The 57,671-nt window shown below is 70.4% G+C and carries 46 protein-coding genes and 1 pseudogene (2 of these 47 cut by a window edge); 23 read left to right on the top strand and 24 right to left on the bottom strand.

Annotated elements, in window-relative coordinates; genetic code table 11:
• From ACIRQ7_RS03230 to ACIRQ7_RS03215, 4 genes are all read right to left on the bottom strand, one after another.
• A protein-coding gene (locus tag ACIRQ7_RS03230; protein ID WP_404259418.1) for an ABC transporter permease crosses the window boundary here: on the bottom strand, positions 1 to 857 show its 5' end (the start). It extends 1,594 nt beyond the left edge of the window; only the first 857 of its 2,451 coding nucleotides appear in the window; it begins with the start codon at positions 855 to 857; its stop codon lies beyond the left edge, outside the window.
• Positions 854 to 1,540, bottom strand: a complete 687-nt coding sequence (locus tag ACIRQ7_RS03225) for an ABC transporter ATP-binding protein (protein WP_404259417.1) — start codon at positions 1,538 to 1,540, stop codon at positions 854 to 856. Before ACIRQ7_RS03225 ends, ACIRQ7_RS03230 begins: the two co-directional genes overlap by 4 nt.
• Positions 1,541 to 1,656: 116 nt before the next feature.
• Positions 1,657 to 1,941 carry a hypothetical protein gene (locus ACIRQ7_RS03220; RefSeq protein ID WP_404259415.1) on the bottom strand — a complete coding sequence of 95 codons (285 nt, stop codon included), beginning with the start codon at positions 1,939 to 1,941 and terminating at the stop codon, positions 1,657 to 1,659.
• Complete coding sequence (locus tag ACIRQ7_RS03215; RefSeq protein ID WP_404259413.1) at positions 1,938 to 2,909, bottom strand: SPFH domain-containing protein; 972 nt, start codon at positions 2,907 to 2,909, stop codon at positions 1,938 to 1,940. Before ACIRQ7_RS03215 ends, ACIRQ7_RS03220 begins: the two co-directional genes overlap by 4 nt.
• 254 nt (positions 2,910 to 3,163) lie before the next feature.
• Between ACIRQ7_RS03215 and ACIRQ7_RS03210 the strand changes: the two genes are divergently transcribed.
• Positions 3,164 to 5,434, top strand: coding sequence for a transglycosylase domain-containing protein (locus ACIRQ7_RS03210; RefSeq protein WP_404259411.1), 2,271 nt, complete (start codon positions 3,164 to 3,166; stop codon positions 5,432 to 5,434).
• Between the two features lie 90 nt (positions 5,435 to 5,524).
• On the opposite strand, the gene ACIRQ7_RS03205 is transcribed toward ACIRQ7_RS03210, so the two are convergent.
• The 7 genes from ACIRQ7_RS03205 to ACIRQ7_RS03175 all read right to left on the bottom strand — a co-directional run bounded on the left by ACIRQ7_RS03205 (position 5,525) and on the right by ACIRQ7_RS03175 (position 16,106).
• Positions 5,525 to 6,988 (bottom strand): catalase, encoded by a 1,464-nt coding sequence (locus ACIRQ7_RS03205; protein ID WP_404259409.1) that lies wholly within the window; start codon positions 6,986 to 6,988, stop codon positions 5,525 to 5,527.
• Positions 6,989 to 7,157: 169 nt separating this feature from the next.
• Positions 7,158 to 9,620, bottom strand: coding sequence for a SpoIIE family protein phosphatase (locus ACIRQ7_RS03200; RefSeq protein ID WP_404259408.1), 2,463 nt, complete (start codon positions 9,618 to 9,620; stop codon positions 7,158 to 7,160).
• An 89-nt stretch (positions 9,621 to 9,709) separates the two neighbouring features.
• Complete coding sequence (locus ACIRQ7_RS03195; protein WP_401462543.1) at positions 9,710 to 10,393, bottom strand: class I SAM-dependent DNA methyltransferase; 684 nt, start codon at positions 10,391 to 10,393, stop codon at positions 9,710 to 9,712.
• A gap of 298 nt (positions 10,394 to 10,691) precedes the next feature.
• Entirely contained in the window at positions 10,692 to 11,438 is a 747-nt protein-coding gene (locus ACIRQ7_RS03190; protein WP_404259407.1) for a DUF402 domain-containing protein, read from the bottom strand.
• A gap of 91 nt (positions 11,439 to 11,529) precedes the next feature.
• Positions 11,530 to 12,987: a class II fumarate hydratase gene (locus ACIRQ7_RS03185; protein ID WP_403667110.1), complete on the bottom strand. Its 1,458-nt coding sequence runs from the start codon at positions 12,985 to 12,987 to the stop codon at positions 11,530 to 11,532.
• A 178-nt stretch (positions 12,988 to 13,165) separates the two neighbouring features.
• Positions 13,166 to 14,059: a D-alanyl-D-alanine carboxypeptidase family protein gene (locus ACIRQ7_RS03180; protein WP_404259405.1), complete on the bottom strand. Its 894-nt coding sequence runs from the start codon at positions 14,057 to 14,059 to the stop codon at positions 13,166 to 13,168.
• Between the two features lie 349 nt (positions 14,060 to 14,408).
• Complete coding sequence (locus tag ACIRQ7_RS03175; RefSeq protein WP_401462551.1) at positions 14,409 to 16,106, bottom strand: fumarate hydratase; 1,698 nt, start codon at positions 16,104 to 16,106, stop codon at positions 14,409 to 14,411.
• Between the two features lie 257 nt (positions 16,107 to 16,363).
• On the opposite strand from ACIRQ7_RS03175, the gene ACIRQ7_RS03170 reads away from it, so the two are divergent.
• Positions 16,364 to 17,116, top strand: coding sequence for a DUF1707 domain-containing protein (locus tag ACIRQ7_RS03170; RefSeq protein WP_404260089.1), 753 nt, complete (start codon positions 16,364 to 16,366; stop codon positions 17,114 to 17,116).
• 240 nt (positions 17,117 to 17,356) lie between these two features.
• Positions 17,357 to 17,716 carry a WhiB family transcriptional regulator gene (locus tag ACIRQ7_RS03165; protein WP_403667102.1) on the top strand — a complete coding sequence of 120 codons (360 nt, stop codon included), beginning with the start codon at positions 17,357 to 17,359 and terminating at the stop codon, positions 17,714 to 17,716.
• A gap of 124 nt (positions 17,717 to 17,840) precedes the next feature.
• Here ACIRQ7_RS03165 and glpX read toward each other — a convergent pair whose 3' ends face one another.
• A complete protein-coding gene (glpX, locus tag ACIRQ7_RS03160; RefSeq protein ID WP_401462555.1) occupies positions 17,841 to 18,872 on the bottom strand; it encodes a class II fructose-bisphosphatase in 1,032 nt (343 codons plus the stop codon).
• Positions 18,873 to 19,038: 166 nt separating this feature from the next.
• On the opposite strand from glpX, the gene ACIRQ7_RS03155 reads away from it, so the two are divergent.
• Entirely contained in the window at positions 19,039 to 19,602 is a 564-nt protein-coding gene (locus ACIRQ7_RS03155) for a DUF4245 domain-containing protein (RefSeq protein ID WP_404259403.1), read from the top strand.
• Positions 19,603 to 19,700: 98 nt separating this feature from the next.
• Here the strand turns inward: ACIRQ7_RS03155 and ACIRQ7_RS03150 are convergent, their stop codons facing one another.
• The 4 genes from ACIRQ7_RS03150 to ACIRQ7_RS03135 form a co-directional block, all read right to left on the bottom strand.
• Positions 19,701 to 20,294 carry a malonic semialdehyde reductase gene (locus tag ACIRQ7_RS03150; RefSeq protein ID WP_401462559.1) on the bottom strand — a complete coding sequence of 198 codons (594 nt, stop codon included), beginning with the start codon at positions 20,292 to 20,294 and terminating at the stop codon, positions 19,701 to 19,703.
• Between the two features lie 222 nt (positions 20,295 to 20,516).
• Positions 20,517 to 20,819: an exodeoxyribonuclease VII small subunit gene (locus tag ACIRQ7_RS03145; protein ID WP_401462561.1), complete on the bottom strand. Its 303-nt coding sequence runs from the start codon at positions 20,817 to 20,819 to the stop codon at positions 20,517 to 20,519.
• 10 nt (positions 20,820 to 20,829) lie between these two features.
• On the bottom strand, positions 20,830 to 22,077 hold the full coding sequence (gene xseA / locus ACIRQ7_RS03140) for an exodeoxyribonuclease VII large subunit (RefSeq protein WP_401462563.1): 1,248 nt from the start codon (positions 22,075 to 22,077) through the stop codon (positions 20,830 to 20,832).
• A 164-nt stretch (positions 22,078 to 22,241) separates the two neighbouring features.
• Positions 22,242 to 23,708: an APC family permease gene (locus ACIRQ7_RS03135; protein ID WP_404259401.1), complete on the bottom strand. Its 1,467-nt coding sequence runs from the start codon at positions 23,706 to 23,708 to the stop codon at positions 22,242 to 22,244.
• A 141-nt stretch (positions 23,709 to 23,849) separates the two neighbouring features.
• On the opposite strand from ACIRQ7_RS03135, the gene ACIRQ7_RS03130 reads away from it, so the two are divergent.
• Both ACIRQ7_RS03130 and ppgK read left to right on the top strand, forming a co-directional pair.
• A complete protein-coding gene (locus tag ACIRQ7_RS03130) occupies positions 23,850 to 24,881 on the top strand; it encodes a 4-hydroxy-3-methylbut-2-enyl diphosphate reductase (protein WP_401462567.1) in 1,032 nt (343 codons plus the stop codon).
• Positions 24,882 to 25,005: 124 nt separating this feature from the next.
• Positions 25,006 to 25,746 (top strand): annotated as a pseudogene (gene ppgK, locus ACIRQ7_RS03125) (polyphosphate--glucose phosphotransferase); the annotation flags it as partial.
• On the opposite strand, the gene ACIRQ7_RS03120 reads toward ppgK, so the two are convergent.
• The gene (locus tag ACIRQ7_RS03120) at positions 25,679 to 26,245 is read right to left on the bottom strand and encodes a DUF6542 domain-containing protein (RefSeq protein WP_404259399.1); all 567 of its coding nucleotides are present in this window, start codon (positions 26,243 to 26,245) and stop codon (positions 25,679 to 25,681) included. The pseudogene ppgK and the gene ACIRQ7_RS03120 overlap by 68 nt on opposite strands.
• Before the next feature lie 538 nt (positions 26,246 to 26,783).
• Between ACIRQ7_RS03120 and ychF the strand changes: the two genes are divergently transcribed.
• A complete protein-coding gene (gene ychF, locus ACIRQ7_RS03115; RefSeq protein ID WP_401462571.1) occupies positions 26,784 to 27,872 on the top strand; it encodes a redox-regulated ATPase YchF in 1,089 nt (362 codons plus the stop codon).
• A gap of 166 nt (positions 27,873 to 28,038) precedes the next feature.
• On the opposite strand, the gene ACIRQ7_RS03110 is transcribed toward ychF, so the two are convergent.
• Both ACIRQ7_RS03110 and ACIRQ7_RS03105 read right to left on the bottom strand, forming a co-directional pair.
• Positions 28,039 to 30,069, bottom strand: coding sequence for an APC family permease (locus ACIRQ7_RS03110; RefSeq protein ID WP_404260087.1), 2,031 nt, complete (start codon positions 30,067 to 30,069; stop codon positions 28,039 to 28,041).
• 244 nt (positions 30,070 to 30,313) lie between these two features.
• On the bottom strand, positions 30,314 to 31,087 hold the full coding sequence (locus ACIRQ7_RS03105; protein ID WP_404259397.1) for a PIG-L deacetylase family protein: 774 nt from the start codon (positions 31,085 to 31,087) through the stop codon (positions 30,314 to 30,316).
• 313 nt (positions 31,088 to 31,400) lie between these two features.
• On the opposite strand from ACIRQ7_RS03105, the gene ACIRQ7_RS03100 reads away from it, so the two are divergent.
• The 6 genes from ACIRQ7_RS03100 to ACIRQ7_RS03075 all read left to right on the top strand — a co-directional run bounded on the left by ACIRQ7_RS03100 (position 31,401) and on the right by ACIRQ7_RS03075 (position 38,550).
• Positions 31,401 to 32,153, top strand: a complete 753-nt coding sequence (locus ACIRQ7_RS03100) for a GntR family transcriptional regulator (RefSeq protein WP_404259395.1) — start codon at positions 31,401 to 31,403, stop codon at positions 32,151 to 32,153.
• Positions 32,154 to 32,416: 263 nt separating this feature from the next.
• Positions 32,417 to 34,111 (top strand): APC family permease, encoded by a 1,695-nt coding sequence (locus ACIRQ7_RS03095; protein ID WP_401462577.1) that lies wholly within the window; start codon positions 32,417 to 32,419, stop codon positions 34,109 to 34,111.
• A gap of 232 nt (positions 34,112 to 34,343) precedes the next feature.
• Positions 34,344 to 34,523 (top strand): SPOR domain-containing protein, encoded by a 180-nt coding sequence (locus ACIRQ7_RS03090; protein ID WP_401462578.1) that lies wholly within the window; start codon positions 34,344 to 34,346, stop codon positions 34,521 to 34,523.
• 86 nt (positions 34,524 to 34,609) lie between these two features.
• The gene (locus ACIRQ7_RS03085; RefSeq protein WP_404259393.1) at positions 34,610 to 35,038 is read left to right on the top strand and encodes a (deoxy)nucleoside triphosphate pyrophosphohydrolase; all 429 of its coding nucleotides are present in this window, start codon (positions 34,610 to 34,612) and stop codon (positions 35,036 to 35,038) included.
• A gap of 210 nt (positions 35,039 to 35,248) precedes the next feature.
• The gene (locus ACIRQ7_RS03080; RefSeq protein ID WP_404259391.1) at positions 35,249 to 35,707 is read left to right on the top strand and encodes an ATP-binding protein; all 459 of its coding nucleotides are present in this window, start codon (positions 35,249 to 35,251) and stop codon (positions 35,705 to 35,707) included.
• Positions 35,708 to 35,877: 170 nt separating this feature from the next.
• Entirely contained in the window at positions 35,878 to 38,550 is a 2,673-nt protein-coding gene (locus ACIRQ7_RS03075; protein WP_404260085.1) for a SpoIIE family protein phosphatase, read from the top strand.
• A gap of 79 nt (positions 38,551 to 38,629) precedes the next feature.
• Here the strand turns inward: ACIRQ7_RS03075 and ACIRQ7_RS03070 are convergent, their stop codons facing one another.
• The 5 genes from ACIRQ7_RS03070 to ACIRQ7_RS03050 all read right to left on the bottom strand — a co-directional run bounded on the left by ACIRQ7_RS03070 (position 38,630) and on the right by ACIRQ7_RS03050 (position 44,232).
• A complete protein-coding gene (locus tag ACIRQ7_RS03070; RefSeq protein WP_404259390.1) occupies positions 38,630 to 40,066 on the bottom strand; it encodes an amidohydrolase family protein in 1,437 nt (478 codons plus the stop codon).
• 115 nt (positions 40,067 to 40,181) lie between these two features.
• Complete coding sequence (locus ACIRQ7_RS03065) at positions 40,182 to 41,021, bottom strand: succinate dehydrogenase/fumarate reductase iron-sulfur subunit (protein ID WP_404259388.1); 840 nt, start codon at positions 41,019 to 41,021, stop codon at positions 40,182 to 40,184.
• Positions 41,018 to 42,958 (bottom strand): fumarate reductase/succinate dehydrogenase flavoprotein subunit, encoded by a 1,941-nt coding sequence (locus ACIRQ7_RS03060; protein WP_404259386.1) that lies wholly within the window; start codon positions 42,956 to 42,958, stop codon positions 41,018 to 41,020. Before ACIRQ7_RS03060 ends, ACIRQ7_RS03065 begins: the two co-directional genes overlap by 4 nt.
• A gap of 77 nt (positions 42,959 to 43,035) precedes the next feature.
• A complete protein-coding gene (locus tag ACIRQ7_RS03055) occupies positions 43,036 to 43,863 on the bottom strand; it encodes a hypothetical protein (protein ID WP_401462590.1) in 828 nt (275 codons plus the stop codon).
• Between the two features lie 75 nt (positions 43,864 to 43,938).
• Positions 43,939 to 44,232: a hypothetical protein gene (locus ACIRQ7_RS03050; protein ID WP_401462592.1), complete on the bottom strand. Its 294-nt coding sequence runs from the start codon at positions 44,230 to 44,232 to the stop codon at positions 43,939 to 43,941.
• Positions 44,233 to 44,613: 381 nt separating this feature from the next.
• Between ACIRQ7_RS03050 and ACIRQ7_RS03045 the strand changes: the two genes are divergently transcribed.
• The 10 genes from ACIRQ7_RS03045 to ACIRQ7_RS03000 all read left to right on the top strand — a co-directional run.
• Positions 44,614 to 47,088, top strand: coding sequence for an ABC transporter family substrate-binding protein (locus ACIRQ7_RS03045; RefSeq protein ID WP_404259384.1), 2,475 nt, complete (start codon positions 44,614 to 44,616; stop codon positions 47,086 to 47,088).
• A 267-nt stretch (positions 47,089 to 47,355) separates the two neighbouring features.
• Complete coding sequence (typA, locus tag ACIRQ7_RS03040; protein WP_404259383.1) at positions 47,356 to 49,227, top strand: translational GTPase TypA; 1,872 nt, start codon at positions 47,356 to 47,358, stop codon at positions 49,225 to 49,227.
• 529 nt (positions 49,228 to 49,756) lie between these two features.
• Entirely contained in the window at positions 49,757 to 51,382 is a 1,626-nt protein-coding gene (locus ACIRQ7_RS03035) for an ABC transporter substrate-binding protein (protein ID WP_404259381.1), read from the top strand.
• 90 nt (positions 51,383 to 51,472) lie between these two features.
• Positions 51,473 to 52,399, top strand: a complete 927-nt coding sequence (locus ACIRQ7_RS03030; RefSeq protein ID WP_404259379.1) for an ABC transporter permease — start codon at positions 51,473 to 51,475, stop codon at positions 52,397 to 52,399.
• Positions 52,392 to 53,393, top strand: a complete 1,002-nt coding sequence (locus ACIRQ7_RS03025) for an ABC transporter permease (protein ID WP_404259377.1) — start codon at positions 52,392 to 52,394, stop codon at positions 53,391 to 53,393. Before ACIRQ7_RS03030 ends, ACIRQ7_RS03025 begins: the two co-directional genes overlap by 8 nt.
• Positions 53,394 to 53,404: 11 nt before the next feature.
• On the top strand, positions 53,405 to 54,442 hold the full coding sequence (locus ACIRQ7_RS03020; RefSeq protein ID WP_404259375.1) for an ABC transporter ATP-binding protein: 1,038 nt from the start codon (positions 53,405 to 53,407) through the stop codon (positions 54,440 to 54,442).
• A gap of 1 nt (position 54,443) precedes the next feature.
• On the top strand, positions 54,444 to 55,520 hold the full coding sequence (locus ACIRQ7_RS03015) for an ABC transporter ATP-binding protein (RefSeq protein WP_401463741.1): 1,077 nt from the start codon (positions 54,444 to 54,446) through the stop codon (positions 55,518 to 55,520).
• Between the two features lie 342 nt (positions 55,521 to 55,862).
• A complete protein-coding gene (locus ACIRQ7_RS03010) occupies positions 55,863 to 56,936 on the top strand; it encodes a hypothetical protein (RefSeq protein ID WP_404259374.1) in 1,074 nt (357 codons plus the stop codon).
• Positions 56,937 to 57,146: 210 nt separating this feature from the next.
• Positions 57,147 to 57,479: a putative quinol monooxygenase gene (locus ACIRQ7_RS03005; RefSeq protein WP_404259373.1), complete on the top strand. Its 333-nt coding sequence runs from the start codon at positions 57,147 to 57,149 to the stop codon at positions 57,477 to 57,479.
• Between the two features lie 149 nt (positions 57,480 to 57,628).
• Positions 57,629 to 57,671: the 5' end (the start) of an ABC transporter substrate-binding protein gene (locus ACIRQ7_RS03000; RefSeq protein WP_404259371.1), read on the top strand. Its footprint extends 1,580 nt past the window's final position; the window shows 43 of its 1,623 coding nt (coding positions 1–43); the start codon lies at positions 57,629 to 57,631; the stop codon falls past the right edge of the window.

The following is a 57,671-nucleotide window of genomic DNA, read 5'->3' as shown; positions in this document are numbered from 1 at the left end:
CCGAACAGCGCCTCGCCCGCCGCCATCCGACGGGTCATCCGGACATCGGCGCCCACCAGGCGCAGTGCCGCCAGCCGCCGGTCGCGGCGCTCCCCGCCGAACCGGACGGCGGTGGCGATGAAGAGGGCCACCGGCATCAGCAGCACCACACAGGCCACGATGATCAGCACCACCAGCAGCGGACTCATCGGTTCGGGCTCGCTCGTGGCGCCGAATCCGGCGATGTGGTGCGCGCCGTCGGCGCCGGGCAGGGTGGCGCTGTTCGCGTAATAGCTCAGCTCGCCGGGACCGATCAGGCCGGGCTGCCCGATGGTGCCGACGGCCTTGTACGGCAGCCGCTCGCGCAGCAGCTCGCCCTCCGGGGACGCCAGCAGCTCCTTGAGGGCGGGGGAGACCACCATCTCGCCCGGGTGCGGGAGGGCTGCGACACCGGGCGGGGCGGGTGCCTTCGGGCCGTCGGGGCGCAACAGGTTGCCGTCGACGGTGTCCCCGCGAAAGGACGTCTCGACGTGCGCGTGCAGCAGGGTCCGGTCCGAGGGCGTGACCGGCCGCTCGCCGGCGACGACGGCGCGGGCCTCGCCGCGCTGGGCGCGGCCTTCCATGATGTGCGGGACGGACGCGGCGCCGAACAGCAGCACCACGCCCAGACCCACGCCGAGCGCGGTCAGCAGCGTACGGGTCCAGCCTTCGCGCCCGCCGCCGGCCGCGAAGCGGAGCCCCATGGCGAGATCGCGGAACCAGGAGGACCAGGAGGACCAGGCGGACCAGGAGGACCAGGAGGAGGGGCCGCCGGCGGGGCGCGCCGGGCCGGTCGCGGTGCTGCCGCCCCGCTGTCCGGTCGTGTCCAGGCGGCTCATGCCGAGGCCGCCATTTCCCGGGCCACGCCGTCGCGGACGACGATCTCGCGGTCGGAGTAGGCGGCGACGCGGGCCTCGTGGGTGACCAGGACGACGGCCGCGCTGCTGCCGCGGGCCGCCTCCGTGAGCAGCGTCATCACCCGCTCGCCGTTGAGGGAGTCCAGGGCGCCGGTCGGCTCGTCGGCGAAGATGACGCGCGGCCGGGAGGCCAGCGCGCGGGCCACCGCGACGCGCTGTCCCTGGCCGCCGGAGACCTCCCCGGGCCGCTTGGCCGCGACGCCGTCCACCTCCAGGCGCTCCAGCCACTCCCGGGAACGCGCCTCGGCCTCCTTGCGCCGGACGCCGTTCAGCCGCAGCGGCAGCGCGACGTTCTCCACACAGGTCAGCTCCGGTACCAGCTGGCCGAACTGGAAGACGAAGCCGAAGTCCGCGCGGCGCAGCGCACTGCGACCGGTGTCGCTCAGGGCGGTCAGGTCGTGCGCGCCGTAGCGGACGGTGCCGGTGTCCGGCCGGATGATGCCGGCGAGGCAGTGCAGCAGGGTCGACTTGCCGGAGCCGGAGGGTCCCATGACGGCGACGACCTCGCCGGCGTGGAGGGAGAAGTCCGCACCGTCCAGCGCGGGCGTGGAGCCGTAGGTCTTGTGCAGCGCGGTGGCTTCGAGCAGGGATCCGGCCGGGGTCATGCGCGGGCCTCCGGGAGTGCGGGCAGGGTGCGTCCGATGGGCATGCCGCTCACTCTACACGAGGTGTATACGCGCAATGTATAGCCGTTTCCCGCCCCTCGGATCCGCGGTGCCCGTCAGCCGCTGCCCGGCGGCCCGCCCGGGGGCTGGTCCTTCGGAGGCCGGCCCCGGCGCGGCAGCGCCCCCGCGTCCCGGGGCAGCCGCCCCGCGTCCTTGAGCGCCTTGCGGAGCAGGAACTCGATCTGCGCGTTGGTGCTGCGCAGCTCGTCGTTGGCCCACCGCGCGAGCGCGTCATGGATCAGCGGGTCGAGCCGCAGCAGCACCTGCTTGCGCTGCTGCGGCCGCCCGCGTGGCTTCCGGTCGCCGTCGGCTCCGGGCCCCTCGGGGGTGTCGGCACTCACTGGTAGAGGGAGCCCGTGTTCAGTACGGGCTGGGCGGCCCGGTCGCCGCACAGCACCACCATCAGATTGCCGACCATGGACGCCTTGCGCTCCTCGTCCAGCTCCACGATCCCCTGCTCACTGATCCGGATCAGCGCCTGCTCGACCATGCCGACCGCGCCCTCGACGATCTGCTGGCGGGCCGCCACGACCGCACCGGCCTGCTGTCGCTGGAGCATCGCGGAGGCGATCTCGGGTGCGTAGGCGAGGTGGCTGAAGCGGGACTCGATGATCCGTACGCCGGCCGCCTGGACCCGGGCGGTCAGCTCGATCGCGAGCTTCTCGGTGATCTCCTCGGCGTTGCCGCGCAGCGACAGGCCGTCCTCGTCGTGCGCGTCATAGGGGTACTCGATCGCGATGTGCCGGACGGCCGCCTCGGTCTGGGTGGCGACGAACTCCAGGAAGTCGTCGACCTCGAAGAGCGCCTGGGCGGTGTCCTCGACCTTCCAGACGACGATCGAGGCGAGCTCGATGGGGTTGCCGTAGGCGTCGTTGACCTTGAGGACGGCGGTCTCGTGGTTGCGCACCCGGGTGGAGATCTTCTGGGCGCTGGTGAGCGGGTTGACCCAGCGCAGGCCGTCGGTGCGGATCGTGCCGACGTACCGCCCGAAGAGCTGGATGACCCGCGCCTCGCCCGGCGCGACCATCTTCACGCCGGTCATGCAGAAGAAGGAGCCGATCACCGCCAGGATCCCGACGATGACCAGGGGAACGCCGGCGCCGTTGTTGCCGCCGGAGCCCAGCACCCCGCCGACGATGATCAGCGCGATGCCGACGAAGACGCCCAGCACCGTCAGGAGCAGCGCGAGGCCGCCCGCGATGCTGTGCGCCGCCTTCTCGCGGACCTGCGGCTCCGGCATCTCGGGGGCGTCGACGGTGAGATCGCCGTCGGGTCCGGTGGGACGGTCGGCCGGTGTGTGGTCGGACATGGGGATCCCCGTTTCTCCGTCATGTTTGTGATGCTGCGTACCTAGCAAACTGATATCACTTTAACGGGGGTGCGGGACGGCTGTCCAGGGCGGGGTGGAGGCCGATACCCGGCGCCCCTGGCCGGTTCCCTCCCGCCGGGTGCTGTTTGTCACGCCAGGAAAAGCCTTGATCGATGAGCATTTGTTGACAGATGCGGTGTTAGCTTCGACCGCTGAGTTTTCTGGGGGCGGAACCGACTGGAGTGGCTGGAGCGATGGGCCGAGCGGACGCGAGACGGGCGCGGCAGGGGAGCGCCCGCCGGGCCAAGAAACAGAAGAAGGGCGGCATACGCCGCTTCTTCACCTGGAAGAAGATCCTCGGAACCTTCCTCGGCGCGTGCCTGCTGGGCATCTGCGCCTTCATCGGCCTGTACCTGTACGTCGACGTCCCCACCGAGGGCAACGACCAGGCCAAGCTGCAGAGCAACGTCTTCAAGTACGCCAACGGCAAGACCCTCGCCCGCTCGGGCTCGGTCAACCGCGAGACCGTCAAGATCGAGCAGGTCCCCAAGGAAGTCCAGCACGCCTTCGTCGCCGCCGAGAACAAGACCTTCTACCAGGACTCCGGCGTCGACCTGAAGGGCACCACCCGCGGCATCCTGAACACCCTCATGGGTCACGGGAAGCAGGGCGGCTCGACGATCACCCAGCAGTACGTCAAGAACTACTACCTGAGCCAGGAGCAGACGGTCTCCCGCAAGCTCCAGGAGATCGTCATCTCGCTCAAGGTGGACCAGAAGCTGAGCAAGAACGACATCCTCCTCGGCTACATGAACACCAGCTACTACGGCCGCGGCGCGTACGGCATCCAGGCCGCGGCGCAGGCCTACTACGGCGTCGACGTCGACAAGCTCTCCGTCTCGCAGGGCGCCTACCTCGCCTCGCTGCTCCAGGCCCCCAGTCAGTACGACTGGTCGGCCGCGACCCCCGACGGCCGGACGCGGGTCAAGGCGCGCTGGGCCTACACCCTCGACAACATGGTCGAGATGAAGTGGCTGTCCCCGGCGGACCGCAAGAAGCAGGCCTTCAAGAAGCCGCACGACCCCAAGCCGCTGCCCGGTCTGAGCGGTCAGGCCAGCTACATCATCGACGAGGCCAAGAGGGAACTCTTCGCCCACGGCGTCGACGAGAAGCAGTTCGAGCGCGGCGGCTGGACGATCACCCTCGGCATCGACAAGAAGAAGCAGCAGGCGCTGGAGAAGTCGGTCAAGCGCAAGCTCTCCGACGACCTCGACCCCAAGAAGCGCAAGGTCGACGCGGACGCCCAGCTCGGCGCCACCTCCGTCGACCCGTCGTCCGGCCGTGTCGTCGCGATGTACGGCGGCGAGGGCTACCCCAAGCACTACCGGAACAACGCCACCCGCGCCGACTACCAGCCGGCGTCCACCTTCAAGCCGCTGATCCTCGCGTCGGCCATGGAGAACAACGCCCTCACCCAGAGCGGCCTCCCGATCACGCCGAACACCATCTACGACGGCAGCAACCGCCGCCCGGTCGTCGGCGGGGACCGGCCCTTCGCGCCGCCCAACGAGGACCAGCGCGACTACGGCAAGATCAGCACCCAGCAGGCGATGAACAACTCGGTCAACTCGGTCTTCGCGCAGATGGGCGCCGATGTCGGCCTCGACAAGGTCAAGAAGACCGCGGTCAGTCTGGGCATGGGCACGAACATGGACGTCACGCCCGCGATGACCCTGGGCAGCATGGGCGCCAGCCCGCTCCAGATGGCCGGCGCCTACGCCACGCTCGACAACCACGGCAAGAAGGTCACCCCGGCGGTGGTCGTCAAGGCCGAGCACAACGACGTCGAGCAGCCGCTGCCCGACCCGATCGGTGAGCAGGTCCTGAGCCGGCACACCGCGGACACCCTCACCTCCGTCCTGACGGGCGTGGTCAACGACGGCACCGCCTCGGAGGCCGTGAAGAACACCGCGTACGAAGCGGCGGGCAAGACCGGCACCTCCGACGACAACAAGTCGGCCTGGTTCGTGGGCTACACGCCGAAGCTGGTCACCGCGGTCGGCATGTTCGGTGAGTCCGCCAAGGCCGGCAGCGCCCAGGTCACCCTCAAGGGCACCGGGGGCGGCGGCCGGGTCAACGGCGGCGGCTACCCGGCCAGGGTGTGGGCCGACTACACCGAGGCCGCGCTCGGCGGCAGCACCGGCGCCGAATTCGACCTCGAAACCGACCTCGGGGCCGGGGTGCCCCCGACCTCCACCCCCACGCCGAGCGACACCCCCTCGACGACCCCGTCGCCGTCGCAGACCCCCAGCGGTACGCCGTCGGGGAGCCCCTCGCCGAGCCAGACGCCGTCCGGGTCCGCCAGCGGCGGGCCGCCGACCCCGCCCACCACGTCGCCCAGCGGGCCGGGCCTGCCGAACGGCGGCACGACCGGCGGCGACAACGGCACCGGCGGGAACGGCAATGGCGGCAACGGAAACGCCACCGGCGGCACCGAGGACAACGCCTTCCCCAATCTGAACTGACGCCGCACCGCCCGAACGCACGCAGCTCGGCCCCCGCCTCGCGAGGCGGGGGCCGAGCTGCGTGACGGGATGGCGGCCGTGTGCGGCCGCTCAGCCGCCGTTGACCTTCTTCGCGATCCGGTCGCCGATGCCCTTGTCGATGTTGCGCCAGTACTGGAACGCCCGCTCCAGCACCGCAGGGGTCACATCGTCCAGGAGATGCCCGGCGACATTGCTGACCAGCCGCTCGCGGGCCGCGTCGTCGAGGACCTCGCGAACCATCGTGCCCGGCTGCCCGAAGTCGTCGTCCTCCCGGCGCAGGGTGTACGCCTCGCGCACCATCTCGCCGCTGGTCGCCCAGCCGGCCGGCTCACCGAAGTTCGCGGTGTCCGCCGCCGGGCCGCCGTACGAGTTGGGCGCGTAGGGCCGGGCCGTGCGGGCCGGGTCGAAGCGCATCGGGCCGTCCTTCGCGTACGAGTGGACGGGGACGTGCGGCCGGTTGGGCGGCAGCTGGAGGTAGTTCGGGCCGATGCGGTACCGGTGGGTGTCCGGGTAGGAGAACAGCCGGCCCAGCAGCATCTTGTCCGGTGACGGGCCGATGCCCGGCACCATGTTGGACGGCTCGAACGCCGCCTGCTCGATGTGGATGAAGTGGTCTTCCGGGTTCTTGTTGAGCGTCATCCGCCCGACCTCGATCAGCGGGTAGTCGCCGTGCGGCCACACCTTGGTCAGATCGAACGGGTTGAAGCGGTAGTCCGGGGCGTCCGCGAACGGCATGACCTGCACATACAGCGTCCAGGACGGGGCATTGCCGCTCTCGATGGACTCGTACAGATCGCGGCGGTGGTAGTCCGCGTCCTCGCCGGCCAGCCGGTCGGCGTCCTCCTGGGGCAGGAAGTCGATGCCCTGGTCGGTCTTGAAGTGGTACTTGATCCAGAACTTCTCACCGCCGGCGTTGACCCACATGTAGGTGTGCGAGCCGTAGCCGTTCATGTGGCGGTAGGTCTTGGGGATGCCGCGGTCACCCATCAGCCAGGTCACCTGGTGGGCCGACTCCGGCGACAGCGTCCAGAAGTCCCACTGCATGTCGTGGCTGCGCAGCCCGCTGCCCGGATGCCGCTTCTGCGAACGGATGAAGTCCTGGAACTTGATCGTGTCACGGACGAAGAAGACCGGGGTGTTGTTGCCCACCAGGTCGTAATTGCCGTGCTCCGTATAGAACTTGAGGGCGAAGCCCCGCGGGTCGCGCCAGGTGTCCGGGGACCCCATCTCGCCCGCGACCGTCGAGAAGCGGGCCAGCATGTCGGTGCTCTTGCCCGGCTGGAAGAGGTCCGCCTTGGTGAACTGGCTGACGTCGTTGGTGACGTCGAAGGTGCCGTAGGCGCCACTGCCCTTGGCGTGCACCACCCGCTCGGGGACCCGTTCGCGGTTGAACTGGGCCATCTTCTCGATGGCGTAGTGGTCCTGGAGCAGGATCGGGCCGTCCGGACCCACTGTCAGTGAGTGCTCGTCGCTCTCCACCGGAATGCCGGCGTTGTTCGTCGTGCGCGGGACGTGCTGCGCGGAGCTTGTCATTGGAGGAATGCCTCCCGTTCGGCGACCGGAGTGGGGTGGGGTCAGTAATTCCCCATTTGTCCACCCAATCAGTCAACGCCGCCGACGGCATGTCGGCAAGAGTGGGACCCCGTCCGGTCTCAGACGGGGTCCCATGACGGGGAATGCGGTGGCCGTGCCGCGGCCGGAGTCAGGGGCGCCCGGCCCCCGGCGGCATCGACAGCTCGAACCAGACGACCTTTCCCATGCTCAAACGGGTCGCCCCCCACCGCCGCGCCATCCGGTTGACGAGGTAGAGACCCCGCCCGCCCTCGTCCGACGGCCGGGCCTGACGCAGCCTCGGCAGCTGCGGAACGTCATCACCCACCTCGCAGCGCAGTACGTCCGTTCGCAGCAACCGCAGCGTCACCGGCCGCTCCGCATACCGCACCGCGTTCGTCACCACCTCGCTGACCAGCAGCTCCAGCTGATCGGTCAGCTCCTCCAGGCCCCAGCGCGCCAGCGCCCGGCGGGCCAGCCGGCGCGCCTGCCCGGCCGTCTGCGCCTTCGGGTCCAGATACCAGTACGCGACATCGCTCGGCGCTATCCCGTCGAACCGGGCGGCCAGCAGCGCGATGTCGTCATCGCGGTCACCGGGCCCCAGCATGTCCAGCACCTCGTCGCACAACGGCTCCAGCGGCGGCGGATTGGGGCCCGTCAGCCGGGCCGTCTCCGTCAGCCGCTCCCGCAGCTGCTCGATACCGGTCCACACATCGCGGATCCGCGACTCGACCAGCCCGTCCGTGTAGAGGACGAGGGTGGCGCCCGCCGGGGCGTCCAGCTCCACCGCCTCGAAGTCCACCCCGCCCACGCCGATCGGCGCGCCCGGCGGCACCCGCAGCACCTCCGCACGGCCACCGCGGTGCAGCATCACGGGCGGCGGATGACCGGCGTTGGCGATGATGATCCGGTGCGCGACCGGGTCGTAGACCGCGTACAGGCACGTCGCCATCCGGTCCGAGCCCAGCCGCTGCGCCTGCTCGTCGAGATGGTGCAGCACCTCCTGCGGCGGCAGATCCAGACCCGCCAGGGTCTGCGCCGTCGTCCGCAGCTGGCCCATGATCGCCGCCGAGGTCATGGAATGCCCCATGACATCGCCCACGACCAGCGCCACCCGGCTGCCGGGCAGCGGAATCGCGTCGTACCAGTCACCGCCCACCCGCGCCGTCTCGGCGGCCGGCAGATAGCGGCTGGCGAGCCGCACGCCGGTCGGCTGCGGCAGCGAGTCCGGCAGCATGGTGCGCTGCAGTGCGTCGGCGATGTACGCCTCGCGGCCGTAGAGCACCGCCTTGTCCACGCCCAGCGCGGTGTGCGTCGCCAACTGCGCCGCCACCAGCAGATCGTCCGGCTCGAACGCCGGACGGTCCGGCCGCCGCAGGAACACCGCCGCACCGATCACCCGCCGCCGCCCGCGCAACGGCGCCAGGATCACCCGGTGGCCGCTCGGCAGCCGGGTGTCCGGGCCCAGCAGCTCGGGCAGCGCCGTCCGCGCCGCCTGCGCCTCCCCGAACAGCGGGCGCACGCCCCGCAGCACCTCCGCCAGCGGACCGCCCGGCCGCACCTCGGCCAGTTCGGCCGCGCTGCCGCCCATCGCCGGACCCAGGTCCGGCTGCGCGGGCAGCACCGGCAGCCGGGTGCCATTGGTGTCCGGCTCCTCCGGGATCCGGTCCGTACGGCGCAGCCGCAGCACCACCGGGCCGGTCGGGCGCTCGTCGCCCACCGGCAGCGGGTCCCGCAGATACACCAGGATCGCGTCGGCGAACGTGGGGACCGTCGCCCGGCACAGGCCGAGCACGATCTCGTCGAGGTCTATGCCGCGCGCGATCCGTCGCGTCGCCGCCCCGATGAACCGCAGCCGGTCGCCGCCCGCCTGCCGGGCCGCCGCCACCTCGCCGGTCTCACCGGGGTGCGCCGAACGGGCCGGCGGAGAGCCCTGCGGCGGGCCGGCCGGCGGCGGTACGGAGGGAGCGCTCACCGTCTCCTCGCCCGGCGGCCGCGACCGGCCGCCACCACTCGTCCTGCCGCCCTCGCGCGGTCGCCCGATGCCCTCGCCCGTACGCGGGCCCTGCCCGGGGCGCGGCTCCTCGTCCGGTCCTGGCGTCTCGGGGCTGCCGACCGCGGCACGCGCGACATGCCGCGCGGCACGCTGATCGGGCCCCGGGCCCCCGGCGCCCTGCGGGCCGTTCGACGCGGCACGGACCGTACGGGTGATCGCCGCCGCGCCGTGCTCTCTGCCCCGGCCCTGGGCGCCGTCGGCCGCGGGGCGTTCGGCGTCCGCCGCCGGGTCCTGCCGCGCCGTGCCGTGGCCGACCACCGGCTCGTCGTCGGCCCGGCCGGCCGGCGGCCCCGCGGCGGCGGTGGCGAAACCGGACGTGCCGTCGGCGCCGGCCGGGCCGCTGTCGTTCCCGCGGATGCCGATGTCGTCACCGCCCCGCACGGCGAAGCCGGCGCCCGGCACCGGGGCGAACCCGGCGGCGGGCTGTTGCAGGGCATTGCGCGGGTCGGGGACCGCGCCGAGCGGCGCCGCCCCGGCCTGCCCCCGCAAAGGGGATGCCGAGGACGCGGTGGTCGAGGCCGACCGCCGCGATTCGTGGGAGGTGGGGTGCTCCGTCACGCGTGGGATTCCGTCCGTCCGGGGCTGCGCGCCCGACACGCCGCGCTTCAAGCGCGCCGCACGGGCGGACGCGCCTGACGCGCTGCGTCTCAAGCGCGTCGCAGGTGCAGAAAGAGCTGGATCTCGGGTGGTACGTCCGTGCTCGCCGGGGCATACGCGAACGAGTCCTCCCCGGTGACGTCGAAACCCGCGTCGCGCACGATCCGGCGCAGGTCGTCCCGTAGGTAACCCGATACCCGGATCGAGTTGCCCAGGAACGGAATCGTGAAGTCATCGACATCCGCCTCGACCATCGACAGGGCGAGCAGCCCGCCCGGTCGTAGCAGATCATGCAGCATGCCCAGCGCGTAAGGGATTTCCGCACGTGGCAGCATCAACAGCGAGAAAAAGGCGGCGATACCGTCGAAAGAACCCGGCCCGCCGAGCCGGCCGTTGCGCAGATCGGCGATGTCCAGCCGGTGGAATTCCGCGGCGGGGACGTTCTCCCGGGAGAGTTTGATCATCGCGGGGGAGATGTCGACGCCCACCACACGGTGTCCGGCGTCGGACAGCTGACGGGCGGTCGGCGCACCCGTACCGCACCCGAGGTCCAGCACCCGCGAACCGTCGGGCAGCGCGCCGGCCAGCCAGCCTCCCGACGCGAGCTGACCTTCCTTGTGCGGGAAGGCCTCGTCATACCGGTCACCGATCGCGTCGAACGCCTCGGCCTGGCCGGCCCGGTCGAGTGCTAACCGGTTCAGGCCCTCATATCCGTCGTAGCTTGCAGCGCTCACGACCTTGCCCCTCCTGCGACCGCGGTCAAGTTCGGTTTCCAGTTCTGGAGTTGCGCCTGTGCAGTCTTGCGGAGGACGATCCTACGTTTGAAGCCCGGGGGCGCAGCAAGGGGGCTCGTGGGTGTCATGTGGGCAACCCCCTCCGGCCCCTGAAGAAACGTCTGCTCACCACGGTGTTCCACAGCGTTGCCCCACAGGCTGACGCATAGGCGCAGGTTTCCAGGATTCACCCCCTTCACCCACCCCACTTCACCCCATTTCACGCCGCTTCACTTCGTTTTCGCATTACTTCACTCGCTCACGACCGCACATTGTCACGCGCCCGGTCCCAGTTGTCCGGCAGCTGCGGCACCGTCCAGGCGGGGTCGGGCCGCCAGTCCTCCCAGCCGTCCGCGAACGGCCCGCCCCACGCCGCGATGTGTGCCAGCGCCGCCCGGCCCGCCGACCGCACCTCGGAGGCCTGGGCCGGCGTGATCAGCCCGTCCCGCTGTGCCTGTGCGAACTCGTCCTCGTCCCGCCACTCCCAGTGCCGGTCCGGATAGACGCAGATGTCGAGGAAATGGTCCAGCGAATCGATACCTCCCGCCCAACGGCGGCGCGGCTCCTCCAAATTGACGTACCAGTTCTTGAACTGCCAGCCGCGCTCCCAGAACAGCCACACCGACCACGGGTCGCCCGGCCGCGCCAGCTTCAGCACGCCGGTACCGAACCAGTGGTCGAGGGTGGTGCGCCGCGGCTTGGTGTAGCGGGTGGCCAGCGGCTCGCGGTGCACGGCCGTGCCGTCGGCGAGCACCGGCCGGACACAGGTGGTGCCGGGGGCCATCCACACCGCGAGCAGCTCGTCCGTGTCCTGGACCACGGTCATCGGGCGGCAGATGTGAATCCGCTCGGCCGCGGCGTTGTCGCGATAGCGCCACAGGATGTGATCCCCCGGCGCCCAGCGCACCCGCTCCGCCGTACCGCGCTCGCCGCGCCCCGCCGTGCCCGCCGCCCCGCGGGTGCCGGCCGTCCCGCCTTCCGTTGTGTCCACCATGTCCGCTGTCATGCGCAGATCTTAGGGGTGAGGAGTTACGCGCGCCGTGACCTGCGACGCACCGGGCGTTACGGACACGTCACGCCCGGTGCGTCGGCGTCGCCTACGGGTGCGTCATCCGCAGCACGTCCAGCGCCTCGTCCAACTGCCGCTCGGTCAGCAGTCCCCGCTCGACATAACCGCCCTCGACGACCACCTGACGGATCGTCCTGCGCTCGGCCAGGGCCCGCTTGGCGACCTTCGCGGCCTCTTCGTAGCCGAGGTACTTGTTGAGCGGGGTGACCACGGACGGTGACGACTCGGCGTACTCGCGGGCCCGTTCGACGTTCGCCGTGATGCCGTCGACGGTCCGGTCCGCCAGCAGCCGCGACACGTTGGCGAGCAGCCGCACCGACTCCAGTACATTCCGGGCGATCACCGGCAGCATCACATTCAGCTCGAAGTTGCCGGCCGCGCCCGCCGCCGCCACCGTCGCGTCATTGCCGGTGACCTGCGCCGCGACCATCACGACGGCCTCCGGGATCACCGGGTTGACCTTCCCCGGCATGATCGACGAACCGGGCTGCAGATCGGGCAGCGCGATCTCGGCCAGGCCCGTACGCGGCCCGGAAGCCATCCAGCGCAGGTCATTGGCGATCTTCGTCAGCCCCACGCCGATCGTCCGCAACTGCCCGCTGGTCTCCACGATCCCGTCGCGCGCGCCCTGCGCCTCGAAGTGGTTACGGGCCTCCGTCAGCGGCAGCCCCGTCGCCCGCGCCACCTCGGCGATCACCGCGGCCGAGAAGCCGGGCGGGGTGTTGATGCCGGTGCCCACCGCCGTACCGCCCAGGGGGAGTTCGGCCAGCCGCGGCAGTGAGGCGGTCAGCCGCTCGATGCCGTACCGCACCTGCGCGGCGTACCCGCCGAATTCCTGACCCAGCGTCACCGGCGTCGCGTCCATCAGATGCGTCCGCCCCGACTTCACGACCTCCGCGAACTCCTCGGCCTTCCGCTCCAGCGAAGCGGCCAGATGGCCGAGCGCCGGAATCAGGTCGCGGGTGACCGCGGCCGTCGCCGCGATATGGATCGACGACGGGAAGACGTCGTTCGACGACTGGCTGGCGTTCACGTGGTCGTTGGGGTGGACGCCGCTGCCCAGCCGCTCGCTCGCCAGTGTCGCGATGACCTCGTTGGTGTTCATGTTCGACGACGTCCCGGACCCGGTCTGGAACACGTCGATGGGGAAGTGCTCGTCCCACTGCCCCTCGGCGACCTCACCGGCCGCGTCCGCGATCGCCGCCGCCACGTCCTTGTCCAGCACCCCCAGCTCGGCGTTGACCGTCGCCGCGGCGGCCTTGATCCGCGCCAGCGCCTCGATGTGCGCCCGCTCCAGCCGCTGCCCGGAGATCGGGAAATTCTCCACCGCCCGCTGGGTCTGCGCCCGCCACTTCGCATGCGCGGGCACCCGCACCTCGCCCATCGAGTCGTGCTCGGTCCGGAAGCCGTCGGCGGCGGGGGCGCCGCCGGGTGCGTCGGATGCGCCGGGGGGGCCGGGTGTGCGGGGATTGCTGTTCTCGCTCATACCTCTTTCAGTACCCGGGAGGGGCGATCTGTTCCCGGTATACGCCCGCCCGGCTTCCCGATCCGCTCAGCCGGGCCGCCGGACCGGGGGCCCGGCACGGCAAAGGGGCCTGCCCACGCCCGTATGTGCACGGTCGTGGACAGGCCCCGGTGCCCGACGGTTTCCCACCGGCCCTGGATCACTTCTTGAAGGCGTAATCCATCAGCTTCTTGGCGTCCGCCGTGCGGGTGGCCACCGAGGTGGAGGTGAGGACCGTGCCGATGACGGTCTTGCCGCCCCGGGTCGCGGCGAAGACCAGGCAGTACTTGGCCTCCGGACCCGAGCCGGTCTTGACGCCGATGGCGCCGGAGTAGCTGCCGAGCAGGGTGTTGGTGTTCTCCCACGACATGTTGCGGTAGCCACCGCTCTTCGTCGTGACCTTCTGCTTGGTCGACTTCGTCTTCACGACCGTACGGAAGGTGGAGTACTTCATCGCGCTGCTGGCGAGCTTGGTCAGGTCGCGCGGGGTCGAGTAGTTCGACTTCTTCCCGATGCCGTCGAACGAGTCGAAGTGCGTGTTCTTCAGGCCCAGGGACTTGGCGGTGGAGTTCATCTGGCCGATGAACGACTTCACCCGCGCGGCCCGCGTGGACCCGCTGCCGAACTTGTCGGCCAGCGCGTATGCGGCGTCACAGCCGGACGGGAGCATCAGCCCGTACAGCAGCTGGCGGACGGTGACCTTGTCGCCGACGATCAGCTTGGCCGACGAGGCCCAGTCGTTGTCGACGATGTAGTCGCTGTACGCCTTCTGGACCGTGACCTTGGAATCCAGATTGAGATTCTTCTTCGCGAGTACCACCCGTGCGGTCATGATCTTGGTGGTGGACCCGGTGGAGCGGCGGGTGTCCGCCGCCTTGGTGAAGAGGGTCTTGCCCGTGCCGTTGTTCATCACGAAGCCGCCCTTGGCGACGATCGTGGGGGTCTTGAGCGTGGCGGCCTGCGCCGGAGCGGCGAACGCTCCGGCCGACAGGACGGCGCCCGCGGTGACGACCACCGCGGATGTGCGACGAATGCCCTTAATGCCGATTTTCAAGGTGAATTCTCCAAATGCCCCTGCAGTGCGGTCACATGAGAATGCCGCTTGTTCATAAGACGCCGGAGAGGGGGAAATGGATGCGCCCCGACCGGGTTTTTCACCGTCCCGGGCCCCGGCCTGTGGGAATCGGCCCAGAGAGCTGCCCTCGGCCAGGAGAAATGTCTCGCCGCACGCCCGCCATGAATGAGGACCGGTCGGCGTACGGAAAGACCGAGGCGGGGCCGCGGGGGTTCTTCGCGCCACGGGCGGGGGTGCGCGGGTGGCGGCGGGCCGGGAGCGGCGACGGCCCTCACCCGCGGAGTGCGCAGATGAGGGCCGTCGCGGCCGGTCCGTGAACAGGCGAGGGCTACGAACCCGACCGCACCGGAATGCTGGTGAACGTCGGGGCGGGCGCGGGGTCCTGGAAGAAGTCGTTGCCCTTGTCGTCGACGACGATGAAGGCCGGGAAGTCCTCGACCTCGATCCGCCAGACCGCCTCCATGCCGAGCTCCTCGTACTCCAGGACCTCGACCTTCTTGATGCAGTCCTGGGCGAGACGGGCGGCGGGGCCGCCGATGGAGCCCAGGTAGAAGCCGCCGTGCGTGCCGCACGCGTCGGTGACCTGCTGGGAGCGGTTGCCCTTGGCGAGCATGACCTTGGAACCGCCGGCCGCCTGGAACTGCTCGACGTAGGCGTCCATCCGGCCCGCGGTGGTCGGGCCGAAGGAGCCGGAGGCATAGCCCTCGGGGGTCTTGGCCGGGCCCGCGTAGTAGACCGGGTGGTCCTTGAGGTACTGCGGCATCTCGTCGCCCGCGTCCAGCCGCTCCTTGATCTTCGCGTGCGCGATGTCACGGGCGACGACCAGGGTGCCGGTGAGGGAGAGCCGGGTCTTGACGGGGTGCTTGGTCAGCTCGGCCAGGACGTCGTCCATCGGCCGGTTGAGGTCGATGGCCACCGCGTTCAGGTCCGGGCCCGCGCCCTCGGTCAGCTCGTCCTCGGTGGTCTCCGGGAGGAAGCGCGCCGGGTCGGTCTCCAGCTGCTCCAGGAAGACGCCCTCGGCGGTGATCTTCGCGACCGCCTGGCGGTCGGCGGAGCAGGAGACGGCGATCGCGACGGGGCAGGAAGCGCCGTGGCGGGGGAGGCGGACGACGCGGACGTCGTGGCAGAAGTACTTGCCGCCGAACTGGGCGCCGATGCCGATCTTCTGCGTCAGCTCGAAGACCTTCTCCTCCAGCTCCTTGTCCCGGAAGCCGTGGCCGGCGGGGGAGCCCTCGGCGGGCAGCTCGTCGAGGTAGTGCGCGGAGGCGTACTTCGCGGTCTTCATCGCGTACTCGGCGCTGGTGCCGCCGACGACGATCGCGAGGTGGTACGGCGGGCAGGCGGCCGTGCCGAGCGAGCGGATCTTCTGCTCCAGGAACTTCATCATCGAGCCCTCGTTGAGGACCGCCTTCGTCTCCTGGAAGAGGAAGGACTTGTTGGCGCTGCCGCCGCCCTTGGCCATGAAGAGGAACTTGTAGGCGCCGCCGTCGGTCGCGTACAGCTCGATCTGGGCCGGCAGGTTGTTGCCGGTGTTCTTCTCGTCCCACATCGTCAGCGGGGCCATCTGCGAGTAGCGCAGGTTCAGCTGGGTGTAGGCGTCGTAGATGCCGCGGGAGAGCGCTTCCTCGTCGCCGCCCTCGGTGAGGACCTGCTGGCCGCGCTTGCCCATCACGATCGCCGTGCCGGTGTCCTGGCACATCGGGAGCACGCCGGCCGCCGCGATGTTGGCGTTCTTGAGGAGGTCGAGCGCCACGAAGCGGTCGTTGGCGCTGGCCTCGGGGTCGTCCAGGATCTTGCGGAGCTGGGCGAGGTGCGTCGGGCGCAGGTAGTGCGAAATGTCGTGCATCGCCTCGGCGGCCAGCTTGCGCAGCGCCTCCGGCTCGACCTTCAGGAACGTACGGCCGTCGGCCTCGAAGGTGCTGACGCCCTCCGAGGTGACCAGGCGGTAGGGGGTGGTGTCCTCGCCTACGGGGAGCAGGTCGGTATAGGCGAATGCCGGGCGGCTCGGGCGGGAGACGGGGGGCATTGGGGGTCATTCCTTACTCGGAGGGTGGTGGCTGGCATCTACGGCAGCGCCTGAACAGCGTAGAACCCTGGCGGGCGGGTGCCGCTGTGAGGTAAGGCTCAGTTGGCCGCCCCGCCGATTTCCGGCGATCCCGGGCCGCCATTCCCTGGTCGCGATCTATCGCGTTTCGGTAGGCTGCTGTCGTGGACGCTGCAGACAATCGGGGGACGACCCCCCCCTCCCCGGCCGGACCGCTGGACAAGCGGGACCGGCAGTCGGTGAATCTGACCAAGCCCGTGGCCGAGGCGGACCTCCGCGCGTCCGACGCGGACCGCGACCGGATCGCCGAGATCCTCCGCGAGGCGCTGGCGGAGGGCCGGCTGGACGCCGAGGAGCATGCCGAGCGCATCGATCTCGTCTACCGCGCCAAGACCATGGGCGAGCTGGAGCCCGTCGTCCGGGACCTGCCGGCGGCCGGCGACAGCGGGCCCCGGCCCGCCTCCGGCGCGTACGCCTACGGTCCCGCGGGCCCGGTCCCCGTCCAGAATCTCGTCGCGGTCTTCAGCGCCTCGGTGCGCAAGGGGCGCTGGCAGGCCCCCGCGCGGATCAACGCCGTAGCGATCTTCGGCTCCGTCGAGATCGACCTGACCGAGGCCGTCTTCGCGCAGCAGCAGATCCAGATCAACGTGACGGCCATCTTCGGGAGTGTCGAGATCCGGGTCCCGGAGAACATCACGCTGCGCAGCAGCGGTTCGGGCGTCCTCGGCAGCTTCGAGGTCGAGTCGAACGACGCGGCGGACGGCAACGCCCCAGTGGTCTTCGTCAACGGCTACGCCGTGCTCGGCAGCGTCGAGGCCAAGCCCAAGCGCGGCTCGCTGATCCGCGATCTGCGCGACCGGCTCCGCGAGGACCGGCGCGACCGGCACGCCCAGCTCCGGCACGAGCGGCACGAGCGCCATGAGCGGCACGACCGGATGCGCCACGAGCGGCGGGAGCGGCGCGACCGTTTCCGTAAGGACATCGACGACTGAAGCGGCTGCGGCGGGGCCGCCGGGGCGGCTGCGGCAGGTGCGGCGGCTGAGGTGCGGGGCGCCCGCCCGCGGTCCTGACAGTCGCCGCTTTCTCCGATCATCGCCACGGTGTGCATAAGCGTGGGTACAGCGGGTAGGGCTGGTGCATCGTCTCTCGTACGGCTGCGGGGTGCGAAAAGCCGTGCGCAGCGAGACGGGCAAGGGTGATTCTTTCGCCGAAGCCGTCGTCAGGAGTAGACCGTGCTGCTACCGCATCAGCCCCTACAGGATGCTGCTGTCGTCCCGTCCCAGCGAGTGCCCGCTCGCGATGAGGCGGGGCCCTGGCATTCGGAGGCGGTGTGCCGCCGGGATGAAGCCGGGCTGTTCTTCGCCCCCTCCAAGGAACCGACCGCCGCGCGGCTGGCCAGAGAGGAGGCCGCGAAGCGGGTCTGCGCCCGCTGCCCGGTGATGGTCGAATGCCGGGAACACGCCCTCGTCCAGCCGGAGCCGTACGGCGTCTGGGGCGGGCTCACCGCGGCCGAGCGCCGGGTCGTGCTGGCCCGCCGCCGACGCCGGGAGACCGAGATCCAGCGCGCGGCCCATATGCCGGCGGCGGGCTGACCGCCGACTCCGCGGCTTCGCGTTTTCGCCCCCGCCAAAAGCTCTCCGGCGGGGGCGAAACACGTGGCGACCGGGAAGCCGGGACGGCTGGGCCTGATCCGGCGAGGGGCCCGGGGCGCTTCCGCTAGCTGGGGCGCTCGAAGTCCACCGAGCTGTACGCGCGCAGCTTCGAGAGCCGGTGCTGCGAGTCGATCTGGCGGATCGTGCCGGACTTGGAGCGCATCACGAGCGACTGGGTGTAGGCGTTCTCCGCGCGGTAGCGGACACCGCGCAGCAGGTCGCCGTCGGTGATGCCGGTGGCGACGAAGAAGACGTTGTCGCCGTGGACCAGGTCGTCGATCTCCAGGACCTTGTCCAGGTCGTGGCCGGCGTCGAGGGCGCGCTGCCGCTCCTCGTCGTCCTTCGGCCACAGCTTGGCCTGCAGCGCGCCGCCCAGGCACTTCAGGGCGCAGGCCGCGATGATGCCCTCGGGCGTACCGCCGATGCCGAGCAGCAGGTCGACGCCGGTGCCCTCGCGGGCCGCCATGATCGCGCCGGCCACATCGCCGTCCGCGATGAACTTGATCCGGGCGCCGGCCTCCCGGACCTCCTTGACCAGGCCGTCGTGGCGCGGCCGGTCCAGGATGACGACGGTGACGTCCTCGACGGCGGAGCGCTTGGCCTTGGCGATGCGCTTGATGTTCACCGCCACGGGAGCGGTGATGTCGACGAAGTCGGCGGCCTCGGGGCCGGTGGCGAGCTTGTCCATGTAGAAGACCGCGGACGGGTCGAACATGGAGCCGCGCTCGGCCACGGCCATCACGGACACCGCGTTGGCCATGCCCTTGGCGGTCAGTGTCGTGCCGTCGACCGGGTCGACGGCGACATCGCACTCGGCGCCGGTGCCGTCGCCGACGCGTTCGCCGTTGTACAGCATCGGGGCGTTGTCTTTCTCGCCCTCCCCGATGACCACGACGCCGTTCATCGACACGGTGTGGATCAGGGCGCGCATGGCCTTCACCGCCGCGCCGTCGGCGCCGTTCTTGTCACCCCGTCCGACCCAGCGGCCCGACGCCATGGCACCGGCCTCGGTGACCCGGACCAACTCCAGGGCGAGGTTGCGGTCGGGGGCCTCGGGGCTGACCTCTAGAGGGGACGGGAGCTGATGCTCGGTCATCGAGCGCACCTTTCTGTACGGCGACGGCCGGAATAGTGAGGGTGCTCATGACTTTATCGGTACGCCTCGAAAATGAGCAGGGGGCCCTTCGCATGAGCGGCGGCCGGGCGGGCCGGAATGTGCCCTTCTCCGCTGTCCCGGGGGCCACGTCGGGGCCGGCTCGGGCATGGGGGACGATAGATGCGTGGCAGCTAAGCGAGGCAGGCAAACGGTACGGGACATGGTCCTGTCGCTGGCGGTGATCGGCGTGCTGGTCGGCGCGATCTATTTCTTCATCCCGCACGACGACAGCGCGACCGCCGAGAAGAACGCGGTCCAGACGGTCGACTACCGCGTCGAGGTCACGACCGCCCGACGCGCCGCGCCGTACCCGGTCGCCGCGCCCAAGGGGCTGCCCAAGACCTGGCGCGCCACCTCCGTCTCGTACAAGGCGAGCGACGACGGCAAGGGCGGCGCCTGGCACCTCGGCATGCTGGACCCGGAGCAGGAGTACGCGGCGATCGAGCAGAGCGACGCGCCCGCCAAGAAGTTCATCCGGGACGTCACCCTGGGCGCCGAGAAGGCCGCGGGCAAGCAGGCCGTCGGCAGCGCGAAGTGGGACCGCTACAAGGGCGAGAAGTACAACGCCCTGGTTCGTGCGCAGCCGGGCGTGACCACGGTGGTCACGGGCACCGCGCCGTACGGGCGGCTCGCGGAACTGGCCGCCTCCCTGGAGGCGAAGAAGGGCTGACGCCCCGCCGCACCGCACAGCGAAGAGGCCGCCGCACCCGGGAGGGGTGCGGCGGCCTCTTCGTCGTTTGTGCCGTACGGCGCCGGGCCGGCGTGGGCTCAGACGGTGGCGACGGCCTCGGTGAAGTCCAGGCGGGGCGAGCGCGGGGAGAAGGCGTCGTCGCCGGGCTTGCCGATGTTGATCACGAGGAAGGCCTTCTGCTTGCCGTCGCCGAAGAACTCCTTGTCGACGCCGGTGAAGTCGAAGCCGGTCATCGGGCCGGCGGCCAGGCCGGCGGCGCGGATGCCGACGATGAAGTAGCCGGCCTGCAGGGTGGCGTTCTGGGTGCCGGCGACCTCGCGGGCGGCGGCCTCGGAGAAGAACGCGTCCTTGATGCCCGGGGCGTGCGGGAAGAGCTGCGGCAGCTTCTCGTGGAAGTCGAGGTCCACGGAAAGGACGGCGGTCAGCGGGGCGTTCAGCGTCTTCGGGCCGTTGGCGCCCATGGCGTGGGTGACCAGGCGCTGACGGGCCTCGGCGGAACGGACCAGGGTGATCCGCAGCGGCGACTGGTTGAAGGCGGTCGGCGCGTACTTCACCAGGTCGTAGATGGCCTGGACCTGCTCGTCCGTCACCGGCTCGTCCGTGAACGTGTTGGCGGTCTGGGCCTCGCGGAAGAGGAGGTCCTGGGCGGCGGCGTCAAGGGCGAGAGTCATGGAGGCACCTCGGTGAGTCAGAGCTGGTTGTGCAGGGCTACGGGAACCACTGTAGTCGAGATAGATTAATCTTCAACTAAAACCCGGTGATTGTGAGCCGATTCACATGTGTCGCTTTGTGTGCGCGACGCGACGGTCGGCTGAGGGGCCCGGCTTCAGCAGAATCGGCGGCCGCAGCGGCTACTGCGGCCCAGGTCGCCCCGGTCGCCCCCCCCCGCGCCGCTAAGCGCGCTCCGCTTCCGCCCCCTCGGACTCCGCCAGTGCCGCGTCCAGGCGGGCCCGCGCGCCGTCCAGCCAGCGGCGGCAGACCTTCGCCAGCTGCTCACCGCGCTCCCAGAGGGCGAGCGACTCCTCCAGCGTCGTGCCGCCCGCCTCCAGGCTGCGGACGACCTCGATCAGCTCGTCCCGCGCCTGCTCGTAGCCGAGCGTGGAGTCCACCGTCGCACCGGAATCCGGCACCGGCTCCGCCCCCGCCGCTGACCCGGATCCCGTCTCTGCCACGCCGTCCGTCTCTGCCTTCGCCATGTCTCCCACCCTAAGCGGGGGGTGTGACAGCGTCGGGCCGTGCCCGCTCGGCGCCGTCCACCCGCACCCGGAACTCGCCCTCGGCCACCCGGGCCCGCAACTCCTCGCCCGCGCCGACCTCTTCGGGCGCCCGCACCGCGGCCCCGTCCGGCTTCTGCAGCACCGCGTAGCCGCGCTCCAGCGTCGCCTTGGGGGAGAGCGCGACCACCCGGGCCAGGGTGTGCGACAGCTCCGAATCCGCCCGGTCCAGCAAATGCCCCAGCGTCCGCCGGCCACGCTCCAGCAGGGCCGTGACCTGCTCCTCGCGGTCCTCGACCATGCGCTGCGGGCGCTGCATCGACGGGCGGTGCAGCGCGGCGGTGAGTCCGCGCTCCTCGCGGTCCAGGAAGCCGCCGACCGCGCGCAGCGCGCGCTCCCGGAGCTGCTGGACCCGGGTCAGCTCCTCGCCCACATCCGGCACGACCTTCTTCGCCGCGTCGGTCGGGGTCGAGGCCCGCAGGTCGGCCACCAGATCCAGCAGCGGGGAGTCCGGCTCGTGCCCGATCGCGGAGACCACCGGCGTACGTGCCGAGGCCACCGCTCGCACCAGCCGCTCGTCGGAGAACGGCAGCAGATCCTCGACGCTGCCGCCGCCCCGCGCCACGATGATCACGTCCACCTCGGACAGCGCATCCAGTTCCTTGACGGCCTCGATCACCTTCGGGACGGCATGGACTCCCTGCACCGGCACATTGCGCACCTCGAAGCGGACGGCGGGCCAGCGGTGCCGGGCGTTCTCCAGCACGTCCCGCTCGGCGGCGCTGGCCCGGCCGCAGACCAGCCCGATCAGCTGCGGCAGGAAGGGCAGCGGCCGCTTGCGGTCCAGGGCGAACAGGCCCTCCGCCGCCAGCGACTTCTTCAACTGCTCCAGCCGGGCGAGGAGTTCACCGACCCCGACCGGCTTGATCTCGGCGGCGCGCAGCGAGAGCTGGCCGCGCGGGGCGTACCACTCCGGCTTGGCGTGCACCACCACCCGGGCGCCCTCGCCCACCACATCGGCGATCCTGTCGAAGACCTGGCGGTAGCACGTCACGCTCACCGAGATGTCGTGCGAGGGATCGCGCAGCGTCAGGAACACCACTCCCGCGCCCGGCCGCCGGGAGAGCTGGGTGATCTGCCCCTCGACCCACACCGCGCCGAGGCGGTCGATCCAACCGCCGATGAGCCGGGACACCTCGCCGACCGGGATCGGCGTTTCCGGAGACGTAGAGACAGCCATGCGAGCGAGGGTATCGGCGGCCACTGTCAGCGAGTCGCCACGAACGGCGGGCCGCCGCCGGCCACCGGCCGGTCACGCAGGCCCTCCCCGCCCTTCACGCAGGCCCCCCGCCGGCAGGCATGCTCCGCACGGTCAGTCACCCGCTCCCGGCCGCCGTCCCCGCCTCACGTACGCGGCCGCTCCGCCGACCGCCGCCCACCCCGGTACTGCACCGCCAACACCAGCAGCCCCAGCACCAGCCAGATACCGCCCACCACCTGCGCCGTCGCCGAGGCCTCCACGATCACCGCGACCACCACGGCCAGACCCAGCAGCGGCACCACCACATGCCGCAGCACGCTCGGCGCCGCCGCCCGCTTACGGATCCAGAACCAGCCGATCACCGACGCGTGCAGCAGCCCGAAAGCCGTCAGCGCCCCGACGTTCACGATCGACGACAGATGGTCGAGCCCGTCATCGCGCCGGGCCGCCCACACCGCCGCCACCAGCGTCACCAGGGCCGCGCCCAGCAGCGCGCGGCGCGGCACCCCGCTGCCCGCGTCCACCTTCGACATCGCCCCCGGCAGCCGCCGGTCCCGGGCCATCGCGAACAGCAGCCGGCCCGCCGCCGCCTGCCCCGCCAGCGCCGCGAACGCCGCCCCGACCGCCTTGCTCACCGCCACCAGGTCGTGCAGCCAGTCACCCACCGCCGCGTCGACCGTGGCGTAGAACGCGTCACCCTGCTCACCCGGGTTCGCCGCCAGCTCCGCGGCCGTCATCGGTGCCAGCAGCGCCGCCAGATACGTCTGCACGGCGAACAGCACACCGGCCACCACCAGGCAGCAGATCACCGCACGCGCCACCGTCTCCGAGCCGAGCAGCCCCTTCGCCGCGCCCTTCGCCGGCCCCGGCCTGCCCTTGGCCTCCTCCGCGAAGGACGCGATCGCGTCGAAGCCCAGATACGACAGCACCGCCACCGACACCGCGGACAGCACCGCGCTCACGGAGAAACCGCCGTCACCGGTCAGCGGATCGGCCCAGCCGCGCTGCGCACCATGGGCGATCAGCTCCGCCACGGCCGCCACCACGAACACCCCGAGCACCACGATCTCCAGGGCCAGCACCGCGAAGCCGACGATCGCCGCGGTCCGCACACCCCACAGATTCAGCAGCGTCGTCACGACCACCGCGATCGCCGTCCACACCCACTGGTGCACCGACGGCACCAGCGCATGCATCGCGATCCCGGAGAAGAGATACGCCACCGCCGGAATCAGCAGGTAGTCCAGCAGCGCCATCCACCCGGCGACGAACCCGGCCCCCTCGCCGAGCCCCACCCGGGCGTACGTGTAGACCGATCCGGCCTGCGGGGCGACCCGCACCATCTGGGCGTACGAGTAGGCGGTGAACGCCATCGCGATCGTCGCGACGAGGTAGACGAGGGTGATCGCGCCGTGCGACTTGGCCTGCAGCGTCCCGAAGATCCCGACCGGGGCCATCGGGGCGATGAACAGCAGCCCGTAGACGATCAGGTCCCGGAAGGTCAGCGTCCGCCGCAGCGACCCCGGCACACCGGTGCTCCCGGCCCCGTCAGCGCCGGCCGCGCCGTCACCCGGCCCGCCGCCCTGCGTGTCGCCGACCGTGCCCGGCATCCTGCCTCCTCGCCGCTCCGTACGTCCTGCTCGTCCCACGCCCGGCTACCGCGCCGGCGTGATCATTCGCGATCGCCAGTGATCAGTCTGAGCCACCGGTGGGATCTTTGGGGAGGGAGGTACGGCCGTACGATGGGACGCATGACTGGTACTCCCGGCCCGCAGCCCGCCACGACCCCGAGCGCGGACGCCCCGCGTCGCAGTGACAAGCGCCGGGTCCTGCTCGCCGCCCCCCGTGGTTATTGCGCGGGTGTGGACCGCGCCGTGATCGCCGTCGAGAAGGCCCTGGAGCAGTACGGCGCGCCCGTCTACGTGCGCCACGAAATCGTGCACAACAAGTACGTCGTGAAAACCCTGGAGAGGAAGGGTGCGATCTTCGTCGAGGAGACCGAAGAGGTGCCCGAGGGCAACATCGTCATCTTCTCGGCCCACGGCGTCGCCCCCGCCGTCCACGACGAGGCCAAGCGCGGCAAGCTCGCCACCATCGACGCCACCTGCCCGCTGGTCACCAAGGTCCACAAGGAAGCCGTCCGGTACGCCAGCGAGGACTACGACATCCTCCTGATCGGTCACGAAGGCCACGAAGAGGTCGTCGGCACCAGCGGCGAGGCCCCCGAGCACATCACCATCGTCGACGGCCCCGACGACGTGCAGAACGTCGAGGTCCGCGACCCGGAGAAGGTCGTCTGGCTCTCCCAGACCACCCTCTCGGTCGACGAGACCATGGAGACCGTCGGCGCGCTCAAGGGCCGCTACCCCAACCTCCTCTCGCCGCCCAGCGACGACATCTGCTACGCCACCCAGAACCGCCAGGTCGCGGTCAAGCAGATGGGCGCCGAGGCCGACCTCGTCATCGTCGTCGGCTCCAAGAACTCCTCGAACTCCGTCCGCCTCGTCGAGGTCGCCCTCGGCGCCGGCGCCCGCGACTCCCACCTCGTCGACGCCGCCGAGGAGATCGACGAGGCCTGGCTGGAAGGCGTCAGCACCGTGGGCGTCACCTCCGGCGCGTCCGTCCCGGAGATCCTCGTGCACGGCGTCCTCGACTGGCTCGCCGAGCGCGGCTACGAAGACGTCGAGACCCTCACCGCCGCCGAGGAGTCCATCGCCTTCTCGCTCCCCAAGGAGCTCCGCCGCGACCTGCGCGCCGAGGCGAAGTCGGCCGTCGAGAGCTGATGCGGCCGTGCCATCCCCCGCGCCCGGGGGATGGCAGGCCGACTGCCCCGGTCACAAATGACCCTCCGGGCCGCAAAAGGTCATCCCGGGGGCGATCGGACCGCCACGCGCCTAGCCTTTTCCCATGAAGGTCTTCGGTGTGGACATCGGCGGTTCGGGCATCAAAGGCGCTCCGGTGGATCTGGAGCGCGGCGACCTCGCGGACGACCGCTACAAGGTGCTGACGCCGCATCCGGCCACCCCGGACGCGGTCGCCGACTGCGTCAAGCAGGTCGTGGACCACTTCGACTGGACGGGCCCGGTCGGCGCGACCTACCCCGGCGTGGTCACCGGCGGAACGACCCGTACGGCCGCCAATGTCGACAAGGGCTGGATCGACACGGACGCCGCCACCCTGCTCACCGGCCGGCTCGGCGGCGCGCCGGGCGCCAGTCCGGTGACCGTTCTCAATGACGCGGACGCGGCCGGACTGGCCGAAATGACCTTCGGCGCGGGCCGCGGCCGCACCGGCACGGTCATCGTCCTCACCTTCGGCACCGGCATCGGCAGCGCCGTCTTCACCGGCGGCCGGCTGGTGCCCAACACCGAGCTGGGCCACCTCGAACTGCACGGTCACGACGCCGAGAAGCGCGCCTCCACCAAGGCCAAGGAGGACGAGGACCTGACGTGGCAGCACTGGGCGCACCGTGTGCAGAAATACCTCGCCCATGTGGAGATGCTGTTCTCACCGGAGCTGTTCGTGATCGGCGGCGGGGTGAGCCGCAAGGCGGAGAAGTTCCTGCCGCTGATCGAGGACATCAGGGCCGAGATCGTGCCGGCTCAGCTTCAGAACAACGCGGGGATCGTGGGGGCCGCGATGGCTGCGCACGCCGCTCGGGCTGACGGGCCACCTGCCGCGGACGGTTCTCCGCCGGCTGCCGCCGGTCCTGCCCCGGGCGCCTCTTCTCCGGACGGCCCGCCTGCCGGTTCACCTGTCGACTCACCTGTCGGCTGGCCCGACGCCGCACGATGAGCACCACCCAGCGGACCAGCACGATCAGCACGCAGACCAGCGTGCCGGCGTAGAGCCAGGGCGCGTTCAGCGCGAGGACTGTGAAGACGCCCATCAGCAGCCCGCCGACCCCGTCGCTCCCGCGGTGGATCGGCAGCACCCCCAGCGTGAAGGCGATCGGCAGCGCGACCGGCGCCGTGATCAGGTCGTACGGCCGCACCCACATCGCCGCACCCACGCTCACCAGCACGAAGAACACGCCGTACGCGGTCTGCGCGCCGTCGAAGAGCCACTGGTCGACGAACGCGAACGCCAGCAGCGCCAGCGTGCTGAGCAGCCAGCAGCCGAGGCCGGTGAGCTTGGGCGCCGGCATCCGGCGGATCAGGGCCGCCAGCGGAGCCAGCGGCGGGCGCCGCGGCCGGCCGGCGCGGTAGACCGTCGCGGTCTCCCCGCCCTGCGCTGGATCAGCTCCGGGAACCGGCGATACGGCCTCCGCGGGACGGGGGAGCCGGGCGCCCTGGCCCGCAACCGGACGGCCGCTCCGCGGCGGGCTGTACTGAGGGATGCGCGCTTCGTGTTGCTCCACTCGCCAACGGTAGGCCGCTAAGTGGGATTAATTGGCCGCGGGACACGCGTTTTGGCCGAGCTTGCCGCCACGTTCGGCCCGCCGAGGGCCGCAGGTGGCGTACCCGCGGCGTACGCAGGGGGCCGACCGGAGTAGCGGCCGGCACGCGGGCCGCCGTCGGGGGGGCGGGCCGGACCGGCCGACCATGGGGTGGACGGGCCGCCCCGTAGACTGGTGGATCGGCCCCCACGGGAGCCGCCCGGCCGTCCAGAGAGCCACACGCCATACCGGCACCTCGGGCAGCCACCCGCCGTCCACCTCCTCCTCGCTCCGGGAAGTCGCCACCGTGTCGCTCACGATCGGAATCGTCGGTCTGCCGAATGTCGGCAAGTCGACCATGTTCAACGCCCTGACCAAGAACGACGTGCTGGCGGCCAACTACCCGTTCGCCACCATCGAGCCGAACGTCGGCGTCGTCGGCGTCCCGGACCCGCGTCTGGCCACCCTCGCCGGGATCTTCAACTCCCAGAAGGTCCTCCCGGCGACCGTCGACTTCGTCGACATCGCCGGCATCGTCCGCGGCGCCTCCGAGGGCGAGGGCCTGGGCAACAAGTTCCTCGCGAACATCCGCGAGTCCGACGCGATCTGCCAGGTCATCCGCGCCTTCAAGGACGAGAACGTCGTCCACGTCGACGGCAAGGTCTCGCCCAAGGACGACATCGAGACCATCAACACCGAGCTGATCCTCGCCGACCTGCAGTCCATCGAGAAGGCCGTCCCGCGCCTGACGAAGGAGTCCCGCCTCCAGAAGGAGAAGGTCGCGGTGCTCGCCGCGGTCGAGGCGGCGCAGAAGATCCTCGAAGGCGGCCAGACCCTCTTCGCGGCCGGCATCACCCAGGCCACCGAACAGGGCCGCCTCCTGCACGAGCTGCACCTCCTCACCACCAAGCCCTTCCTCTACGTCTTCAACGTCGACGAGGACGAGCTGACCGACGAGGACTTCAAGAACGAGCAGCGCGCCCTGGTCGCCCCCGCCGAGGCGATCTTCCTGAACGCCAAGATCGAGTCCGAGCTGATCGAGCTCGACGACGAAGAGGCCCTCGAACTCCTCCAGTCCATGGGCCAGGAAGAGCCCGGCCTGGCCACCCTGGGCCGCGTCGGCTTCGACACCCTCGGCCTGCAGACCTACCTCACGGCAGGCCCCAAGGAAACCCGCGCCTGGACCATCAAGAAGGGCGCCACCGCCCCCGAGGCCGCCGGTGTCATCCACACCGACTTCCAGAAGGGCTTCATCAAGGCCGAGGTCATCTCCTTCGACGACCTGGTCGAGACCGGCTCCGTCGCCGAAGCCCGCTCGGCCGGCAAGGCCCGCATGGAGGGCAAGGACTATGTGATGCAGGACGGGGACGTGGTGGAGTTCCGGTTCAACGTCTGAGCGACCCGGCTTACGCAAAAGGCCGTCCGACCTGCGAGGAGCGGGTCGGACGGCCTTTGTGGTGCGCGCGGGCCGTCGTGCCTCGGCCTGCCCTGGCGGGGGCGGTAGTGCCCACCCCTCGGTCCATGGGGCACGCGGTCATCCTGAACCAACCGGATCCACGCAGTCATCGCCCCCGCGGGGCCGCTCCCCCTCCCGACGTGTCCTTCGTCGCCCAATCCGCCACCGAGGGTTCGCCGCGGCGGACCGAGCCGGGGGCGCGGCGGGTGGGGCGGTAGGGGCGGCGTTCGTAGGAGCTGAGCTGCCAGGGCACGCTGATGACCATGACGCCGGGGACGAAGAGCAGGCGGCTCTTGAGCCAGAGGGCGGACTGGTTGTGCAGCAGGTTCTCCCACCAGTGGCCGACGACGTACTCGGGGATGAAGACGCTGATCACGTCGCGGGGGCTGGTGCGGGTGATGGAGCGTACGTACTCCACGACCGGGCGGGTGACTTCGCGGTAGGGGGAGGCCAGCATCTTCAGCGGAACCTCGAAGCCGGCGGCGTCCCACCGTGCTTGCAGATCCTGGGCCTCGTCCCGGTCGACGTCGACGGTCAACGCCTCCAGGATGTCGGGGCGGCTCGCCCGCGCATAGGCCACGGCCCGCAACGTCGGTTTGTGGATCTTGGAGACGAGGACGACGGCGTGGACCCGGGAGGGCAGCACGAGCTCGTCGCGCGGGTCGGCGACGGCGAGTTCGGCCGCGGTGTTGTCGTAGTGCCGTCGGATGCTGCGCATCATCAGCCACAGCAGCACCGCCGCGATCACGGCCAGGTAGGCGCCCTGGGTGAATTTGGTGAGCAGGACGATCACCAGCACCAGACCGGTGACCACGGCGCCCACGGCGTTGATGGCCCGTGCGGTGTGATGGCGCCGGCGGCGGGCCGGTTCGTCCTCGGTGCGCAGGACGCGGTTCCAGTGCCGCACCATGCCGGTCTGGGAGAGCGTGAAGGAGGTGAAGACGCCCAGGATGTACAGGTGGATGAGGCTGGTGACGGAGGCGTGGAACGCCCAGAGCAGGGCGGCGGCGACCACGGCCAGCGCGACGATGCCGTTGGAGAAGGCCAGCCGGTCACCGCGGGTGTGGAGTTGGCGGGGCAGGTAGCGGTGCTGGGCGAGGATGGACGCCAGGAGCGGGAAGCCGTTGAAGGCGGTGTTGGCGGCCAGGACGAGGACCAGCGCGGTCGCGGCCTGGATGTAGAAGAAGCCGACGCTGTGGACACCGCCGAAGATCGCGGCGGCGAGCTGGGCGATGACCGTGCGCTGCGGTGTGGTCTCGCAGTCGCCGGTGAAACCGGTGAGGCGGCAGGTGTCATCGGTGATGTGGACGTCCGAGACCAGGGCGAGGGCCGTGATGCCGGAGAACATCACGATCGCGGTCAGCCCCATGGCGCTCATCGTGGTCGCGGCATTCGTCGACTTGGGCTTGCGGAAGGCCGGCACGCCGTTGGAGATGGCCTCGACACCGGTCAGCGCGGTACAGCCGCTGGAGAACGCGCGCAGTCCCAGCATGAGCAGCGCGAGACCGGCGAGGTGGGCGTCGCCGGGAGCCGGTGTGATGCCGTACGCGGCGGATTCGGCGACCGGGGCGTCGCCGACGATCCACCGGAACACCCCGGTGGCGCACATGATGAGCACCCCGGCGATGAACAGGTAGGTGGGTGCGGCGAACGCGCGCCCCGACTCGCGCATGCCGCGCAGATTCACCGTCGCGAGAAGCGCGACGAAGGCGACGGCCATCACCGTCCGGTACTCATTGAGCGACGGAATGGCGGAGATGATGTTGTCCACGCCTGAGGCCACGGAGACGGCGACCGTCATCACGTAGTCGACCAGGAGGGACGCGGCCACCACCAGCCCCGCCGACGGCCCGAGGTTGGTGGACACCACCTCGTAGGAGCCGCCACCCGACGGATAGGCGTGGACGACCTGGCGGTACGACAGGACCACCACCGCCATCAGCCCCACCACCGCGACCGCCGCCCAGGTGGTCAGATGGAGATAAGCCAGCCCGCCCAGGGTCAGCACCAGCAGAATCTCCTGCGTGGCGTAGGCGACCGAGGACAGCGGGTCGGACGCGAAGATCGGCAGCGCGAGCCGTTTGGGCAGCAGCGTCTCCTGCAGCCCTTCACTCGGCAGTGCCCTGCCGATCAGCATCCGCTTGAGGGCATCCGCAATTTTCGCCACGCGGGGAGCGTATGGGCGCGTCAGCGCGGGGGACGGCTTTGGCGGGGCCGACCTGGGCCTTGGATCCCGAATCACCTGCCCGTTCGACAGGTGCCCGGTCGCGGCCGCCTGGGGAAGGCCCGCGCCGCGGTGCTGGAACGGCGGTCCGCCACCGCGGAGTTGGTGTCCCGGGGGCGTGGTGGCCGCCCGGTGGCGGGGGAAGCGGAGGCGCCGGCTAATGGGGGTAGAGCTGGAAGAGGGTGGCGGGGCGGCCCCGGTGGCGTTCGCCGCCGGCGCGGAGCATCGGCTCGATGAAGGCGCGGGCGTAGGCGTGCGGGTCCTGTTCGGCGCCGCCCAGGCCCTTGATGTACGCACCGTGCGCGGCCAGGGAGTCGATGGCCGGATCGATGCCGGGGCCGACCTCGACGGCGTGCGTGGGGTGCGGGGAGCCGGCCACCGCCACCCAGCGCACGCCCTTCCAGGGCGCCAGCTTCCCCTCGCCGGCGGTGAGTTCGGGGAAGATCCAGCGGTTCCCGGCGTCACCCGCCGCGTCCAGGACGGCGCGGCCCACCACCCGGTGGTCGGGCGTGTTCCAGTGGGCGCCGTCCCAGGTGTCGTGGTGGTTGAGCGTGATCAGCAGCTCGGGGCGGTGCCGGCGGACGGCCGCGCACAGGTCGCGGCGCAGCCGCGTACCGGCCTCGATGACGCCGTCGTGGTGGTCCAGGAACTCGACGGTTGTGACGCCCACGAGCGCGGCTCCGGCCCGCTGCTCGGCCTCACGGATGGTGGCGCACTCGGCCGGGGCGAGCCCGTCGATCCCGGCCTCGCCGCGGGTGACCAGCAGGTAGCTGACCTCGCGTCCGGCTGCGGTCCATTCGGCGATGGCGGCCGCCGCGCCGTATTCGAGGTCGTCGGGGTGGGCGACGATGGCGAGGGCGCGCTGCCAGTCGTCGGGCATGGGGGCGAGCGGGGGCTGCGCGGCGGCCCGAGGGCCGGTCTTTTCGGGCATACGGATCCCTTCCTGTGCCGTCCCGTCCCCTCCCGGGCGGGCCCGGACAACGGGCTCGGGGCCGGGCTCCGGTCCGGTGACCCCTTCGATCGTGGCACGGGCGGAGGCGGTGCACCGGGTGGGAGGGGCGGAGGGCGGACGAGGGGGAAACGCGGCGTGGCCTGGGGCACGGGCGGGGGCGTGGGCCGCTATACCTGCCGTATGCCGGTTGAGCTGGACTTCATCACATCGGGTGAATAACTGGCCCAAGCTTGCGGATGGCAACGCGCGGTTGCCACGCTGTTGCTGACTGTCAACCTGTTGGGAGGGGCCCGTGACGTTCGGTGAGCAGCCCGCGTATCTCCGAGTCGCGGGCGATCTGCGCCAGAAGATCGTCGACGGTGTGCTGCCGCCGCACACCCGCCTTCCTTCCCAGGCCCGTATCCGCGAGGAATACGGCGTGTCCGACACCGTCGCCCTGGAGGCCCGCAAGGTGCTGATGGCGGAGGGGCTGGTCGAGGGCCGCTCGGGGTCGGGCACCTATGTGCGGGAGCATCTCGCCCCGCGCCGTATCGCCCGCGCCGGCTATCACGCGGGCGTCGGCTCCACCCCGTTCCGGCAGGAGCAGACGGACGAGCGGGTGAAGGGCACCTGGGAGTCCAACAGCGGTCAGGACGCGGCCAGTTCGGTGATCGCCGCCCGGCTGCGCATTCCGGTCGGCTCCCGGGTGATGCGGACGCGCTATCTCTTCCGGGCGGAGGGTGAGCCGTCGATGCTCTCCACGTCCTGGGAGCCCCTGGAGGTGACGGGGCGGACCCCGGTGATGCTGCCGGAGGAGGGGCCGCTGGCCGGGCGCGGTGTGGTCGAGCGGATGGCGGCCATCGATGTCGTGGTGGACAACGTCATGGAGGAGATCGGGTCGCGTCCCGGTCTGGCCGAGGAGGCCATGGTGCTGGGCGGGGTGCCGGGCCATGCGGTGCTGGTCATCTCGCGTACGTACTTCGCGGGCGGCCGCCCGGTCGAGACGGCCGATGTCGTCACCCTCGCCGACCGCCATCGCGTCACCTATCACCTGCCGGTGAAATAGCCGGAGCGCCCGGTCGGGGTGGGAGGGCTTCACGGGTGCCGGGTATGTCCCGTCGGCAACCCGGCGTACCCACGCGTAACTCTCATTCCTCTGTCCCATTTATGAGGGTTTGATGCCAAAGATCGATGGATCATGGTGTTGGAAACCTCACAGACCCTCAGCTGGGTGGGTCTTTTCGGCTGCTGCGGGAATCCGATCTTCCTATTCGCTCTTACGATGGCGAAGTTTGTGCACGGCACGGGGGAAGACCAGGAGACCAGCACGTGAGCACGACGAAGACCCCGAGCGCGGAGCAGGGCTCGCACTCGAATTACCGTCGGTCCCTCGGGACCATCGCCCTGACCGCCACTGGTCTCGGTTCCATCATCGGTTCCGGATGGCTCTTCGGAGCCGAGCGGGCTGCCGCCATCGCAGGGCCCGCCGCGATCCTCGCCTGGGTGATCGGCGCCGTCGTCGCGCTCACCATCGCGCTCACCTACACCGAGCTGGGCTCGATGTTCCCCAAGGCCGGCGGCATGGTCCGCTACGGCCAGTACTCGCACGGCTCGCTCGCCGGGTACCTCGCGGCCTGGGCGAACTGGATCGCGATCGTCTCCGTCATCCCCGGCGAGGCCACCGCCTCCGTTCAGTACATGAGCTCCTGGGACTTCGGCTGGGCGCAGTCGCTGTACGACGGCAAGGAGCTGACCGGTCTGGGCGTCGGGTTCGCCAGCGTCCTGCTGATCTTCTACTTCTTCCTGAACTGGTTCGCGATCTCGCTGTTCGCGAAGACCAACACCGCGATCACGGTCTTCAAGGTCGTGGTGCCGATCCTGACCGCGAGCGCGCTGATGCTGGCGCACTTCGACACCGGCAACATCACCCACCACGGCGGCTTCACGCCCAACGGCTGGAGCTCGGTCTTCACCGCCGTCGCCGTCTCCGGCATCGTCTGGGCCTACAACGGCTTCCAGTCGCCGCTGAACCTCGCGGGTGAGGCCCGTAACCCGGGCAAGTCGCTGCCGAAGGCCGTCATCTGGTCGATCGTGATCGCGCTGGTCATCTACGTCGCGCTGCAGGTCGCCTTCCTGATGGCGGTCCCCGGCGACAAGCTCGCCGGTGGCGGCGGCTGGGCCTCGCTCGGCTACAACTCCCCGCTCGCCGACCTCGCCGTGGCCTGGGGCCTGAACTGGCTGGCGCTGCTGCTGTACGCGGACGCGTTCGTCTCCCCGTCCGGCACCGGCATGATCTACGCGGCCACCACCTCCCGCATGATCAACGGCGTGGCGGAGAACGGTCACCTGCCCGGCATCTTCGGCAAGGTCGACAAGAAGACCGGTGTGCCGCGTCCGGCGCTGGTGCTCAACCTCGTGATCGCCTTCCTCTTCCTCGCGGTCTTCCGCGGCTGGGGCTCGCTCGCCGAGATCGTCTCGGTCGCCACGGTCATCTCGTACATCACCGGGCCGGTCGCCGTGATGTCGCTGCGCCGCCTCTCGCCGGACCTCAAGCGGCCCGTGAAGCTGCGGATCATGCCGGTCATCGCCCCGATCGCGATGATCTTCGGCTCGCTGGTCCTGTACTGGGGCCGCTGGCCGCTGACCGGCAAGGTCATTCTGATCATGGCCGTCGGGCTGCCGGTCTGGGCCTGGTACGAGATCGGCAAGCCGCTCACCCAGGGCCGCAAGCCGTGGGCCGAGCTGCGCCCGCACCTCAAGGCCGGTGCCTGGATGGTGGCGTATCTGCTGGTCATGGCCGCGGTCTCGTACGCGGGTGGCAAGGACTTCGGCGGCAAGGGGTATCTGCCCGAGGGCTGGGACATCGCCGTCGTCGCGGTGCTCGGTCTGGCCTTCTACTACTGGGGCGTGCGCAGCTCCTGGCGTAACCCGTCGCTGGTCCAGGTCGAGGCCGAGACCCATGCGGTGAACGCGGCGGACGAGGCCCGCGAGGCGGAGGAAGCGAAGGCGACCGTCGGCGCCTGATTCCTGGCGTCCCCGAGCCCGCTCGGCACTTCCTACCGGCCACTCGCGGCCCCGGCTACCCGGGGCGTGCGGGTGGCCGGTTCACTGTCTGGCCGGTTCGGTACCTCTTTGTGCAAACTCGTATGCGGTGAGTGAAGGTCGGGCGTACGCTCGGGCATATGCGGATTGCGATTTCGGCATCAGCGCACGAGGGGCGCGTAACGGCGCGCTGCACGGCGGACGGAGGGGCGCAATGACCGAGGGTGGGGCCCTGCTGCACTGGCTCGTCATTCGCCAGGACGAGGGCGGCAACCGTTACCGCGTCGGTCGCTATGCGACCCGCGCGGAGGCGGAGCGGGTCGCCGAACGCCTCGACACCCGCGGCCACCAGCAGCTTTACGTGGTCGAGAAGGCGGATCGCGCGGCGACCTGAGGGGCCGGGGAAGCGGGGGCGGGGCGAATGCGGGGGCGCGCGGGGGACGAGACCGGGGCGGCACCGCGGGACATAAGCTGCCGCGCATGACGACGCGCGTGGTGGTGGGCGGGGCGGTATGCGACCGGGGGCGGCTGCTGGCCGCGCGCCGCAGTGCGCCGCCGGACCTCGCCGGACGCTGGGAGCTGCCCGGCGGCAAGGTGGAGGACGGCGAGACGCCCGAGCAGGCGCTGGTGCGCGAGCTGCGCGAGGAGCTGGGCGTCGAGACGGCGGTGCGGGAGCGGATCGAGGGGGAGTGGCCGCTGCGGCCCGGTCTGGTGCTGCAGGTCTGGACGGCCCGGCTGGTGTCCGGTGAGCCGCGGCCGCTGCAGGATCACGACGCCTTGCGCTGGCTGCTGCCCGGGGAGGAGCAGCAGGTCGACTGGCTGGACCAGGACCGGCCGGCCGTCGCCGAGGCGATGCGCCGGCTGGCGGCCGAGGCCGGGACCGGGGTGCGAGGCGGCGGCCCGCCGTAGGCGAGCCCGCCCCGACGGCCGTTTTCCTGCTCCGGCGGCGGTGGCCTCCCGCCCTGGTCGCGGCTTTCCCGCGCTCTTCGCCGCGCCAACCCGGTGCATTTGTGCCACAGTGCACGCTTGAAGGCGATACGCACGCCTGGATATCGGGTATGTCCTGGTTAGCACCTTTCGGGGTGGGGGGACCCGGCGGGGTGCCTCTCGGGCTGGGAAGTGGTCGGCGTGAGCGACAGTGCAGCGGCAGGGGCCGCGGAGCCGTCCCCCCACGCCCCCCGGCACGAGTTCGCCTCCGGATCGCGGAACGCCGAATGGAGCTTTCCGGCCGATCCCGGCTCGGTGCGTACTGCCCGCTCCATGGTCCGCGAGGCGCTGTCCGACTGGGGCCTCGACGGCACCGTCGATGTGGCCGTCCTGCTCGTCAGCGAACTCGTCACCAACTCCCTGCGCTATGCCAGTGGCCCGATCGGCGTCCGGATGGTGCTGCTCAGCGGCGGCGGTCTGCTCGTCGAGGTGTCCGATCCGCTGCCCGATCCGCCACTGGAACGCGAGGCGGCCCCGGACGACGAGGGCGGCCGCGGATTGCAGCTGGTCGCGTGCAGTGCGCAGCGGTGGGGTACACGTCGCGGAAAGAGCGGCAAGACAGTGTGGTTCGAGCTGTCGGCAGGTGGTTAGGAGACAGGTGCGGTCCTGATCGTTGCCAATTCATTGACATTCTGTAGACGGACCGCGATCGAGACTGTGCTGTGATCGTGAAGACCGTGTTCCGGATTGCCGCGGTGCTGGATACTCGGCTGGTCCGGTCCGGGCACGATGAGCTGGAGGGGACGGGGCTCGTGAGCAAGATGTCATCTGATGGGGCAGCAGAATCCGCGCAGACCGGCGGTCAGGCCGGTGCGGGCGGCCCGGGTGACCCAACAGGGCGTCGGCATGCGCGCGATCCGCAGGGGCTGCCGGTCTGGCAGAGCAGTCAGCCCGGATCGATCTATGACTACATCCGCGTCGCCTCCTTCTCCCTCGGCCCCGACGGACGGATCGAGCAGTGGAGCGAGCGGGCCACCGAGATGCTCGGCATCCCCGCCCGCTACGCCGTCGGCAAGGACCCCGTCGAGGCATTCGTCCCCGTCGAGCTGCGGGAGACCGGCCATCGCAAGGTGTCCGAAATCCTCGACGGCCGGGAGTGGACCGGTCTGGTGCCCTACCGCCGCGAGGCGGGCGGCGAGGCCGACGGGCTCGCCGAGATCTATGTGATGCCGTCCGAGACGGAGGACGGCCGGCGCGCCGCCGTCTGTCTCGTCGTCGATGTCCGTGCCCTGCGCGGCATCGAGACCGACCTCGCGGCCTCGCAGGCCGTTTTCGGTCAATCGCCCATGGGCTTCACCCTGTTCGGCACGGACGGCAGGCTGCTGCGCGTCAACGAGCGGTTCGCCACGGTCTTCGGCGGCCCCGCGAGCAAGTACCGCGGACGCGGCCCGCACGACTTCCTGCCGCGCCCCGAGGCCGAGCGGATGACCGTCGCGCTGCGCCGTGTGCTGGACACCGGCGAGCCGGTCACCGAGATGCAACTGGTCGGTGCCATCCCCGGCGAGGACGACCGCCGCCGCTGGTCGGTGTCGCTCTACCGCCTGCACGGCGCCAGCGGCCGCCCCATCGGCGTCGCCGCGCTCGCCGCCGACGTCACCGGCCGCCGCCGCGCCGAACGCGAGGCCGCCAACGCCCGCCGCAATCTCGCGCTGCTCAACGAGGCCGGCGCCAGGATAGGTAACTCACTCGACCTGGAGACCACCGCCCGCACCCTCCTTGACGTCGCCGTTCCGCAGTTCTGCGATCTGGCCTCGGTGGACCTCTACCAAGGCCTGCTGGCCGGTGACGAAGCCCCGCCCGGCATGACCGACGGCAGCGCCGAACTGCGCCGGGTCGCCTTCGCCAGCGCCGTCTCGGACGCCCCGCTCGCCACCACCACTTGCTGCGTCCCCGAGGACGGCACCGGCCCGGTGGCCGTCGGCGCCGTGCACCGCTACCCCTTCAACTCCCCGTGCGCGGGCGCCCTGCGGACCGCCCAGGCGCAGATCATCCCCGGCCGGGAGAGCGACGACGGGCCGGAGCTGGGCGCGGTGGTGCACTCCACCCTCGCCGTGCCGATGGTCGCCAGGGACACCGTCGTCGGCCTGGTGCAGTTCTCCCGTACGAAGGGCAGCGAGCCGTTCGGTGAGCGCGATACGGCGCTGGCCGTCGAGCTGGCCGCGCGCGCCGCGGTCTGTATCGACAACGCCCGCCTCTACCGCCGGGAGCACGAACGCGCGCTCATATTGCAGCGCAGCCTGCTCCCGCCCGGCGACCCGGAGGCCGCCGGCCTCGACATCGCCTGCCGCTACCTCCCCGGCACCACCGCCACCGAGGTCGGCGGCGACTGGTTCGACGTCATCGAACTCCCCGGCCACCGCACGGCGTTGGTCGTCGGCGATGTCATGGGGCGCGGGCTGCGCGCCGCCGTGGCGATGGGTGAACTCCGCACCGCGGTAAGGACGTTGGCGCTGCTGGACCTGGAGCCCGCCGAGGTGCTCTCGGCGCTGGACGAGATCGCCCGCGGGCTGGGCGGCGGCGGGGACGGCCGTAAGACGGCGCGCGCCCCGCGCAGCCGCTCCGGTTCGGTGCCCGCCGGGCCCGCCCACTCCGCCGGCACCGCCGACCTCTCCGAGGTCTACCTCGCCACCTGCGTCTACGCCGTCTACGACCCGGTCACCCGGCGCTGTACGTTCGCCAACGCCGGGCATCTTCCGCCGGTGCTCGTCGAGGAGGGCGAGGACGCGCTGCTGCTCGACGTACCGCCGGGGATGCCGCTGGGGGTCGGCGGCGAGCCCTTCGAGGAGATCGAGGTCGATCTGCCGGACGGCGCGCTGCTCGCCCTCTACACCGACGGCCTGGTGGAGTCCCGCGACCACCCGCTGGACGAGGGGCTGCAGGCCTTCCGGGCGGCGCTCTCGGAGGCCGACCGCCGGCTGGAGGACGCCTGCGACCACGTCCTGAACGCCCTGGACACCTCGCACGGCGAGGACGACATCGCGTTGCTGATGGCCCGGGTGCACGGCCTGCCCAAGGATGCGGTGGGGGACTGGAATCTGGCGCCCGAGCCGCGTTCGGTCTCCCGCGCCCGGGAGCTGGCCCGAGACCAGCTCACCGACTGGGGCCTGGAGGCGCTGGTCGACACCACGGAGCTGCTGGTCAGCGAGCTGGTGACGAACGCCCTGCGGCACGGCCACGGCGAGATCCGGGTGCGGCTGCTGCTGGACCGCACCCTGGTCTGCGAGGTCTGGGACGCCGATCTCGCCCAGCCGCGCCGCCGCCGCGCCAGGGACACCGACGAGGGCGGCCGCGGGCTCCAGCTGGTCGGGCTGCTCAGCGCGGGCTGGGGCAGCCGCCGCACCCCGCGCGGTAAGACCGTCTGGTTCGAACTCGCGCTGCCGGACGGCGAGTCGGAGCCGACGGACCCGACGGAAGCGCTGCTGAGTCTCTTCTGAGATGGCGGCCGGCGCCCCGCCCGGGAAGCGGTGCGGCGCCCCCGTCCGGGCGCCGCACCGCCGTGTGCGTGGCGCCGGCTCAGGCGGCGCGGACGTGCGTCGCCGCCCGCTCCGCCGCGCGGACCACCTGCTCGGTGTCGACGCCGACGAGTGCGCCGCCGGACTTGCGCCGGTAGCCGTCGACGAAGACCTCGCTGATGTTCGGCGGCTGCCCGTTGAGCACGATCTGGCTGGTCCAGTCGAAGCGCGGGGCGAAGTTGAGGGTGCCGGGGTCCAGGACGAGGACGTCGGCGCGCTTGCCCGGCGTCAGTGACCCGACCCGGTCCGCCATCCCGAGGCATTCGGCGCCGCCCAGCGTCGCCATGCGCAGCACGGCCGGGATCGTCGGATGGATGCCGGCGTCCTCGTGGCGGGCACGCTGGAGCCCGACGGCCGCCTTCATCACGTTGAACATGTCCGAGGTGTCGTTGGTCCCGCCGTCGTGCCCCAGCCCCGCCCGGACTCCGGCCCGGTGCAGCGCGGGCAGCGGCATGATGCCCGAGGCGAGCCGCATGTTGCTGAGCGGGCAGTGCGCCACCCGTACGTCGTTCTCGCCGGCTGCCGCGATCTCGTCGGCGGTGAGGTGGATGGCGTGGTTCATCAGCAGGCCGGGGCCGAAGGCGCCGACCTCGCGCAGTGCGCGGATCTGCTCGTCCTTGCGGTCGGTGCGGTTCTCCAGCACATGGGAGTTGAGCATCAGGCCCAGTTCGCGGGACATCTCGTGCAGCAGCCGCAGATCCTTGATGCCGGACATGCCCGCGTGCACGGATACCTGGGCGGAGGCCAGCGGCAGCGGGTCCAGGAAGTCCTTCTTGACCTGGGGGATGAGATGGCGGTCGGCGCCGCTCTGGGTCATCGCGTAGACGAACCGCAGCCCGGAGTCGTCCAGCGCGCGGACATAGCGCTCGCTGGTGTCGTAGGGGATGGCGTGCACCCAGTCGACGACGGTGGTGACGCCCGCCTGGAGCGCGTCGAGGGCGGCGAGCCGGACGAAGCTGTACATGTCCCGGGCGTCGATCTTCGGCAGCGTCGTGCGGTTGCAGGCGGCCAGCCAGCCGTTCAGGTCCTGGTCGGAGCAGCCGCCGCGGATGCTCGACTGCCACAGGTGGTTGTGCAGGTCGACGAAGCCCGGCAGGACGAGCTTGCCGCCCGCGTCCACCACCCGTGCGCCGCGCGGCGCGTCGAGGCCCTTGCCGACGGCGGCGATCTCGCCGTCCCGCAGCAGCACATCGGCGCCGCCCTCCAGTGCGCCCAGGGTGCCGTCGCCGACCCGCGGGTCCATGGTGAGCACGAGGTCGGCGCCGCGGAGCAGGGTGGTGCGGCGCTCTCCCGGTGCGTCTCCCGGTGCGTCTCCCGACCCGCTGCCCGGTCTGCCGGGCGGCGCGTGACGGGTGGTGGGCACGCCGGCAGCGGCTGCCAGGGGGACGCTGCCGAGGCCCGCGAGGACCCGGCGCCGGCTGATTTTCGGAAAGTTCATTCCATTCTTATAGCCTGCGCCGGGCAGCCTGCGGCAAGGTGCATTCCAGCCACATGACGCGCCGTCAGATACTGCTGAACAGCGCTTACTTGGGTTGTCAGTGGCGCATCCGGGCTCATTCCCCCCGACGCCGGATCTTGTTCCCCAGCCACACCAGCGGGTCGTACTTCCGGTCCGCCGCCCGCTCCTTCAGCGGGATCAGCGCGTTATCGGTGATCTTGATGTTCTCCGGGCAGACCTCGGTGCAGCACTTGGTGATGTTGCAGTAACCCAGGCCGTGTTCGTCCTGCGCGGTCCGCTTGCGGTCCAGGCCGGATTCCGGGGCGGCGTCCAGCGGGTGCATGTCCAGTTCCGCGATCCGCATCAGGAAGCGCGGACCGGCGAAGGCGGGCTTGTTCTCTTCGTGGTCACGCACCACATGGCAGGTGTCCTGGCACAGGAAGCACTCGATGCACTTACGGAACTCCTGCGAGCGGTTCACGTCCTCCTGCTGCATGCGGTACTCACCGGCACGCAGCTCCGCGGGCGGTACGAACGACGGGATCTCCCGCGCCTTGGTGTAGTTGAAGGAGACATCGGTGACCAGGTCGCGGATGACGGGGAAGGCACGCATCGGCGTGACGGTGATCGTCTCGGCCCGGTCGAAGACCGACATCCGGGTCATGCACATCAGCCGCGGCCGCCCGTTGATCTCCGCACTGCACGAACCGCACTTGCCCGCCTTGCAGTTCCAGCGGACGGCGAGATCCGGCGCCTGGGTCGCCTGCAGCCGGTGAATGATGTCGAGCACCACCTCACCGTCGTTCACCTCGACCGCGAAGTCCTTCAGCCCGCCGCCGTCCGCGTCGCCCCGCCACACCTTGAAGTGCGCCTCGTACGCACCGGCGGGGGCCGCGGCCTGCGGCCCGTCCTCCTGCGTACCCGCCCCCTGCTGCCCTGCCTGCGTTCCGCTCACCGTCCCAGCTCCTCGTCCGTCAGATACTTCGCCAGCTCGTCCTGTTCGAAGAGTTCCAGGAGGTCGGGGCGGATCGGCGGGGTCTCCCGGCGCGTCAGCCGGATCTGGCCCGCCACCGGGTCGGCCTGCGCCGGGTCGGCGAGCGAGCAGACCAGGTTGATGTTGCGCCAGCGGCGGTCCATCGTCGGATGGTCGTCGCGGGTGTGCCCGCCCCTGCTCTCCTCCCGCTCCAGCGCGGCCCGCGCCACACACTCGCTGACCAGCAGCATGTTCCGCAGGTCGATCGACAGGTGCCAGCCCGGGTTGTACTGCCGGTGCCCCTCGACACCGGCCCGCCTCGCCCGCGCCCGCAGGTCGGCCAGCCGCTCCAGCGCCTGCGCCATCTCGCCCTCCTTGCGGATGATGCCGACCAGATCGTTCATCGCCTGCTGGAGTTCCTGGTGCAGGGTGTACGGATTCTCGGCCGGGCCCGGATCCCCGCCCGCCGCCGCCCGCTCGCCCTCGGCGCTGAACGGCCGCAGCGCCTCGGCCTCCGCCGCGTCGATCTGCGCCGGGTCGGGGTCCGGCCGTACGGTCAGCGATGCGGCGTACTCGGCGGCGTGCAGCCCCGCGCGGCGGCCGAAGACCAGCAGGTCGGACAGCGAGTTGCCGCCGAGCCGGTTGGAGCCGTGCATACCGCCGGCCACCTCGCCCGCCGCGAAGAGGCCGGGCACCCCGGTCGCCGCCGCGGTGTCCGGGTCGACGGAGACCCCGCCCATCACGTAGTGGCAGGTCGGGCCGACCTCCATCGGCTCGGTGGTGATGTCCACATCCGCCAGCTCCTTGAACTGGTGGTGCATGGACGGCAGCCGCCGCTTGATGACCTCGGCCGGCATCCGTGTCGAGACGTCCAGGAAGACCCCGCCGTGCGGGGAGCCGCGGCCCGCCTTGACCTCGGAGTTGATGGCGCGGGCGACCTCGTCGCGGGGCAGCAGCTCGGGAGGCCGGCGGTTGTTCTCCGGGTCCTCGTACCAGCGGTCGCCCTCCTCCTCCGACTGCGCGTACTTCTCCTTGAAGACGTCCGGGATGTAGTCGAACATGAAGCGCTTGCCGTCGCTGTTGCGCAGCACCCCGCCGTCGCCGCGTACGGACTCGGTGACGAGGATCCCCTTCACCGACGGCGGCCAGACCATCCCCGTGGGGTGGAACTGCACGAACTCCATGTTGATCAGCGGCGCCCCGGCGAGCAGCGCCAGCGCGTGCCCGTCGCCGGTGTACTCCCACGAATTCGAGGTCACCTTGAAGGACTTGCCGATACCGCCGGTGGCCAGCACCACCGCGGGGGCCTCCAGCACGAAGAAGCGGCCGGATTCCCGCTCGTAACAGAACGCCCCCGAGACCGGTCCGCCCTCGCCGCCCTCCTGCAGGACGCGGGTGACCGTGCACTCCTGGAAGACCTTCAACCGGGCGTCGTACGCGCCGAATTGCCGCTCGTCCTCCTGCTGCAGCGAGACGATCTTCTGCTGGAGGGTACGGATCAGCTCCAGGCCCGTGCGGTCGCCGACGTGCGCCAGGCGCGGGTACTCGTGGCCGCCGAAGTTGCGCTGCGAGATCCGGCCGTCCGCGGTGCGGTCGAAGAGCGCGCCCCAGGTCTCCAGCTCCCACACCCGGTCCGGGGCCTCACGGGCGTGCAGCTCGGCCATCCGCCACTGGTTGAGGAACTTCCCGCCGCGCATGGTGTCCCGGAAATGGACCTGCCAGCTGTCGTGTTCGTTGGCGTTGCCCATGCTGGCGGCGATACCGCCCTCGGCCATCACCGTATGGGCCTTGCCGAACAGGGACTTGCAGATCACGGCCGTCCGCATGCCCGCCTCGCGGGCCTCGATGGCGGCCCGCAGCCCGGCCCCGCCGGCGCCGACCACGACCACGTCCCATGCCTGCCGGTCCACATGCGCCATCAGGGGGCACACACCTTTCCGTAGAAGTGGCTGTCCTGGACAGAGGGCCTTGTGCGGGCTGCCCCGCGAGGGCCGCCTCAGAAGAAGCGCGGATCCTCGAAGGCCCCGGTGGACAGCAGGAACACATAGAAGTCGGCGACCGCCACGCTGATCAGCGAGGACCAGGCGAGCAGCATGTGCCGCTCGTTGAGCTTCCCGACCCAGCCCCACAGCCGGTAGCGCACCGGATGCTTGGAGAAGTGCCGCAGCCGGCCGCCGATGATGTGCCGGCAGGAGTGGCAGGACAGGGTGTACGCCCAGATCAGCGCGATGTTGGCGAGGAAGACCAGCGAGCCCAGGCCCATATGGCCCCAGGCGTAGTGCTCATCGCGGAAGGAGAGCGCGGTGTCGTAGGTGAGGACCCCGGCTACCAGCACCGCGAAGTAGAAGAAGTAGCGGTGGATGTTCTGCAGGATCAGCGGGAAGCGGGTCTCGCCGGTGTACTTCTTGTGCGGCTCGGCGACCGCGCAGGCCGGCGGCGACGCCCAGAAGCCGCGGTAGTAGGCCTTGCGGTAGTAGTAACAGGTCAGCCGGAAGCCCAGCGGGAAGATCAGGATCAGCAGCGCGGGCGACAGGCCCCACCAGCTGCCGAAGAGGTCCCAGTTGGGACCGCCGCGCATGGTGGCGCAGTTGTCCGCCAGGCACGGCGAGTAGAACGGCGAGACATAGGGCGCGTGGTAGTAGTCGCTGTTCGCGAACGCCCGCCAGGTCGAGTAGACGATGAACGCGAGCAGCCCGGCCGCGGTGACGGCCGGCGCGAGCCACCAGCGGTCGGTCCGCAGATGGCGGGCGGGGATGGCGGCACGCGAGGCGTCGTGCACGCCGCTCGCGCCCGTTTGCGGTGAGGGTTCGATGCCAGTGGCCAACGTCGGTCTCCGGGAACGGCGCTCCGTCGGGGGCGGGGCTGGTGTGGGTAAGGGCGGAGGGCGGGACGGGTGCCGCTAAGGCGCGTGCCGGTCCTTGGCGCCCAGGCCCTCGTCCTCCGCGTCGGTCCACAGCGCGGAGTCGTACGGCGTATCGGGGATGGACACCATGGGGTCGTCGCCCGTACGGCCCGGGGGCGCCGCGGCGACGCTCTCCTTCAGCAGGCCCAGGCTCTCGCGCAGATGCTCGGTGTCGCTGCGCACCCGGCGGACCTCCAGCCCGCTCCCGACGCGTTCGGCCAGCCGGCCGACGGATCGCACCAGGTCTTCCAGGCTGCGTTCAACCGCCGTCAATTCGTCCTGAAGGGACATAACGTGCCCTCACTTTTGAAGGTGTGGTGGGCGATCTCATGCGCCCGAGAGTGTCGCGCGTCACAGTAGGGCTTGGGAAGGGGTCGGGCGTGACTACGACTCGAACCGGTGCGTTTCGGCAACCATGCGCCGCACCGGGGGTCGAACTCCCGTACGCCGAGGTGCCCGCGGGCCCCCGGCGCTCCGCCATCTGCGTCACCCGCCGACCTCGGGATTGGGCCGGGCGGGTGGCCTTGGCGGCGCAGTCGACGTGTCGGGCTGCCGGGCCGTGATCGTTCGTTTTCAGTGGGGGAGCCATAGATGTGATGAGCCGCAAAGTCGGCCGAACGTGTTGCGAAGCGGCGGCTCGGCGCTGCGCGCGTGAGCCCGGAGGTAACAGTCATGACCGACCACGTCAGCTCAGCGCGCGCGGCGAGCCGCAGGCGCCGCTACGCCGCGCTCATCGCGGCGGGCGTACTGCTCCCGCTTCCGGTACTCGCCGGATGCAGCGACGACGGCTCGGCGGAGGCCATCGCGGCGTCCCAGGACATCGCACCGGCGAGCCGCCCGAACGTGAAGGACGGCGGCACGGTCCGCTGGGCCGTGGACGGCATGCCCGGCACCCTCAACGCCTTCCAGACCGACGCCGACGCGACCACCACGCGGATCACCGGCGCCGTGCTGCCCGCTCTCTTCACCATCGACGACCGCGGCACGCCGCAGCGCAATGCCGACTACCTCGACGCGGCGGACGTCAGCGCCCGCGAGCCCAAGCAGGTCGTCACGTACAAGCTGAACGCCAAGGCCCGCTGGAGCGACGGCCGGGCGATCGGTGCCGCGGACTTCATCGCGCAGTGGCAGGCGCTGCGCGGCAAGGACAACGCCTTCTGGACCGCCCGCAACGCCGGTTACGACCGGATCGACAAGGTCCAGCAGGGCGCGAACGCGCACGAGGTCAAGGTCACCTTCGGCAAGCCCTACGCCGACTGGCAGTCCCTCTTCACCCCGCTCTACCCCAAGAGCGTGATGAGCGACGCGAACGCCTTCAACGACGGCGCACGTGAGCAGCTGAAGGTCGGCGCGGGCCCGTTCACGATCCAGAAGCGGGACGCGGACAGCGGTCGGATCGTCCTCGCCCGCAACACGAAGTGGTGGGGAGCGCCCGCCAAACTCGACCGGATCGTGCTGGAGGTGCTGCCCCGCGACAAGCGGGCGGCGGCGCTGACCTCCGGGACCATCGACGTCGCCGAGGTCGACCAGGTCGCCGCCAAGAAGGTCTCCTCGGCCAGGGCCAAGCCCGGCAAGTCCCAGGGCAAGGACTCGGGCAACGCGGGCCCGCAGGCCGGATCCCCGCAGGCCGGATCCCCTGCGGCCGGAGCGCCGGCCGCGGACGGCGCCGAGGCCCGCAAGGCCGAGAAGATGAGCCCGCGGAAGGCGGCGGAGGTCGCATCGCTGCGCGGCTACGCCGTCCGCAAGGCCCTGGAGCCCGCCTACACCCAGCTCGCCCTCAACGGCAGCTCGGGCCCGCTCGCCGATGAGCGGGTGCGCCGCGGGGTGGCCCGCGCCATCGACCGGCAGGCCCTCGCCGACACCGTCCTCAAGCCGCTCGGCCTGCCCTCCCGGCCGCTCGGCAGCCATCTGGTGATGGCCGGGCAGAAGGGCTACGCGGACCAGAGCGATGCGCTCGGCGACCAGGACACCGGGGCGGCGAAGTCGCTGCTGGCGGACGCCGGCTGGAAGGCGGGCGACGGCGTCGATGAGGCCGCCACACCCCGGCCGGCCGGGAAGAAGTCCGCCGCGGCCTCGAAGTCCGCCGCACCGGGGAAGTCGCCGTCCGCCGACGCGTCCGACAACCGGCTCGTCGACGGGTCCGACGGCCGCAACCCGCAGCGCCCCGGCGCCGAAGGCCACGGCTCCCGCGTCAAGGCGAACAGCCATGAGGCGGGCGCGCGCCCCGCCGCCGCCGAGGCCCCGCTGTCCTTCGCCGGCGCGGTGGGCTCCGAGGTCCAGCAGGCCGCCCTGCTGCGGCAGAGCGCCTCCTTCTACAAGGCGGCGGCCGCGGACCAGAAGGAAACGGCGGACGGGGACACCGATTCCGCGGCGTACGACAAGTTCCGGCGGTACAAGAAGCGTGCGGCGCGGGCGCTCGGTGCCGCCGAGGCGATCGAGACCGGGCAGGCCCACCACCTGCCGGGATCCGGCGGCCGGGCGGGTGCCCCGCATCCGGACGCGAAGGCCGGGGACACCTCCGACGGCGACAAGGCGGCCGGCGAGGCCAAGGCCGCCAAGCCGGAGACTGACAAGGCCGACAGGGCTGACAAGGCCGCCGCGGCCCGGGTGCCCCTGCTGAAGAAGGACGGCAAGCCGCTGACCCTGCGCTTCGTGCTCCCCGACGGGGCCGGTTCCGAGCAGCTGCGGGCCGTCGGCGACCGGATCGCCGCCATGCTCGGCAAGATCGGGGTACAGACCTCCGTCCAGAAGGTCGCCGACAAGAGCTACTTCCAGGACCACATCGCTTCCGGCGACTACGACCTGGCCCTCTACTCCTGGCCCGGCACCGCCTTCCCGGCGACCGACGCCCGCCCGATCTACGCCAAGCCGCAGCCGGCCCCCGACGGTTCGCTGACCGTCGAGCAGAACTACACCCGGGTCGGCACCGACCACATCGACCAGCTCTTCGAGCAGGCCACGTCCGAACTGGACGGGGACGCGGCGCACACGCTGGTGGAGCAGGCGGACGCCCGGATCTGGGCCGCCGCCGGATCGATTCCCCTCTATCAGCGGCCCGAGCTGGTGGCCGCGAAGAAGTCGCTCGCCAACGTCGGCGCCTTCGGCTTCGGCTCGCCGCGCTTCCAGGACATCGGCTACAAGAAGTGACCGCGGGGGCCTCTCGGGCCCCCGGCAGCGACCGCCGCAGAGCGTAGCGGGGGGCGACGAATGGTGACCCACGGTGAGATTCGAGCGGTGGTCATAGCGAACATCTGGTGAGAAAGCGCAGGTCAGACGCCATGCGTACGGGCTGGGGCGGCCGGGGCCGCCGCAGGCCCGTACCATGGGGTGAGGCCGTGGCGTCTTCATGCCCGGCGGGCGCGCGTACCGGATGGACGCGTCGCCACCCACGATTCCGGGAGAAGCGCCGCCAGTATGCCCACGCGCCACGACATTCGTAACGTAGCCATCGTCGCCCACGTCGACCACGGCAAGACGACCCTCGTCGACGCCATGCTCAAGCAGGCGGGAGCGTTCGCTGCCCACGCTGCCGAGAACCTCGACGAACGCATGATGGACTCGAACGACCTGGAGCGTGAGAAGGGCATCACGATCCTGGCGAAGAACACCGCCGTCAAGTACCACCCCAAGGACGGTGGGGACCCGATCACGATCAACATCATCGACACCCCCGGCCACGCCGACTTCGGTGGCGAGGTCGAGCGCGGTCTGTCGATGGTGGACGCGGTCGTCCTCCTCGTCGACGCCTCCGAGGGCCCCCTCCCGCAGACCCGCTTCGTGCTGCGCAAGGCGCTGTCCGCGCGGATGCCGGTCATCCTGTGCATCAACAAGACCGACCGTCCCGACTCCCGGATCGACGAGGTCGTCAACGAGACGTACGACCTCTTCCTCGACCTGGACGCGGACGAGGAGCAGATCGAGTTCCCGATCGTCTACGCCTGCGCCCGTGACGGCGTCGCGTCGCTGACCAAGCCGGAGGACGGCACCGTCCCGGCCGACAGCGAGGACCTGCTGCCGTTCTTCAGCACGCTGCTGGAGCACGTCCCGGCCCCCGAGTTCGACGACGCGCTGCCGCTGCAGGCGCACGTCACCAACCTCGACGCGGACAACTTCCTCGGCCGTATCGCGCTGCTCCGTGTCGAGCAGGGTGAGCTGAAGAAGGGCCAGACCGTCGCGTGGATCAAGCGTGACGGCACCATGTCCAACGTCCGCATCACCGAGCTGATGATGACCGAGGCGCTCACCCGCAAGCCCGCCGAGAAGGCCGGCCCCGGTGACATCTGTGCCGTCGCCGGTATCCCGGACATCATGATCGGCGAGACGCTGGCCGACCCCGAGAACCCGATCGCGCTGCCGCTGATCACGGTCGACGAGCCGGCCATCTCGATGACCATCGGTACGAACACCTCGCCGCTGGTCGGCAAGGGCGGCAAGGGCCACAAGGTCACCGCCCGCCAGGTGAAGGACCGCCTGGACAAGGAGCTGATCGGTAACGTCTCGCTCCGTGTCCTGGACACCGAGCGTCCCGACGCCTGGGAGGTCCAGGGCCGTGGCGAGCTGGCGCTGGCGATCCTCGTCGAGACCATGCGCCGGGAGGGCTTCGAGCTCACCGTCGGCAAGCCCGAGGTCGTCACCAAGGAGGTCGACGGCAAGCTGCACGAGCCGATCGAGCGCCTGACGATCGACTCCCCCGAGGAGCACCTCGGCGCGATCACGCAGCTGATGGCGACCCGCAAGGGCCGCATGGAGACCATGACCAACCACGGTTCCGGCTGGATCCGTATGGAGTGGATCGTGCCGTCGCGTGGCCTGATCGGCTTCCGTACGGAGTTCCTGACCCAGACCCGCGGCACCGGCATCGCGCACTCCCTCTTCGAGGGCCACGAGCCGTGGTTCGGCGAGCTGCGCACCCGCCACAACGGCTCGCTGGTCGCCGACCGCTCCGGTTCGGTCACGCCGTTCGCGATGATCAACCTCCAGGAGCGCGGCGTGATCTTCACGGAGCCGGGCACCGAGGTCTACGAGGGCATGATCATCGGCGAGAACTCGCGTGCCGACGACATGGACGTGAACATCACCAAGGAGAAGAAGCTCACCAACATGCGTGCGGCTTCCGCGGACACCACCGAGAACGTGGTCCCGCCGCGCAAGCTCTCCCTGGAGCAGTCGCTGGAGTTCTGCCGCGACGACGAGTGCATCGAGGTCACCCCGGAGACCGTCCGCATCCGTAAGGTCGTCCTCGACCAGAAGGAGCGCGGCCGCTCCGCCTCGCGCGCCAAGCGGTAACTTCCGGCGCCGAACGACGAATTGGCTCTCCCCGGTCCCGAAAGGGTCCGGGGAGAGCCAATTTCGCTTTGCATGCCACCTGAGTGCGGCCGTGATGGTTACGGTGGAGAGACGGACCGTCGTGGGCGAGGGGCTCTGCCCTGCCGGACGGTGCCTGTCAACCGAATTCCGCCCGCCCGGCAGGCCGTCCCGGCGCACCCGGAGCGGTGCATCGCGCTGCCGCCGTCCGCTTTCCGGGAACTACGCCGCGAATCGACCACAAGCGGAGTCCGTTTCGTTACGAAATGGAAAATTTTCACGTTCGAACATCGGACAGCAAGATGTCCAATGTGACCAAATCGAGACCGCCTACTCGTGGTTAATGAGTCGAACGTGACTAACACTGGGCTGTGTTGAGCTCGGGTCAATGGGTCAAGCGCCGTCAGAGGCGCCGACTCGCGAGCGTCGGGGCTGGTCACACGCTGTCAGGGGTGTCAGTTGTTGACCAGCTCCTTTCCATGAAGTGATGGACTCATGAGGAGGCAGTCCCATGCGCGGTGCCAGAAGCGCCACCTGGGTCGTCGGAGCAATAGTCGTGGCCCTGGGCGCTACGGCCTGCGGCGGCGGCAGCGGTAGTTCCGACAAGGCGGAGGTCGACCCCAACGGGATCTACACCTACGACGACGTCGAGCCGCAGAACCCGCTCATTCCGACCAACACCAACGAGGTCGGCGGCGGCTACATCCTCAAGAACCTCTTCCGGGGTCTCGTGGACTTCGACGCCAAGGGCAACCTGCGCAACCAGGTCGCCGAGAGCGTCGAGAGCAAGGACAACAAGCACTTCGTCGTCAAGCTGAAGAAGGGCTGGACCTTCCACAACGGCGAGAAGGTCACCGCTTCCTCCTTCGTGGACGCCTGGAACTGGGGCGCCAACGCCAAGAACGCCCAGCTCAACTCCTCCTGGTTCACGGATATCGCGGGCTACGAGGATGTGCACCCGGAAAAGGGCGACCCGAAGGCCGACAAGATGTCGGGCCTGAAGGTCGTGAACGACAACGAGTTCACCATCGATCTGTCGCACGCGGTGTCCACGTTCAAGGACCGGCTGTTCTACGACGCGTTCTTCCCGCTGCCCAAGGCGTTCTACAAGGACACCAAGGCATTCGGCGAGCACCCGATCGGCAACGGCCCGTACAAGCAGGCCGGTGACTGGGAGCACAAGGTCCAGTTCAAGGTCAAGAAGTACGCCGGCTACAAGGGCGAGGACAAGCCCAAGAACGGCGGCATCACCTTCAAGTTCTACTCGAAGGAAGAAGGCGCCTACAACGACCTGGTCTCCGACCAGCTCGACGTCATGTACCAGATTCCGCCGTCCATGATCAGCAAGTACAAGGACGACCTCGGCGAGCGGTCCGTGGACCAGATGTTCGGTGGCAACACCACCATCGGCTTCCCGATGTACGACAAGGCGTGGCAGAAGCCGGAGAAGGCCAAGGTCCGCCAGGGCCTGTCCATGGCCATCGACCGCGCGACCATCGCCAAGACCGTGCTGAACGGCTCCAAGGACGCGGCCGACGGCTGGGTGCCCAAGGTCGTCAAGGGCTACAAGGCCAACGAGTGCGGCGAGTTCTGCAAGTTCGACGCGAAGAAGGCCAAGGCCCTCATCAAGGAGGGCGGCGGTGTTCCGGGCGGCAAGATGACCATCGCCTACAACACCGACGGTGGTAACAAGGAGTGGGCCGACGCGGTCTGCAACGACATCCGCCAGAACGCCGGCGTCCCCTGCACCGCCGAGCCCCGCGCGACCTTCCAGCAGCTCCGCTCGGAGATCACCGACAAGAAGCTGGACAGCGCCTTCCGTATGGCGTGGGTCCAGGACTTCCCGAACATCGCCAACTTCATCTCGGAGCAGTACCGCACCGGTGCCGGCGCCAACGACATGGGCTTCAGCGACAAGAAGCTCGACGGGCTGCTGAAGCAGGCCGACGAGGCGAAGACCCCCGCCGAGGCGCAGAAGCTCTACGGTGACGCGGCCGACTCGCTGCGCGACCAGATGCCCTCCATCCCGCTCTTCTTCGACCACACCAACGCCGGGCACTCGAACAACGTCCAGAACGTCAAGTTCGACACCTTCCGCCAGGCGATCTGGACCGACGTCGAGGTCAAGAAGAAGTAGTCGCCCCACAGGCACTGACGTAGGACCTGAGGGGCCGTTCCGCCCAGGCGCGGAACGGCCCCCGGGCCCTGTCGGCGGACAGGAGGAACCATGGGGCGCTATGTCGCACGACGACTGCTCCAGATGATCCCGGTGTTCATCGGGACCACACTGCTCATCTTTCTGATGGTGTACTCGCTTCCCGGCGACCCCATCCAGGCGCTTTTCGGGTCAAAGGCCGCCGATCCGGCCACGGTTGCCCGACTGCGTCACGAGTACGGCCTCGACCAGTCGCTGCTCGTCCAGTACTGGAATTACCTGACCGGCCTCTTCCAGGGCGACTTCGGCCAGAGCTTCAGCGGCCGGCCGGTCGCCGACCTCATGGCCGACGCCTTCCCGGTGACGATCCGGCTCGCGCTCCTCGCCTTCGGCATCGAACTCGTCGTGGGTATCGCCCTCGGCCTGCTGACCGGCCTCAAGCGCGGCAAGTTCATCGACCAGTTCGTGCTGGTCCTGACGCTGGTCGTGGTCTCCATCCCGGTCTTCGTGATCGGCTTCCTGACCCAGTTCTTCCTGGGCATGAAGTGGCGCCTGATCACGCCCACCGTTCAGGACTCCATGAACGTGGGCCAGTTGCTCGTCCCGGCCCTGGTGCTCGGCAGCCTCTCGCTGGCCTACGTCGCCCGGCTGACCCGGACCACCGTGGTGGAGAACCTGCGCGCCGATTACATGCGCACCGCGCTCGCCAAGGGCCTGCCGACCAGCCGTCGGCTCGGCGTGCATCTGCTGCGCAACTCCCTGATCCCCGTGGTGACCTTCCTCGGCACCGACCTGGGCATGCTCATGGGTGGTGCGATCGTCACCGAAGGCATCTTCAACGTCCAGGGAGTCGGCAACACCCTCTTCAAGGCCATCCAGACCAGCGAAGGCCCGACCGTGGTCGGCATCGTGACGGTGCTCGTCCTCGTCTATCTCGTGACCAGCCTGGTCGTGGACCTGCTGTACGCCGTCCTGGACCCGAGGATTCGCTATGCCTGAGAAGACGCAGAACCTCACAGCGAGCGACGCGGCGAGCCCCGCGTCCGGTATGGGGGACCCCGGCGCGGGCGGTGTGCCCGGAGCCGTCGGCGTGGCCGCGGCGTACGAGCTGTCGCAGATGGGCCCGGACAAGCCCCGCAGCCTCGGGGCCGACGCCTGGCGCGAGCTGCGCAGCCGCCCATTGTTCTGGATAGCCGGCGTGCTGCTGGTGCTCCTGATCGTGATGGCGCTGTTCCCGACGCTGTTCACCGGCGCCGACCCCAAGTACTCCGACCTGCGCCACCACTACCTGGGCCTGCCCGAGTGGAGCCACGTCTTCCAGGAGGACTGGTTCGGCTACAACAAGCAGGGCCAGAGCGTATGGGCCCGTACGGTCTACGGCGCCCGCGCCTCGATCATCGTCGGCGTCTGCGTGACGCTGGCGGTCACGATCATCGGCGGTCTGCTCGGCATGCTGGCGGGCTACTTCGGCGGCTGGCTGGACACGCTGCTCTCCCGTGTCACCGACATCTTCTTCGGCATCCCGCTGCTGCTCGGTGCCCTGGTGCTGCTGCAGGCCTTCACGCACCGCACGGTGTGGACGGTCGTGCTCGGTCTGACAGCCTTCGGCTGGATGCAGATCGCCCGCGTGATGCGCGGTGCGGTGATCACGCAGAAGCAGTCGGACTTCGTGAACGCGGCCCGCGCACTGGGCGCCGGCACCGTCCGCATCCTGTTCAAGCACATCCTGCCGAACGCCATCGGTCCGGTGATCGTCGTCGCCACCATCGCGCTCGGCGGCTACATCTCGGCCGAGGCCACCCTGTCCTACCTCGGCATCGGTCTTCAGCCCCCGGAGATCTCGTGGGGCGTGGACATCTCCGACGCGCAGGCCGTGCTCCGCGACGCACCGCATGTCCTGCTCGTTCCGGCGGTGTTCCTGAGCCTGACCGTGCTCGCGTTCATCCTGCTCGGCGACGCGGTGCGCGACGCCCTCGACCCCAAGCTGCGCTGAGGGAGGCTTACGTGAACACCACCATCTCCACGGCCGCGGACATCTCCGCCGCCGAGCCGGAAGCGGAGCAGGGACCCCTGCTCGACATCCGTGACCTGCACGTCGAGTTCCACACCCGCGACGGCATCGTCAAGGCCGTCAACGGCGTCAACTACAACGTCAGCGCGGGCGAGACCCTCGCGGTCCTCGGCGAGTCCGGATCGGGTAAGTCCGTCACCGCGCAGGCCGTCATGGGCATCCTGGACATGCCGCCCGCGAAGATCCCGCAGGGCGAGATCCGCTTCCGCGGGCGGGACATGCTCACGATGTCGTCCGAGGAGCGCCGCGGTCTGCGCGGCGCCAAGATCGCGATGATCTTCCAGGACGCGCTGTCCTCGCTGAACCCGGTGCTCTCCGTCGGCTACCAGCTCGGCGAGATGTTCCGCGTCCACCAGGGCATGTCCAAGAAGGCGGCGAAGGCCAAGTCCATCGAGCTGATGGACCGGGTCAAGATCCCGGCGGCCAAGAGCCGGGTGGGCGACTACCCGCACCAGTTCTCCGGCGGTATGCGCCAGCGCATCATGATCGCGATGGCGCTCGCCCTGGAGCCGGACCTGATCATCGCGGACGAGCCGACCACCGCCCTCGACGTCACCGTCCAGGCCCAGGTCATGGACCTGCTCGCGGATCTCCAGCGCGAGTACAACATGGGTCTGATCCTGATCACCCACGACCTGGGTGTGGTGGCGGACGTCGCCGACAAGATCGCCGTGATGTACGCGGGCCGGATCGTCGAGACCGCTCCCGTCCACGACCTGTACAAGAACCCCGCGCATCCGTACACCCGCGGTCTGCTGGAATCCATCCCCCGGCTGGACCAGAAGGGCCAGGAGCTGTACGCGATCAAGGGGCTGCCGCCGAACCTGCTGCACGTACCGCAGGGCTGCGCCTTCAACCCGCGCTGCCCGCTGGCGCAGGACGTCTGCCGTACCGACACGCCGCCGCTGCACCGGGTGGCCGAGGGCCGGGCCAGCGCCTGCCACTTCTGGAAGGAGACGGTCAATGGCTGACATGACGAAGCCGGCCGGCGGCGCGGAGGACTCCGCTCCGAGCGGTACCGACCGCGAACCGATCCTCCAGGTCCGCAACCTGGTCAAGCACTTCCCGCTGACCCAGGGCGTCCTGTTCAAGAAGCAGGTCGGCGCGGTCAAGGCCGTCGACGGTATCTCCTTCGAGCTCTACCGGGGCGAAACCCTTGGCATCGTCGGCGAGTCGGGCTGTGGCAAGTCCACCGTCGCGAAGCTGCTGATGAACCTGGAACGGGCGACCGCCGGCGAGGTGTTCTACAAGGGTGAGGACATTTCCCGGCTGTCCGGCCGCGCCCTGAAGGTCGTCCGCCGCAACATCCAGATGGTGTTCCAGGACCCGTACACGTCCCTGAATCCGCGGATGACGGTCGGTGACATCATCGGCGAGCCGTACGAGATCCACCCCGAGGTGGCCCCCAAGGGCGACCGTCGCAAGAAGGTGCAGGATCTGCTGGACGTGGTCGGGCTCAACCCCGAGTACATCCACCGCTACCCGCACCAGTTCTCCGGTGGACAGCGCCAGCGCATCGGCATCGCCCGCGGCCTGGCCCTCAACCCCGAGATCATCATCTGCGACGAGCCGGTCTCGGCCCTGGACGTCTCGGTCCAGGCCCAGGTCATCAACCTGATGGCGAAGCTGCAGGAAGAGTTCACGCTCTCCTACCTCTTCATCGCGCACGACCTGTCGATCGTCCGCCACATCTCCGACCGGGTCGGCGTGATGTACCTCGGCCGGATGGCGGAGATCGGCACCGACGAGCAGATTTACGACCACCCGACCCACCCGTACACCCAGGCCCTGCTCTCCGCGGTGCCGGTCCCGGACCCGGAAGCGCGCGAGGGCCGTGAGCGGATCATCCTCACCGGTGACGTCCCCTCACCCGCCAACCCGCCCTCCGGCTGCCGTTTCCGTACGCGCTGCTGGAAGGCGCAGGACCAATGCGCCACGGAGACGCCGCTGTTGGCGATCCCCGAGCGGTTCCGCGGGCAGTCCACGCCGGCGGCCCACGAGTCGGCGTGTCACTTCGCCGAGGTCAAGGATGTGGTGGGCGCGGCCTAGACGAAGGGCGACGACACGCCCGGGACTTGTCGTGCGGATCGGGGCCCGCTCGCCCGATCCGGTCCGCTCCGGACGAAGGCTCCGGGGTGTGTCGGCAACGTCCTAGGCGTCGTCAGCTTCCGCGCCGCAGAAGGCGCCTGGGGTTCGTCCCCCGGGCGCCTTCGGCGTTTCCAGGGCCGAACGGGGCGACACGCGGGCGGGCGGGTGACCCGGGTACACCGGATGGCGTTGCCGAATGGCGCGGTCGGGCCGGGGGGCAGTTGGCTGAGAGTCGTACACATCCACAACCGAGTGCCAGAGCCCTCCGGTGATTGGCGCTCCCTCTCGTCAGTGGAGTCCCGCATGCCGTCCGAATCAGTCATTCATGTCATGAACGATGCCGGGTCGCCCTCAGCGGACCCCAGCCCCGAAGTACCGGTCGAGCCACCCCCGCCTCCAGAGCAGACATCCGTCAGTACGCTCCTGCGGGCGGCGGTCGCCGACCGCCCGCTGGAGGAAGTCGCCGCCCTGGTGGAGCTGCTGCGCAGCAGCGGCGGCGTGTCCCACCACGGCGACGAGGCGCTCCGGCTGGCCGTCGTCGACCGGCCCGTGAGCGAGGTCGGTCCGCTGATCGAGCTGCTCAACGGAACCCCGTACGCGACGGACTCGGGCCGCGAGGCGCTGCGCGCGGCGGCCCTCGGCCGCTCGGTCGAGGACGTCGCGCAGCTGATCGCGGTGTTCGGGGCCGGTGGCTCCGGGGGCGCGACGCACGCGGTGGACGCCGACGGAGCCCCGAGTCCTGAGGGCGAGGAGGCGCCGTTCGCCGGTCGCCGGCGCGCGGAGCCCGCCACCAGGGACGCGGACACCACGGAGACCGCGACGGTCTCGTCCCACCGGCAGGTTCCGCCGCGGCCGGCGGGCGTCCCGCCGGCCGGTTCCACCCCGGCAGGCGTCCCTGTCACCTGGGGGACGGCGTCGCACCGTACCGCCATCCGGCCGCAGAACGGCCGGCAGTCCGGACACGACCCGTCCGCCCCCCTGCGGCTCACGCTGCGGTGGCCCGCGGGCGTGGCGCTGGCGGCCTGCGGACTGAGCCATCTGCCGGTGATCGGCATGTCGCAGATCCTGCAGTCCGGTCGGCCGGTCGACGCGTTGTCGCTGGTCATCGCCGGTGGCTTCCTGGTGCTGGCCGTCCTTCTCGCGGTGCGTGACACGGCCCTGGCCTGGACGGTGAGTGCCACCGCCGCGGTGGCCGTCATCGTCCTGCACCTCGTGGCACGGGTCGGCGTCGTCAACCCGCTGCGGAGTGTTCTGGGTGATGCCGCGATCCCGTCGGAGGTGCTCGCGGTGACCCTGGCGATCGTCAGCGCAGGGCTCGCAGGTACCGCGCTCGCCCGGCGTCAGCGCCGGGTCTCCGCGACAGCGGCAGGTGCGTAACGCGGCGCACTACGCACGGGCCGCCGAACGGCCGGCCGGATCTCACTCCGGTGCCGTCGGCGGCCCGTCGCCATGTTCGCGGCAGGTGCGGCAGGTGCGGCAGGTGCGGCAGGTACGGACGTACGGCCCGTACGGCAGGCGCCTGGTCGTCCGGTACCCCGGGGCGCCGCCGGGTGGGAGAGGTGTGGCGCCTGTTGGCAGGATGGCGGCATGTCGGATACCACGCAGATCCAGGCCGGGCGCGATGTCGCCACATTGATCAATGTCTTCACCGTCGCGCCCGAGCGGCAGGCGCAGTTGGTGGCGTTGCTGACCAGGGCGACCGAGGAGACGATGCGGCACCGCCCGGGATTCATCTCGGCGAATATCCATGCGAGCGCGGATGGCGAGCGGGTCGTCAATTACGCGCAGTGGGAGAGCGAAGAGCATTTCCGGGCCATGCTGGCCGACCCGGGAGCGCGGGAACACATGACGGAGGCGGCGGCGCTCGCGGAGAGTTTCGATCCGCGGATGTTCTCGGTGGAGTCCGTGCATCACGTGTGAGCCCCGGATCGCGCGGATCACCGGTGGATCGGGCATACGAGGGTTTTCTCGGGTTTTCGGAGTAGTGCCGGTCTCCGCAGCAGTGCATGGTGCCCCCTTTTGGGATCTTATGTGGTCTAGGTAGGGCCGAGGATCTGAGGAGGCACCCCATGCGTGGAGCCACATGCGCGAAGTGGGCCGTATGCGCAGTCG

The sequence above is a fragment of the Streptomyces sp. NPDC101393 genome, from assembly GCF_044767385.1.
In the GTDB taxonomy this organism is placed as follows: Bacteria; Actinomycetota; Actinomycetes; order Streptomycetales; family Streptomycetaceae; genus Streptomyces.
Note: the sequence above shows the minus strand (reverse complement) of the source record. Positions and strands in the feature narration are given on the sequence as shown.

Bases quoted from the DNA above. Each gene is read 5' to 3' on its own strand.
- ACIRQ7_RS03225 (WP_404259417.1), bottom strand. From the start codon at position 1,540: ATGACCCCGGCCGGATCCCTGCTCGAAGCCACCGCGCTGCACAAGACC.
- ACIRQ7_RS03215 (WP_404259413.1), bottom strand. From the start codon at position 2,909: ATGTCCGACCACACACCGGCCGACCGTCCCACCGGACCCGACGGCGAT.
- ACIRQ7_RS03210 (WP_404259411.1), top strand. From the start codon at position 3,164: ATGGGCCGAGCGGACGCGAGACGGGCGCGGCAGGGGAGCGCCCGCCGG.
- ACIRQ7_RS03205 (WP_404259409.1), bottom strand. From the start codon at position 6,988: ATGACAAGCTCCGCGCAGCACGTCCCGCGCACGACGAACAACGCCGGC.
- ACIRQ7_RS03190 (WP_404259407.1), bottom strand. From the start codon at position 11,438: ATGACAGCGGACATGGTGGACACAACGGAAGGCGGGACGGCCGGCACC.
- ACIRQ7_RS03185 (WP_403667110.1), bottom strand. From the start codon at position 12,987: ATGAGCGAGAACAGCAATCCCCGCACACCCGGCCCCCCCGGCGCATCC.
- ACIRQ7_RS03175 (WP_401462551.1), bottom strand. From the start codon at position 16,106: ATGCCCCCCGTCTCCCGCCCGAGCCGCCCGGCATTCGCCTATACCGAC.
- glpX (WP_401462555.1), bottom strand. From the start codon at position 18,872: ATGACCGAGCATCAGCTCCCGTCCCCTCTAGAGGTCAGCCCCGAGGCC.
- ACIRQ7_RS03155 (WP_404259403.1), top strand. From the start codon at position 19,039: ATGGGGGACGATAGATGCGTGGCAGCTAAGCGAGGCAGGCAAACGGTA.
- ACIRQ7_RS03150 (WP_401462559.1), bottom strand. From the start codon at position 20,294: ATGACTCTCGCCCTTGACGCCGCCGCCCAGGACCTCCTCTTCCGCGAG.
- ACIRQ7_RS03145 (WP_401462561.1), bottom strand. From the start codon at position 20,819: ATGGCGAAGGCAGAGACGGACGGCGTGGCAGAGACGGGATCCGGGTCA.
- xseA (WP_401462563.1), bottom strand. From the start codon at position 22,077: ATGGCTGTCTCTACGTCTCCGGAAACGCCGATCCCGGTCGGCGAGGTG.
- ACIRQ7_RS03135 (WP_404259401.1), bottom strand. From the start codon at position 23,708: ATGCCGGGCACGGTCGGCGACACGCAGGGCGGCGGGCCGGGTGACGGC.
- ACIRQ7_RS03130 (WP_401462567.1), top strand. From the start codon at position 23,850: ATGACTGGTACTCCCGGCCCGCAGCCCGCCACGACCCCGAGCGCGGAC.
- ACIRQ7_RS03120 (WP_404259399.1), bottom strand. From the start codon at position 26,245: ATGCCGGCGCCCAAGCTCACCGGCCTCGGCTGCTGGCTGCTCAGCACG.
- ACIRQ7_RS03110 (WP_404260087.1), bottom strand. From the start codon at position 30,069: ATGCTGATCGGCAGGGCACTGCCGAGTGAAGGGCTGCAGGAGACGCTG.
- ACIRQ7_RS03105 (WP_404259397.1), bottom strand. From the start codon at position 31,087: ATGCCCGAAAAGACCGGCCCTCGGGCCGCCGCGCAGCCCCCGCTCGCC.
- ACIRQ7_RS03090 (WP_401462578.1), top strand. From the start codon at position 34,344: ATGACCGAGGGTGGGGCCCTGCTGCACTGGCTCGTCATTCGCCAGGAC.
- ACIRQ7_RS03085 (WP_404259393.1), top strand. From the start codon at position 34,610: ATGACGACGCGCGTGGTGGTGGGCGGGGCGGTATGCGACCGGGGGCGG.
- ACIRQ7_RS03075 (WP_404260085.1), top strand. From the start codon at position 35,878: ATGTCATCTGATGGGGCAGCAGAATCCGCGCAGACCGGCGGTCAGGCC.
- ACIRQ7_RS03070 (WP_404259390.1), bottom strand. From the start codon at position 40,066: ATGAACTTTCCGAAAATCAGCCGGCGCCGGGTCCTCGCGGGCCTCGGC.
- ACIRQ7_RS03060 (WP_404259386.1), bottom strand. From the start codon at position 42,958: ATGGCGCATGTGGACCGGCAGGCATGGGACGTGGTCGTGGTCGGCGCC.
- ACIRQ7_RS03050 (WP_401462592.1), bottom strand. From the start codon at position 44,232: ATGTCCCTTCAGGACGAATTGACGGCGGTTGAACGCAGCCTGGAAGAC.
- ACIRQ7_RS03045 (WP_404259384.1), top strand. From the start codon at position 44,614: ATGACCGACCACGTCAGCTCAGCGCGCGCGGCGAGCCGCAGGCGCCGC.
- typA (WP_404259383.1), top strand. From the start codon at position 47,356: ATGCCCACGCGCCACGACATTCGTAACGTAGCCATCGTCGCCCACGTC.
- ACIRQ7_RS03035 (WP_404259381.1), top strand. From the start codon at position 49,757: ATGCGCGGTGCCAGAAGCGCCACCTGGGTCGTCGGAGCAATAGTCGTG.
- ACIRQ7_RS03030 (WP_404259379.1), top strand. From the start codon at position 51,473: ATGGGGCGCTATGTCGCACGACGACTGCTCCAGATGATCCCGGTGTTC.
- ACIRQ7_RS03025 (WP_404259377.1), top strand. From the start codon at position 52,392: ATGCCTGAGAAGACGCAGAACCTCACAGCGAGCGACGCGGCGAGCCCC.
- ACIRQ7_RS03015 (WP_401463741.1), top strand. From the start codon at position 54,444: ATGACGAAGCCGGCCGGCGGCGCGGAGGACTCCGCTCCGAGCGGTACC.
- ACIRQ7_RS03010 (WP_404259374.1), top strand. From the start codon at position 55,863: ATGCCGTCCGAATCAGTCATTCATGTCATGAACGATGCCGGGTCGCCC.
- ACIRQ7_RS03005 (WP_404259373.1), top strand. From the start codon at position 57,147: ATGTCGGATACCACGCAGATCCAGGCCGGGCGCGATGTCGCCACATTG.